Consider the following 56,794-nt stretch of genomic DNA (forward strand, 5'->3'; position numbering starts at 1 on the left):
TATGTCTGTCTTTGCTGGTAGTCATAAACACGACCGTTTGCCTATCCCTTATGGTAAGGGGGAAACAATGTCCGGTGTTTCAGGGGGCTCGTTCACGCACCCTACAGATGGCGCTGGAGCCATGTAGGGTGGGCTTCAGCCCACCAGAGGGGGTGAGCGTACCGGTGGGCTAAAGCCCACCCTACGGTGCTTGCGGTCGAGCCCGCTCCCACAAAAGCCCAGCCCGCCGCCATCAGCTACCCGTGGGAGCGGTCTTGACCGCGAATGCCGGCTGTAAGCCAGCTCATGATCGGAAGGCGTCGGTCTCGGACGCTTCGGATGGCGCTGGAGCCATGTAGGGTGGGCTTCAGCCCACCAGAGGGGGTGAGCGTACCGGTGGGCTAAAGCCCACCCTACGGTGCTCGCGGTTGAGACCGCTCCCACAAGAGCCCGGCCCGCCACCATAGCCCACCCGTGGGAGCGGTCTTGACCGCGAATGCCGGTTGTAGCCAGCTCATGATCGGAAGGCGTCGGCCTCGGACGCTTCAGATGGCGCTGGAGCCATGTAGGGTGGGCTTCAGCCCACCAGAGGGGGTGAGCGTACCGGTGGGCTAAAGCCCACCCTACGGTGCTCGCGGTCGAGCCCGCTCCCACAAAAGCCCAGCCCGCCGCCATCAGCTACCCGTGGAAGCGGGCTTGACCGCGAATGCCGGCTGTAAGCCAGCTCATGATCGGAAGGCGTCGGTCTCGCACCCTACAGATGGCGCTGGAACCATGTAGGGTGGGCTTCAGCCCACCAGAGGGGGTGAGCGTACCGGTGGGCTAAAGCCCACCCTACGGTGCTCGCGGTTGAGACCGCTCCCACATGAGCCCGGCCCGCCACCATAGCCCACCCGTGGGAGCGGTCTTGACCGTGAATGCCGGCTGCAAGCCGGCGCTTGTCGGGCACTCTGGCATGGTCTCTTCTCCGAGCTTGATTCAGCGTTGCGCTGAACTTCCGGCCTGCTACACGAGCCTCAATGGGACAGGACGCGTCATTACCGAACGGAGGCTCCACAGACCATAAGGGGACAACGCATGTCAGATCATCACACTTACAAGAAGATTGAAATCGTCGGTTCTTCGCGCAACAGCGTCGATGAAGCGATTCAGAACGGCATCGCCGAGGCCAGCAGCAAGCTGCAGAACGTCGAGTGGTTCGAAGTCGGTGAGATTCGCGGCCATGTCGAGAACGGCAAGGTCGGCCACTTTCAGGTCACCATGAAGGTCGGCTTCCGTCTCGCCAACAGCTGATCTGCTACCCAGGCGGCCCGGCAGCGGCTGTTCAGTCGGCTGCCCGGGAGGCCTGTTCGCCTCGCCGCGTCAGGCGTGGTCCGTCGGCACGTGGCCGCGGCTGCGTTCGTAACACCGGAGCAACGGCTGAGTGCTCAGGCCGTGCACCACGATGCTCAACGCCACGACCGATACCACCAGTGGAATGAACGCCTCGACCTCTTCCGGTAACAGGCCGTGGGTCACGGCGTAGCTCAGGTAGTACAGGCTGCCGATTCCCCGAATGCCGAACCAGCCGACAGTCAGGCGCTGGGTACGGTCCAGGTAGCGGCGAGGCATTAGCAGCCACACGCTCAGTGGCCGGATCACCACGAACAGCGCCAGCGCCAGGGGCACCGCGCGCCAGTCCCAGTGCACCGAGACCAATACGCCGAGAATGGTCACCAGCAACACTTCGAGGCTGCGCTCCAGCTGGCCGCCAAAAGCCAGGATATCGCCCATCATCACGCCCGCCGCGACTCTGGGTTCAGCCATTTTCTGACCCTCAAGCGGTAGCTCGCGCGGGGTCAAGCCGCCCTCGACCATATGCGGCACGGCATGGGCGATCAGCTCCTCGGAAGGCGTTTCCGACTCGTCCGCCGCGTCCTTCTCCGCATGGCGCAAGCCGATCCCGGCGGCAAACACCGCCAGGAAGCCCCAGGCACCGATCAGCTCGGCGCCGACGTAAGCCAGCGCGATCAACGCCAGCGCCAGCGAGTCGTTCGGCGACATGGACGTATCGGCCTCGCGAGTGCGCAGGAAGATCGCCAGCCTGCCAATCAGCCGCCCGAGCAGGTAACCAAACCCCAGCCCTGCCGGTACTGCCCAAACCAGCCGATGCAGCGCCCATTCGCTGACCCAGCCGGTGGCCAGGGTTTCCTGTTCGATCAGCAGCAGGCCGAACACCACGAACGGAAAGGCCGTGCCATCGTTGAACCCGGCTTCGCCGGATAGGCCATAACGCACGTGATCGCTGTCGCGGGAATTGTTCACCTGCACCAGGCTGGCCAGCACCGGGTCGGTGGGGGCGAGAATGGCGCCGATCAGCACCGAGATGCCCCAGCTGAGACCGAGCAGGTAATGGCAGAGGGCGGCGACACCGGCGATGCAGGCGAGCATCACTGGCCCGGCGAGGACATAGGCGCTTTTCCACGCCGGGTGACGCAGCGGCATGCGCAGTTTCAGGCCGCTAACGAACAGTGACACCAGCACCGCGATCTCAGTAAGGTGCTCCATCCAGCTGGCAATGTGAATGAACTCCATCTGCCACAAGCCGACGCCGAGCTCGCCGATGAGCACGCCAAAACCCAAGTAGATTAATGAGGTGGTGACCGGCAGCCAGCGCAGGTAGGCCGATGCCAGAGCGAGGATCAACAGCAGGATGCCGAGCACGGCCATCCATTCAAGAAAATTCATTCAGTCTTCCGCAAGAAGCGTGACGCACCGAAGTACGTATGGGCTGCTGTTTTGATCGACATGACCTGAGGGGGTTCAGCTGCGTTCGTCGTACAGGAGCGCGCGCCAGCCGGCTAGCGGCGATGTCCGTCGTGCAGGCTCATCCCACAGGCTGCGCTTTGCCGGGCGGGGAAGCGTCTGCGTCACGCTCGCGGGCCAGCGGCTGGGGCATACGGCGATGTGTCGAAGCGAGTGGCTTGCTGATCCTCTTCGCGATTGAGACCGCTCCCCCAGAAATGCGCGCTGGACGTCGTGGGAGCGGTCTTGACCGCGATCGAAGGTTTCGCCGCGCGGTGCGCTTCGCCTTCAGCGCAGTTCAGCGAGAATCTCGAAGGCGCGGTGGCGGTCGGCGGTTTCGTAGAGGTCGCAGGTGAAGATCAGCTCGTCGGCTTGAGTTTGCTCGAGCAAAATATCCAGACGCGCGCGGACCTTTTCCGGTCCGCCGATCAGCGCCATGCCGAGGAAATTGCCCACCGCATCCTGCTCGTGGGGCAGCCACTTGCCATGCATGCTCTGCACCGGCGGTACCAGCACCAGACTCTGGCCACGAATCAGCGCGAGGATGCGCTGGTAGGCCGTAGTGGCCAGGTACTCCGCTTGCTCGTCGGTGTCGGCCGCCATCAGCGGCACGCCGAGCATGACGTACGGCTTGTCCAGCACCTCGGAGGGGCGGAAGTTCTCGCGGTACAGACGAATCGCCTCGTGCATGTAGCGCGGCGCGAAATGCGAAGCGAAGGCGTAGGGAAGGCCTTTGGCAGCAGCCAGCTGAGCGCTGAACAGGCTCGAGCCGAGCAGCCAGATCGGGACATTGCTGCCCATGCCAGGCATGGCGATGACGCGCTGGTTGGGCTGGCGCGGGCCGAGCAACAGCTGCAGTTCTTCCACGTCCGCCGGGAAGTCATCGGCACTGCCCATGCGGTCGCGGCGCAAGGCATGGGCGGTGAACTGGTCGGCGCCCGGCGCGCGCCCCAGACCCAGCTCGATTCGCCCCGGGTAGAGCGCCTCCAGCGTGCCGAACTGCTCGGCGATCACCAGCGGCGCATGATTCGGCAGCATGACGCCGCCAGCGCCCAGGCGAATCCGCGAGGTGCCGGAAGCCAGATAACCGATCAGTACCGAGGTCGCGGCGCTGGCGATGCCGTCCATGTTGTGGTGTTCGGCGACCCAGAAGCGCTCGAAGCCAAGCTTTTCGACGTGCTGCGCCAAGGCCAGTGAGTTACGCAGCGCGAGCCCGGCGTCGCCGTCATCGCGGATCGGCGCCAGGTCGAGGGTGGAGAAACGGGTGTGTTCGATACGGGACATCGTCTACCTCTTTGCTGACGGCTGCTCAGTAGCAGTGCTCGGCTTCGGCGCGCGCCAGGACGGTATAGTCCTCGTCGCGCAGCCAGCCTTGTGGAGTGAAGCCCAGCGAGCGGGCCTGGAACAGGTAACGCCGACCGGGCTGGAAATCGTCGTAGTTGATCACCAGGGTGCAGCGCAGGTATTGGGTGTCGCCAAAATCACCGAAGCCGCCACTGCTGATTTCGAATTCGTAGCGCGCTTCGAGTTCATGCGCACCGGGGCCGACCTGAAAATAGCGCCCATCGGGCGTGCGCTCACCGTCCAGCTGGTCGGACATGAAAATGTCACTGGGTTGAGCGGTCAGCTCGACCCAAGCCATGTCCGGATCGGGCGCGGGCAACGGGCCTGCGCAGCCGGACAGGCCGAGCGCCAGAAGTAATGCGGGAAGCAGACGCATGGTAAATCCTCCAGATAACCGCAGGATCAGCATCTGCTGCCGCGGTCAGCCAATGAGCCTGAGCCAGATAGTGCTCTTTTTCAACGACTGCACCACGACAGAACGGTTCACCGCGGAACGCTAGCGGGTGGCGACCCCGCCGCAACCGCGCTCGGTGGCCTTGGCCAGCATGCGGTCGTGCTGATCGTACAGCTTGGCCCAGGGGCGGAAACCGTAGCCGCCTGCCACCAGTCGATAGCGCGCCCCGGCGTCGAAGCTGTCATAGCTCAGGGTCAGTCGGCAGTCGCGTGCCAGCGCTTCGCTGTCGCGGCCCACATCAGCCGGGCCGACTTCGAAACGATAGCGCATGCCCAGCTGATGGCTGCCCGGCTCGACCTGAAAATAGCGACTGTCATCGAGCGGCTTGTCATCGACCGCGACGGCCACCAGCTCGGTCTCGCCGTGCGGAGCGAGATCAATCCAGGCCTGGTTTGGGTCCGGTTTGGGCATCCACATGGCGCAACCGCCCAGGCTGGAAAGCGCAAGAGCAAGTATCAGGATTCGCATGAGCAAGGTCTCCGACCGGTAGCGGCCTGCTAGGTCGCGTCTGCATGTTCGGTGGTTGGGTGGGCTTCGATGTCGTTGTAGGCTCAACGCGTCGCCCCGTGGGGCATGCAGGCAGGTAAGCGTTTGTTCAGTTCGAAGCCGAAAATCGCCGCAGTCGACAAGCGAATGCAGCGCTGGGTTCCCCTGCTGCTGGCGGCTGGTTTGAGCGGGTGCAGCAGCTACTACGGGCAACTGGCGGTCGGCCAGCTCGAACTGCTGCGCCAGCGCGAGCCCATTGCGGCGATCCTCGACAATTCGCAAAGTGATCCGCAGTTGCGCCAGCGCCTGGCCCTCGCCCTGCAGGCCAGAGCCTTCGCCAGCCATGCATTGGGGTTGCCGGACAACCGGAGTTATCGGGTTTACGCGGACATCCAGCGGCCCTACGTGGTGTGGAATGTATTCGCCACGGAGGAGTTTTCCGTGGCACCGCTGAGCCACTGTTTTCCGATAGCCGGTTGCGTCGCGTATCGCGGTTATTACCGCGAGGGCAGGGCACGTGGCGCGGCAGCGCTGTTGAAAGCCGAGGGCCACGACACGCTGGTTGCCGGCGTGCCGGCCTATTCCACACTGGGCTGGTTCGACGATCCGCTGCTCAGCTCGATGCTGCGCTGGGATGACGAGCGGCTGGCCGGGCTGATCTTTCACGAGCTGGCGCACCAGCAGTTTTATCTGGCCGATGACACGGCATTCAACGAATCCTTTGCGTCCTTCGTCGAGCGGGAAGGGCTGCGGCAGTGGCGCGCCAGCCGTAGCCTGCCGCCGCCGAACGAAACCGCGCGCAAGCCGTACGCCGATCTCAGTAAGCTGGTGCTGGCGACCCGGGATCGGTTGGCGGCGATCTATGCATCCGACTTGAGCGAGTCCGCAATGCGCGCCGCCAAGCGTGACGCGTTCATGCACATGCGTCAGGCCTATCGGCAATTACGCGACGGGCCGTGGAAAGGCGACGACCGCTTTGATCGCTGGATGAGCCAGCCGCTGAACAACGCCAGCCTGGTTCCGTTCGGCCTCTATGACAAATGGGTGCCAGCCTTCGCCGCGTTGTTCGATCGAGCCGGCGGCGATTGGCAGCGTTTCTATGCAGAAACGACTGCCTTGGGCCGCTTGCCTGCCGACGAGCGGAAGCGGCAGTTGGATGCGCTTCGCTGAAGCCTCTCGCCGCTTCGTTTGAAGCGAGATGCAGCAAGGCGCGGCGACCGGTTCCGCTTCGCTGAATCAAAGCCTGTTCGACGGGGTTGGGCGCTGCCGCCTGTCGACTCTTTGCATGTTCGCGCCAGGATTCACGGAATTCTTTTGCGCTTGCCTCCGTCCATTTTTCAAGGCCGTCAGCCCTCGCTGACCGGTGATTCAGCCGTGCGTGCAGCGCGACTAAAAGAATAAAGCCGTTTAAACGGAGGCTCCATGGACAACCTAACCGGCATCCTCGACAACAAGGGCACGCCGCTCGAAAAGCAGACGTTCACCTGGAAGGAGATGGCGGGCAAGCCGATCAGCAAGCTCGACGACGACGCTTTCACCCGCGTGCGGATCATCCTGATGAACGGTATCGAAACCGACGCGCTGCGCCTCAAGCACGGTATCGCGCGGATCACCGGACAGCTGCGTGGTCCGCTCGCTGAGATACGCCGCGTCGAGCAACATCAGGCCACCATGGTCAACTGGCTGATCTCGGCTGACCATTCGCCACTGGAAACCACCGTCGCCTACGAGCAGGTCGCGATCGAAGTGACCGCGGCGGTCGCCCAGACCGAGCCGGACCCCTACCAGGCGCAGACTTACCGCTTCGGCCTGCTGGAAGACTTCGACCACCTGTATCGCTACTCGGCGATGCTCGACCGTCTCGAAGGCAAGGATGCGAACAACATCCTGCAGGGCTACACAGACATCGTTCCCGGCCGGCAGACCTCCGAGCACCACCGTCATCCGGACAACGACCTGCGCGAAAGCTATGCGAAGGAGCAGGCGGATCTCATCACCAAGATTCATGCGGCCATGATCACCGCCGCCGAGTACCAGACCCACGACTACTACATGAACATCGGCCCGCTGTTCGCCGATCCGCTGGCGCGTCAGCTGTACGCCGAAATTGCCTCGGTCGAAGAGCAGCACGTCACTCAGTACGGCTCGCTGGCCGACCCGCAGGAATCCTTCATGGAGAAGTGGCTGGTGCACGAGGCGATGGAGGTCTACGCCTATGCCAGCTGCGCCGAGCAGGAAACCAATCCGCGCATCAAGGCCATGTGGGAGCGCTTCCTCGATTACGAATTGGGCCATCTGAACATCGCCTGCGAGCACTTCAAGAACATCGAACGCCGCGACCCGGCCGAGATTCTCGGCGGCCCGTTGCCGAAGATGATCGAGTTCAAGAGCCAGCGCGAATTTGTCCGGCAGGTCCTCGCCGCCGAGGTCAACCTGCGCACCAGTGGTACCCATTACGTCGACAAGAGCGAGGAGCCGCAGAACTCCCTGGATTATCGCGCCCAGCTCAATTCCGAGGGCATCGCGTCGAACATCGTCTCGGCCGGTTACCAGTGGGCGCCGGGTGGCGAACTGATGCAGATGCGCAAGGTTTCTTGAGGAGAAAAGGACATGGCTGATTCAGCAAAACTGGGCACCAATTTCACCGGCGTGCAGATGTCTCCGAAAGACACCAAGCGCCTGCTCGATGCCGTCAACGAGATCCATCCGGACGTACCGGGCGATTCCAAGGGCATCATGCTCGAACGCACGACCCGCGCTGAGGACGCCGATCGCATCGGTTCGGTGCCGGTTCCCGGCTCTGCCAAGGGCATGCTCAAGTCGACATTTGACATGGCGCTGGGCAAGAGCCCTGAGCTGCTGGTCGATAAGCTCGGTGAGCGCCTGGCCTTCGAGCGCAGCGGCGTGCGCATGTACGACGCCATGATTGCCAAGGCCAAAGCCATCAGCATGGCGGATTCCGACCTGATCGGCGTGCTACAGCACATCCGCGACGAAGAGTTCGAACACATGAACATGGTCGCCGAAGCGATCGAGACGCTGGGTGCTGACCCGACCGCGCAGACGCCTTGTGCCGACATTGCAGGGGTCAAATCGATGGGCGTGATGCAGGTGCTCACCGATCCGCGAACCAATATCGCGCAAGGCATCAATGCACTGTTGACCCTCGAACTTGAGGACAACGCCGCCTGGGAGCTGTTGATCGAGCTGGCCGAAGCCGGTGGCCATCCCCGTATCGCCAAGGGCTTCCACAAGGCCAAAGAGCAGGAGGACGACCATCTGATCAAGATCAAGACGCTTTTGCGCCGAGACCTGGTCCGGCAAGTCCAGTAATACGCGTGTGCTTCATCCTTTACGCGCCTTCGGGCGCGTTTTTTTGTGCGGTAACTGCTCGTCGTGCGGCGGCTGAACCCAAATGCAAAAGCTCGCGGTCAAGACCGCTCCCACGGGTGGCTCCGCTGTTGCTTGTTGTGGGAGCGGTCTCGACCGCGAAGAAGCCCGTGTGGGCGCCGCGGTTGCTTGTTGTGGGAGCGGCCTTGACCGCGAAGAAGCTCGTGTGGGCGCCGCTGGTTGCTTGTTGTGGGAGCGGTCTTGACCGCGAGTTCTTTCAAAGCCAAATGGCATCCCACAAGGGATAGTCGCCCAAGCGGTCGACCAGTCCGGCCCTGAGTGGATTCGCCACTACATAGCGGGCAACCGCTCGTACATCTTCCTCCCGGCGCAATGCTAGGTCGTGATAGCCCGTTTGCCAGAGCGAGCCTGATGTCCTGCGCCGACGGTTGATGGCGCGCGCGCTGTTGGTTTTTACCCGACGCATCAGCTCCTCAAGCGAGCTGTCGCCCAGCTCGATCAGCCAATGAAAGTGGTCCGGCATTACCACCCAGGCCAGCGAATGTACCCAGCGATCCATCTGCGCCGCCTTGAACTCGGCGACGACAGATCTGCCGAGTACCACGTCTCTGAATACGGGGTGGCGGTCGCAGGTGGTCGTGGTAAGCAGATACAAGTTGCCACGCTGCGAGTGACGACCTGTGCGTAAGCGGTTCGAGTGATACATGGCAATCCTTTGCCTGGCGATATGCAGCTAGCTGATCAAACTGCGTCCTTCGCGGTCAAGACCGCTCCCACAGTTGGCCGCGGCGCTGTCGCTTTTGTGGGAGCGGTCAAGTCCGCTCCCGCGGGTGGGTGCGGCGCTGTCGCTTTTGTGGGAGCGGTCAAGTCCGCTCCCGCGGGTGGGCGCGGCGCTGTGGCTTTTTGTGGGAGCGGTCTCGACCGCGAAGGGGCCCGGCAAGCGTTATGAGTAACGTGCGTGTTCTCGACAGGAGTTGGCAGGACGGCATGACCGGATAGCAAGTAGGGTGGGCTTTAGCCCACCACTTGCACGGAAGCAACCCAGCGCTGGAAAACCCGAAGGGCAGATGACGCTTTTTTCATCCACCGTTGGCCACTGCTCGGTGGACCGGTGAAGCGCGATTCCCCTACCAAGGCTGAGGCTCACCACCGAGCAGCCTGACCACAATCCAGGGCGAACCGGCGCCATTCGTTACACTCTGATGCTCCAACGCTGCCCATCGAGTTGTTGCATGCCCAACCCCGCACCATTCGACACCGCTGCCTCCCTCCCCCTCGTGCTTGCAGGACCCATGCTGCGCCGGCTCGAGGCGGGGCGGCTGGCGCTCTGGCTGGTGGCCAGCGAGCCGCTGCAGCTGCGCCTGACGTTGCAGCCCGAAGGCGAGGTATCGATTTCGCGGGCCTTGGAAGGCGATGCCTGTCGCCGGCTGCGCGTTGGCACCTCGGCCTGGTTGCACCTGATCGATCTCCATCTGGCTACGCCGCTGCCAATGGATCGGTTGGTCGAGTACGACCTGTTGATCCAGCGCGACAGCTTTGAGCAAGGCATCGCCGAATGGGCGCCACACTTGATCCATGAGGGATTCGAGCGCCCGGCTTTCGTCATCCGCTCGCGCTACGACGATCTGCTGCACGGCTCCTGTCGCAAGCCGCACCACAGCTCAGCTGACGGACTGGTCACGGTCGATTCGCTGATCGCCGAGTCCCGCCGATCTCCTGAGAACTGGCCCGCCGCGCTGCTGATGACTGGCGACCAGATCTACGCCGATGACGTGGCCGGGCCGACGCTGGTCGCCATCCATGAACTGATTCGCCGGCTCGGGCTGTATGGCGAATGCCTTGAGGGCGCCACCGTTGGCGACAGCGATGAGCTGATGGCGCATCCCGCAACCTATTACCGACGCGGGGAGTTGCTGCCGGCGTTCAAGTCCAACGAAGCCTTGCGCGAGCGCTTCTTCGGCGGCGTGGAAAAGCCGGTGTTTACCACCTCTAGCGCACATAACCATCTGGTCTCGCTGGGCGAGGTGCTGGCGATGTATCTGCTGGTCTGGTCGCCGGTGCCGTGGGGCCTGATCGAGCTTCAGTCGCCGCTGCTCGACGGCGAGCTGGCCGAACGCTGGGCGCGTGAACTGAGCTGCATCGACGCCTTCCGGGCAGGATTGCCGCAGGTGGCGCGGGCATTGGCGCATCTGCCCTCGTTGATGATCTTCGATGACCACGACATCACCGATGACTGGAACCTCAGCGCCCGCTGGGAGCAGACCGCTTACGGCCATCCGTTCTCCCGTCGCATCATCGGCAATGCCTTGCTCGGCTATCTGCTGTGCCAGGCCTGGGGCAATGCACCGGATGCCTGCGTGACGTCATTGCGCGCGGTCGAGGCGCTACTGGGCAGCGGCAAAGACGGACGACTGGATTGCGCGCTGCACGATCAGGTGGTGAGTGAGCTACTGCAGCGAGGCGACTGGGGCTACGTGCTGCCCACCGAGCCGGCGCTGGTGGTGCTCGATACCCGCACCCGGCGTTGGCGCAGCGAGCGCAACCTGAGCCGGCCGTCGGGGCTGATGGATTGGGAAGCACTGACCGATTTTCAGCAGGAATTACTCGATCATCGCTCGGTGATCATCGTCTCGCCGGCGCCGATGTTCGGCGTCAAGCTGATCGAGACCGTGCAACGCGTATTCAGCTGGGCTGGGCTGTCGTTGCTGGTCGACGCGGAAAACTGGATGGCCCATCGCGGCGCGGCGCAGGTCATGCTCAACATCTTCCGCCATACCCGCACGCCGGGTAATTACGTGATTCTGTCGGGCGACGTGCATTACTCGTTCGCCTACGAGGTGCGCATTCGTGGCCGTGCCGAAGGCCCGCGGCTATGGCAGATCACCAGCAGCGGGGTGAAGAACGAGTTTCCGCCGCGCTTGCTCGACCTGTTCGACCGGCTTAACCGCTGGTTGTATTCGCCGCGCTCGCCCCTGAACTGGTTCACCAAGCGCCGCCGGGTGCGGGTTCAGCCGTGGCTGCCGAGCCGCAGCCGGTCCGGCGAACGCCTGTGGAACGGCTCGGGCATCGGTCGCATCCGGCTCGATGCCGAGGGCCGACCGTCACAAGTGCAGCAGATCAACGCCGATGGGTCACCACCGGTGAGCTTTGCGCCTGAGCGCGACCCGGCGCCCTAGCCGAACGCCGCGCGCAACTTCGGTAATGTGGCGTAGTAATACGCCGGTGACTGCGCCATCAGCTCGGCATGGCTGCCGAAGCCATAACCCACGCCGACCGCCTGCAAGCCGTTGCTGTGCGCGCCGATCAGGTCGTGCTTGCGGTCGCCGATCATTAGCGTCTGCTCCGGATCGAGCTCCTCTTGGGCGATCAGATGGGCAATCAGCTCGACCTTGTTGGTGCGGGTGCCGTCCAGCTCGCTGCCATAGATCACCTTGAAGTGCTGATCGAAGGCAAAATGTCGGGCGATTTCGCGGGCGAACACCGAGGGTTTCGAGGTCGCCACATAGAGTGTCCGGCCCTGACCGCGAAGGTGTTCGAGCATTTCCAGCACGCCGTCGAACAGCAGGTTTTCGTACAGGCCGACCGTCTTGAAGCGCTCGCGGTAATGGCCAACGGCTTCCCAGGCGCGCGGCTCGTCGAAGCCGTAGAACTCCATGAACGCCTGCAGCAGCGGCGGCCCGATGAAGGGTTCAAGCTTGGCCAGATCCGGCTCATCGATGCCAAGCTGCGCAAGCGCATGCTGAATCGAGCGGGTGATGCCTTCGCGCGGGTCGGTGAGGGTGCCGTCGAGGTCGAAGAGGATGGTTGAATGGTGCATTGCAGGGCTCGGTTAATTCCTGTGGCGGCGCAGTCCGACAATCGGGTCGCGCACGATTTTTTGCTTCAGGCCTCAGGCGTTTCGGCCAGATGCTGATCCTTCAATTTCACGTAGTTGCCAGCGGTGTAGCTGAAGAAGCTGCGCTCTTTTTCCGTCAGCGGGCGGGCCTGTTTCACCGGGCTGCCGACATACAGGTGGCCGCTTTCCAGCGTTTTGCCCGGCGGCACCAGGCTGCCGGCGCCGATAATGACCTCGTCCTCGACCACTGCGCCATCCATCACGATCGAGCCCATGCCGACGAGAATCCGGCTGCCCAATGTGCAGCCATGCAGGGTGACCTTGTGGCCGACGGTGACTTCGTCGCCGATGGTCAGCGGGAAACCGTCAGGGTTGAACGGGCCGGCATGGGTGATGTGCAGCACGCTGCCGTCCTGGATGCTGGTGCGTTTGCCGATGCGGATGCGGTGCATGTCGCCGCGGATCACGGTCAGTGGCCAGACGGAGCTGTCTTCACCGACCTCGACATCGCCGATAAGCACGGCGCTGGTGTCGACGAAAACGCGCGCGCCGAGTGCCGGTGTGTGTCCCTGGAAGGTTCGGATGCTCATGTGTTGCTCCTGAAGGTGCGTGTGTGAGGGCGGGCGATCACTGATAGACCCGACCTTCGACTGCATTGCTGCCGGGACGGAAGAATTCGCCCGGCGTGGCGCCGAACTGTTCGCGAAAGGCGGCGATAAACGCCGATAAGGATTCATAACCACAGCCCAGCGCCACGTCCGTGACCCGCTCGCCACGCTCCAGCGCCGGCAAGGCACTGAGCAGCCGCATGCGCTGACGCCAGGCGCGAAAGGTCAGCCCGGTTTCGCGGAGGAACAACCGGCTCAGGGTGCGCTCGGAGACGCCCAGCGTGCGGCTCCAGTCGGCCAGTCCTTCCTGCGATTCCGGCTGTGCCTGCAGGCTTTTGCACAGCCGATGCAGACGTGGCTCGGCGGGTAATGGCAGCACCAGCTCGACCTTCGGTGCGCAACCCAGCTGATCGAGCAGCACTTGCACCAGTCGTCCCTCCGCGCCGTCTTCGGCATAGGCTTCGGGCAGGGTGCTGAAGTGCCGGATCAGTTCACGCAGCAGCGGGCTGACCTGCAACACGCGACAATGCTCGAACGCCTCGCCGGCCACGGCCTGATCGATGTAAAGACTACGGATGCAGGTGTCTGGTGCGCAAAAAACCTGGTGCGTGACGCCCGCCGGAATCCATACCGCGCGCAGCGGTGGGGCGATGAAACGGCCACTGTCGGTACGCACTTCGAGCACGCCTTCGACCGCATGGGACAGCTGCACCCAGGGGTGACTGTGACGGTAGCCAAGCTTGAGATTCGGTGGCGAGTCGAGCTGGCCATAGACCGGCCGCGGCAGCGTCTTGAGCTCGCCGAGGCGGGTGATCAGGGCGGCGTGTTGTCCGATTGACGACATTTCATGCCTGCTTGGCGTTAGTCGGAAGGATGCGCACACGTTAAGGTCCATCCCAGTTGATCGCAAGCCCAAGGGAACCCTGCATGTCCAAACTCCGCATCCTCTTCGATAACTTCACCCTGGCCCTGCTGGCGGTCGTTGCCATCGCCACACTGTTTCCTTGCGAGGGCCGCGGCGCGGTGTTCTTCGAGTGGCTGACGGCGGCGGCCATTGCGCTGCTGTTCTTCATGCATGGCGCCAAACTGTCACGTGAAGCGATTCTTGCCGGTGCCGGTCACTGGCGCCTGCACCTACTGGTCTTCGCCTGCACCTTCGTGATGTTTCCACTGCTGGGGCTGGCCCTCAAGCCGGTGTTGACGCCAATGGTCGGCGACGAGTTGTACCTGGGCATGCTCTACCTTTGCGCGCTGCCCGCGACCGTGCAGTCGGCCATCGCCTTCACCTCGTTGGCGCGTGGCAACGTGCCGGCGGCCATTTGCAGTGCCGCGGCCTCCAGCCTGATCGGCATCTTCCTCACGCCGGTGCTGGTGTTGTTGCTCATGGGCGTCGAAGGCGAGAGCGGCTCGACGCTGGATTCCATCGGCAAGATCGTCCTGCAATTGCTGGTGCCCTTCATCGCGGGGCAGATCGCCCGGCGTTGGATTGGTGCCTGGGTGATGCGCAACAAGACCTGGCTGAAGACCGTTGATCAGAGCTCGATCCTATTGGTGGTCTACACCGCCTTCAGCGGTGCGGTGGTCGATGGCCTGTGGCAGATCGTGCCGCTCGGTCATTTAGTGGGGCTGACCGTGGCTTGCTGCCTGTTGCTGGCCATCGTCCTGTGGCTGACCAGCGTGCTGGCCAAGCTGTTCGGCTTCAATCTGGAAGACCGCATCACCATCCTCTTCGCTGGTTCGAAGAAGAGCCTGGCGACCGGCGTGCCGATGGCGCAGGTGCTGTTCGCCACCAGTGCGGTCGGCATGATCATCCTGCCGCTGATGGTGTTTCACCAGATCCAGCTGATGGTCTGCACGGTGCTGGCCCAGCGCTATGCGCGGCGCCCCGAATTGCCTGAACAGCCAGCAGTCCATCAATAGGTCTGCATGGCCCAAGCTCGCCGTGCAGCAGCGTCTAGATAGGCTCAACCCGCCTGTTTCCCAGCTGCGCGGTCGGGCATTTGGCTTTAACATGCTGCGGTGATCATCATTCATAAGGGGCAAATGCCGTGACCGATACCAACCCGCTGCTTCGGGAATTCGACCTGCCGCCCTATTCCGAAATTCGTCCGGAACACGTTGAGCCGGCGGTCGATACCGTACTCGGCGAGAACCGCGTCGCCCTTCAGGAACTGCTCAGCCGCCCAGCCGAAAGCCTCGACTGGAGCACGCTGGTGGTCGGCCTCGACGAAATGAACGAGCGCCTCAGTCGCGCCTGGGGCCCGGTCAGCCACCTCAACGCGGTGCGCAACAACGCCGAATTGCGCAGCGCCTACGAGGCCTGCCTGCCCAAGCTATCCGCCTATGCCACCGAACTGGGGCAGAACGCCGACCTGTTCGCCGCCTATCAGGCGCTGTCGCTGAGCCCCGAAGCGGACGGCTTCGATGTGGCGCAGAAGACCATCCTCGACCATGCCCTGCGTGACTTCCGCCTGTCCGGTATCGACCTGCCGCCGACCAAGCAGCAGCGTTTCGGCGCGATCCAGATGAAGCTCGCCGAGCTGGGCAGCACCTTCTCCAACCAGTTGCTCGACGCCACTCAGGCCTGGACCAAACACATCACCGACGAAAGCCTGCTGGCTGGCATCACCGATTCGTCCAAGGCGCAAATGGCCGAAGCCGCCAAGGCGAAGGAGCTGGATGGCTGGCTGATCAGCCTGGAATTCCCCAGCTACTACGCCGTGATGACCTACGCCGACAATCGCGCGTTGCGCGAAGAGGTCTACGTCGCCTATTCCACCCGCGCCTCCGATCAGGGCCCGAATGCCGGCCAGTTCGACAACGGCCCGGTGATGGAGCAGATTCTCGATCTGCGTCAGGAGCTGGCCAAGTTGCTGGGCTTCGGCAACTACGCCGAACTGTCGCTGGCAACCAAGATGGCCGACAGCACCGAGCAGGTGTTGGGCTTCCTGCGTGATCTGGCCACGCGCAGCAAGCCCTTCGCCGAGCGTGATCTGAAAGAGCTGCGTGCCTTCGCCGCCGAGCAGGGCGTCAGCGACCTGCAGAGCTGGGACGTCAATTACTTTGGCGAAAAGCTGCGCCAGGCCCGCTACAGCCTGAGCCAGGAAGAGCTGCGCGCCTACTTCCCGGTGGACAAGGTGCTGTCCGGCTTGTTCGCGATCGTCAAGCGTTTGTACGGCATCGAGATCCACGAGCTAGAGGGTTTTGATGGTTGGCATCCTGACGTCCGCCTGTTCGAAATCCGCGAGAAGGGCGAGCATGTCGGGCGCTTCTTCTTCGACCTCTATGCACGGGCCAACAAGCGTGGCGGTGCCTGGATGGACGGCGCACGTGACAAACGCCGCACCTGCCTTGGCACGCTGCAGACGCCGGTGGCCAATCTGGTCTGCAACTTCACCCCGCCTGTGGGCGAGCGCCCGGCGTTGCTGACCCATGATGAAGTCACCACGCTGTTCCACGAGTTCGGCCACGGCCTGCATCACCTGCTCACCCAAGTCGAGCATGCCGGCGCGTCGGGCATCAACGGTGTGGCCTGGGATGCGGTCGAGTTGCCGAGCCAGTTCATGGAAAACTGGTGCTGGGAGCCCGAAGGCCTGGCGCTGATTTCCGGTCACTACCAGACCGGCGAAACGCTGCCGCAGGACATGCTCGACAAGATGCTGGCGGCGAAGAACTTCCAGTCCGGCCTGATGATGGTGCGTCAGCTGGAATTCTCGCTGTTCGACTTCGAACTGCACGCCACGCACGGCGACGGTCGTAGCGTGCTGCAAGTGCTGGAAGGCATTCGCAACGAGGTCTCGGTGATGCGTCCGCCAGCCAGCAATCGCTTCCCGAACAGCTTCGCGCACATATTCTCCGGTGGCTATGCAGCCGGTTACTACAGCTACAAGTGGGCCGAAGTGTTGTCCTCCGACGCCTTTTCGCGGTTCGAGGAAGAGGGCGTGTTCAACGCCGATACCGGTCGTGCTTTCCGCGATGCCATTCTGGCGCGCGGCGGTTCGCAGGAACCGATGGTGCTGTTTGTCGATTTCCGTGGTCGCGAGCCGTCTACCGACGCGCTGCTACGCCACCTCGGGCTGACGGAGGAAGTGGCATGAGCGCTGATTCGAAAGTAACCACCAAGCGCTTCATCGCCGGTGCTGTATGCCCGGCGTGCAGCGCCGCCGACAGCATCAAGATGTGGGACGTCGATGGCGTGCCGCATCGCGAGTGCGTCGAATGCGGCTATGCCGACACGCTCAATGCACAAGGCCAGTCGGTGCCGTCCGAGCTGGGCACGCGGGTCAACCAGGCCAAGCCCAAGGCACCCGATCCGCAGGTGCAGGCCGTACAGTTTTTCCCCAACCCGAAGCTGAAGAAAAAACCCGACTGACAGACCGGAGCATCGCCATGTGGCATATCACCTGTGGCGACCTCGCCGCTGACAGCGTCCGGCAGCTGCTGGCCGAGGGCAATGAGCTTCGCGTGCTGCGCGACGATCTTGCGGTTGGCCCGCTGGCTGATATCGAATCGCCGCCCTGCACGATGCGATTGGCGTTCTGGGAGCAGACCTGGCCTGTCGGGCTGGAGCCTCAACCGGATTTCTCGGGCATTGCCGAAGACGCCGAATGGCTGGCGGGGCTGCCTGGCCAGTCGCGGCACGTCACGGTCTGGCATGGCGACAGCGCCTCCGAACAGCTGACGCTGGCGCGTGTGGCGGCGGCGCTGGAAGGCTCATCAATCACGCTGTATGAAGTGGCGTGCGGAACCGGTGAAAGCCGGGTCGGCACGCGCATGGCGGTGTCCATGCATGCACCAGATGCGCTGGCAGCGCTTTATCAGCCGGGCCTCGTCGAGGCCGGTCGCATTGCCGAACTCGCCGGCCAGTGGCGAGCCGTTGTCGCAGAGAACGCCGCGATACGTCGCTGGGTCGACGGGTGTTTTCTCGGTGAAGACAACGAGCGAATCGATAGCGAACTGATAGCGGCCTGTGGCGACGATTGGCTGCCATTGTCCCGCGCCATGGCGGAGGTCATGGTCCACTGCGACGGTTTCTTCCCCACTGACCTGTTTCTTTACTGGCGCGCTCGCGAGCTGGCGAAGCGCGGCGTCATTCGGCTCAGCGACGATGGCGCCGCCGAGTACAGCAAGGTGCAGGTGTGTCGTACCTCAACTTGATGCGCTTGGGCGGGGCTGTTTGACGCGTCACCGGAAAGTCTTTGAGCGAGGGAAACGTCTATTCTCAGGCGCACGCCGTATCCCCGAATCCTGAACGTCAGTTCTGAGGTGCATGCCTATGATGTCCTACAGGCGATCGCTGATGCTTTGCCTGCTCGCCCTCGTACCGCTGCCGTCGATTGCCGAGCCAGGCGTCACCACGCTTGAAGCCACGCGCAGCGAATGGTCCACCTATCGCTTCCCGTTATTTGAAGGTGGATCGGCTGCACCGGAGCGCATCAATATCTACCTGCATGCGTTCGAGCTTGACGGTTTGCCGGGCCGCTTCGAGCAGTCGCCGTTCGAGCGCATTTGGCCAACAGACGATGCAGGACACGGTGTGGTCAGTCTGGACTACGAAATCCATGCCAAGACGCCTGGCTTCCTTTCGCTCGATATCATCGGTGAATATTACGGCGCCTACCTCAGCCTGGGCCGCAACAGCTATGCGTTCTCGCTAGCTGATGGCTCGCCTCTGTCGTTGCCAGCGTTATTCAGCGAGGCGGGTTTACAGCGTGTGCAGCAACGCATCAGCCAAGCGCGGGTTGGGCGTATCGAGACCTTTCTGGCCCAGCTTCCTGTCGATGGCGCCACTGGTGACGAAGCTGAGAAGATTGCCATACAGCGCGCGATGTATGGTGAGTGCCTGCCGCGCCATCAGAACACCACTCTCGACCATGACCGGCTTGTGCTCGAGCCAACGCAACTGACCCTGATCGCCGGAGGCTGTTCGGCGCATGCGGTTCGCGCACTGGATGATCTAGGCGAGTTTCCGAACAGTTTCGCTTATGCCGATCTCGCCACAGAGCTGAGCGCCTATGGACGATGCGTGCTGCTGGAGCAGCGCAGCGATTGCCGGGATCTGTCGAACCCGCAGATAAGCGGCGTCTACCGCGGCGTGGTGGACAGGCAGCAGCGGACGCTGGTTATCGCACCGCCTGACACCAGCGGTTCATCCAGGGCTTTCTATTTTCGGGATAAGGACGCCAGCAAGGTTGAGCTCGTTGCGAAACGACGGGTCGACGTGAGTCATATCCAGCTTCGGGAACAGAATGCTGTGCCCGCCATGTTCGAACTCCAGCTAGACCGCGATGGCCGGCTCAATGGCACATGGCAGCCAGAGGGCGGGGTCGCTATTCCCGTCGAGTTGCGCTAAGTACGTTCAAGGCACGTCGGAGCCACGCGTCGGAGCGCGCGGCGAATTCTGAATACCGCTCTATACTGTATGCATGAACAGTATTTGAGCACAGCTGATGTCACATAAACCGCACCTTTCCACACCGCGCGGTCGCGGTACCGCCATCAACCCGGACAACCGTTTTGCCCCGACTCGCTGCGAAGCGTATGACGACGGCTGGGAACAAGACGTACCGCCGACCCGCGCCACGGAGATTCGCAGCGAGACGGCTAAGAGCGTGCTTACTCGCAACCAGTCGCCGGACGTGGGTTTCGATCGGTCGGTCAATCCTTATCGGGGCTGTGAGCATGGTTGTATTTATTGTTTTGCGAGGCCGAGCCACGCGTACTGGGATATGTCGCCGGGAATCGATTTCGAAACGCGACTGATCGCCAAGACCAACCTCGCCGAACGCCTCGAACAGGAGCTAAGTAAGCCCGGCTACGTGCCGCAGCCCATCGCGCTGGGGGTCAACACCGATGCTTACCAACCCATCGAGCGCGAACAGCAGTTGACGCGCCAGGCACTGGAAATCCTCCTGCGCTTCAAGCATCCGGTGCACATCATCACCAAAGGCTCGCTGGTGCTGCGCGATCTTGATCTGCTGGTGCCCTTGGCCGAGCAGAAATTGGTCAGCGTTTCGGTCAGCCTCACCACCCTGGATGACGAACTCAAGCGCATCATGGAGCCTCGCGCGGCGTCGCCTTCTGCGCGGCTGCGGGTGTTGCGTACGCTGCATGAGGCTGGCGTGCCGGTCAGTGTGATGTGCGCGCCGATGATTCCGATGATCAACGACATGGAGCTTGAGCGCATGCTCGAAGTGGCGCGCGAAGCCGGTGCGCGCTCGGCCGGTTATGTGCTACTGCGGTTGCCGCACGAAGTGGCCACGCTCTTCGACGAATGGCTGCAGGAGCATTTCCCACTACGTGCCGCTCATGTGATGAGCCTGGTGCGCCAGTCGCGCGGCGGTAAGGACTATGACAGCCGGTTCGGCAGCCGCATGCGCGGCGAAGGCCAGTTCGCGCAGTTGCTCGCGCAGCGCTTTCAGCTGGCCTGCAGATGCCTGGGGTACAACCGGCGCGATCAGAATTACGGGCTCGATTGCACTCGCTTCGCGCCGCCCGGACAGCAGATGAGCCTGATCTGAGCCTGTCGTGGGTTTGCCTATTGGTAGCTCAGTATTTTTGGTGGGCTGAAGCCCACCCTACCGAGCTGAGTCTGCCGCGGCAGTTATGGATGGGCCCTGTATGTCCATCGCCGCCAGCCAGATCTCCGCTATGGGCCGCGCTGGCGTTCCGCTTGAGACCGCCAAACGGGGGTCGGATTGATCAACTGGCTAGAACAGAATGCCTTCAGGCCCGTGCCGTAGGATTCCGCTCATCGGTAACTCAACATCTTTGGTGGGCTGAAGCCCACCCTACTGGGGGCGCCGTTTCGAGCTGGCTGGGCAGCCGAGGGCTGGGCTCGCGCAGAACAGCGGTCAGCACCTCTTTGGCGAGCGCGAGCCAGCGCTGCCGCAGGGCGGCTTACCGGAACTATACGTCGCGCAAGATGCACCAATCCGGGTATCGCTGTGGCGTCCGTGGCCGACGCGCATTCGCATCTCGGAGGCAACGTGGATTGGATTGATCTTTTGCAATGGCCAGCCATGGTGGTCACGGTAATGGCCGCCTGGTTGATTGGCTCGCTGAGGCCGGGGCGACGTACGGTCGGCTTCTGGTGCTTTCTGTTGAGCAACCTGCTCTGGGTTATCTGGGGCTGGCACGCCGAAGCCTGGGCGCTGATTACCCTGCAGGTGTGCCTGGCAGTGATGAATATTCGTGGCGTAAAGAAGAATGACCACGACGCTTCAGGGGCAGAAGCGAGCCCAAACACCTGACGAAATTGCCAGTCCGGGATCGCTGTCTATACTCCGATCGTAAGCGTACCGATTGAATCCGACTGCGCGTGCAAAGCGAGAGATGGCAACCAGGCATTGGGGGGAGCCAGATCAGAGCGTAGTCAGGCCATCGTAGCGAGCGTTTGTTCTGCTCCGTGGCCAGACAGGCAGTCGGCGGGATAACAAGAACCATAAGGGGAACCCGCTAATGTCGCGACATCCACGAGTCTGGATGGGGATTGGGCTGTGGTCGCTATTCGGTCAGGCCCAGGCGGCCTGGGACGTGAATATGCGAGCCGGCGTAACCGATGTCAGCCGCTCCGTATTCGACCTGCACATGGCGATCTTCTGGATCTGTGTAGTCATCGGCGCGCTGGTATTCGGTGTGATGATCTATTCGATGATTGCGCATCGCCGCAGCAAGCGCCTGCATTCGGCGAACTTCCATGAAAACACCAAGGTAGAGGTGCTCTGGACGGTCATTCCCCTGCTGATTCTGGTGGGCATGGCGGTTCCGGCCACTCGCACGCTGATCCATATCTACGACCCGACCGAGTCCGACGTGGATATCCAGATCACTGGCTACCAGTGGAAGTGGCATTACAAGTACCTGGGCGAGGATGTGGAGTTCTTCAGCAACCTCACCACGCCGCGCGACCAGATCAACAACCTGGCGCCCAAGGGTGAGCACTACCTGCTGGAAGTCGACGAGCCGCTGGTGATTCCTACCGGCGCCAAAGTGCGCTTCCTGATCACCGCGGCGGATGTCATCCACTCCTGGTGGGTGCCGGAGCTGGCGGTGAAGAAGGACGCCATCCCCGGCTTCATCAACGAATCCTGGACCCGTGTCGAGGAGCCCGGCATCTACCGCGGCCAGTGCACTGAGCTGTGCGGCAAGGACCACGGTTTCATGCCGGTGGTGGTGGATGTGCGGTCGCCGGAAGATTACGCCGCCTGGCTCGGCGAGAAGAAGGCCGAGGCCGCCAAGCTGGCCGAGCTGACCAGCAAGGAATGGACGCTGGACGAGCTGGTTGCACGCGGCGAGAAGGTCTACCAGACCAATTGCGTGGCCTGCCACCAGGCCAGCGGCGAGGGCATGCCGCCGACCTTCCCGGCGCTCAAAGGCTCGCAGATCGTCACCCAGGACGTTGAGGCGCACATCAACATCGTCGTCAATGGCAAGCCGGGTACGTCCATGGCGGCGTTCGGCAAGCAACTGTCCGAGGTCGATCTGGCCGCCGTCATCACCTATGAGCGCAACGCCTGGGGCAACGACACGGGCGAGATGGTCACGCCGAAAGACGTGCTCGACTTCAAACAGGCCGAAGAAGCCACCCAATAAGAGGAAGACGGCGATGAGTGCAGTGATCGACGATCATGGTCATGCCGGACACGACCATCACCACGGCCCCGCCAAGGGCCTCTCGCGCTGGCTGCTGACCACCAACCACAAGGACATCGGCTCGATGTACCTGTGGTTCAGCTTCTGCGCCTTCCTGCTCGGCGGCTCGTTCGCCATGGTCATCCGAGCCGAACTGTTCCAACCCGGACTGCAGATCGTGCAGCCGGAATTCTTCAACCAGATGACCACCATGCACGGCCTGGTAATGGTCTTCGGCGCGGTGATGCCGGCCTTCGTCGGCCTGGCCAACTGGATGATCCCGCTGATGATCGGCGCGCCGGACATGGCCCTGCCGCGGATGAACAACTTCAGCTTCTGGCTGCTGCCGGCGGCCTTCGGTCTGTTGGTCTCGACGCTGTTCATGGAGGGCGGCGGACCCAACTTCGGCTGGACGTTCTACGCACCGCTGTCGACGACTTACGCGCCGGAGTCGGTGACCTTCTTCATCTTCGCTATTCACCTGATGGGCATCAGTTCGATCATGGGCGCGATCAACGTGGTCGCCACCGTGCTCAACCTGCGGGCGCCGGGCATGACGCTGATGAAGATGCCGCTGTTCGTCTGGACCTGGCTGATCACCGCTTTCCTGCTGATCGCGGTGATGCCGGTGCTGGCCGGTGTGGTGACCATGATGTTGATGGATATCCACTTCGGCACCAGCTTCTTCAGCGCGGCCGGTGGCGGCGACCCGGTGCTGTTCCAGCACGTGTTCTGGTTCTTCGGGCACCCCGAGGTGTACATCATGATCCTGCCGGCGTTCGGCGCGGTCAGCTCTATCATCCCGGCGTTCTCGCGCAAGCCGCTGTTCGGCTACACCTCGATGGTTTATGCCACCGGAGCGATTGCCTTCCTCTCTTTCATCGTCTGGGCGCACCACATGTTCACCGTCGGCGTGCCGCTGACCGGTGAACTGTTCTTCATGTACGCGACCATGCTGATCGCCGTGCCGACCGGGGTGAAAGTGTTCAACTGGGTGTCGACCATGTGGCGTGGCTCGCTGACGTTCGAAGCGCCAATGCTGTTCGCCGTGGCCTTCGTCATTCTTTTCTCGATCGGCGGTTTCTCCGGCTTGATGCTGGCCATCGCCCCGGCGGACTTCCAGTACCACGACACCTACTTCGTGGTGGCGCACTTCCACTACGTGCTGGTGCCCGGCGCGATCTTCGGCATCTTCGCCTCGGCTTACTACTGGCTGCCCAAGTGGACCGGGCATATGTACGACGAGACGCTGGCCAAGCTGCATTTCTGGATGAGCTTCGTCGGCATGAACCTGGCGTTTTTCCCGATGCACTTCGTGGGTTTGGCGGGCATGCCGCGGCGGATCCCGGACTACAACATGATGTTCGCCAACTTCAACATGGTTTCAAGCATCGGCGCCTTCATGTTCGGCGCGACGCAGTTGCTGTTCCTGTACATCGTCATCAAATGCATCAAGGGCGGCCCGGCTGCCGCAGCCAAGCCCTGGGACGGTGCAGAGGGTCTGGAGTGGAGCGTGCCGTCACCGGCGCCGTACCACACCTTCAGTGTCCCGCCGGACATGCATCAACTCCACGAACACCGCACGGGGCCGAAGGATGATTAGGGCACAAGCCGCTAAAGGCTGGAGGCCGGAGGCTGGGCTTCGGGTGGACTCGACGGGCTGCGCCGTGGCTATTGGACGCGTGGTAGGTGGTGCCGTTGGTGGGCTGAAGCCCACCCTACATGGCGCCGGGTATTACCAGAAATCCGGAGGGGCCGGTCAGCGCTCCGCTTCAGCACACTATAGCGACCCGGTAGGGTGGGCTTCAGCCCACCGGAGTGGTTATGAACAGTGTGAGGCTGCGCCTGACGAAAAGCTCTGTACGAGGCGGGTGCCATGAGCGATTCCCTGCCCATCCCCCGCCTGGTCCGCCGGTTACTGCTGGTGGTCGTGGCGATGTTCGCCTTCGGCTTTGCCCTGGTGCCAATCTACGACGTCATGTGCCAGGCCTTCGGCATCAACGGCAAGACGGCGGGCGCTTATGAAGGAGCGCAGATTGTGGACGAGGCGCGCGAGGTACGGGTGCAATTCCTCGCGACCAACGCATCGGGGATGGTCTGGGAATTCAAACCGGTCGCCGATCAGCTCAGCGTTCATCCCGGTTCCAGCCACGAGATGCGCTTCATCGCCTACAACCCCACCGACAAACCGATGACTGCACAGGCGGTGCCCAGCGTGTCGCCATCGAAGGCCGCGGCTTATTTCCACAAGACCGAGTGTTTCTGCTTTACCCAGCAAGTGCTGCAGCCCGGTGAGCGCATCGAAATGCCGGTGCGCTTCATCGTCGATCGTGATTTGCCCGCAGACGTGCGCCACCTGACGCTCGCCTACACCCTGTTCGATATCACGTCTCGCCAACCTCCCGTCGCCGTTGTTGATCAGGCGTCTCTGGTGGCGGCCAAGGAGAGTCTGCAATGAGCCAACAGACCACCACGCACGAGAATTACTACGTTCCCGCCCAGAGCAAATGGCCGATCGTGGCGACGATAGCGCTGCTGACTACCGTGTTCGGGCTGGGCAGCTGGTTCAACGATCTCAAGGCCGGTCGCGATGAGATCAGTGGCCCGATTATTTTCTTCATCGGCGCGCTGCTGATCGCCTACATGATGTTTGGCTGGTTCGGTGCGGTGGTCCGCGAAGGGCGAGCAGGTCTCTACAGCGCGCAGATGGACCGCTCGTTCCGCTGGGGGATGAGCTGGTTCATCTTTTCCGAGGTGATGTTCTTTCTCGCCTTCTTCGGCGTGCTGTTCTACGTCCGCTATTGGGTTGGTCCCTGGCTCGGCGGTGAGGGTGACAAAGGTGTCAGTGCCATGCTCTGGCCAAACTTCGAATATACCTGGCCGCTGCTGAACAACCCGGACCCCAGCGTCTATCCCGCGCCAGAAGGCACCATCAGTCCCTGGGGGCTGCCGCTGATCAACACTATTCTGCTGGTCAGCTCCAGCTTCACCCTGACCTGGGGGCACCACGCCCTGCGCAAGGGCAATCGCAAGCAGCTCAAGCTCGGGCTTGGTTTGACCGTGTTGCTGGGCGTCATCTTCCTGATCTTGCAGATCGAGGAATACATTCATGCCTACACCGAGCTTGGCCTGACGCTGGGCTCGGGCATCTACGGCGCGACGTTTTTCATGCTTACGGGCTTTCACGGCGCTCACGTGACCATGGGCGCGATCATCCTGACGGTGATGCTGGTGCGCAGCTTTCGCGGCCACTTCACACCCGAGCAGCATTTCGGGTTCGAGGCGGCGGCCTGGTACTGGCACTTCGTGGACGTGGTGTGGATTGGTCTGTTCGTCTTTGTTTACGTGATCTAGCGCGATCAGGCTCCGAAACCGGGCTGCAGTTGGCCGGAATAGAAGCCCCAGGCGATCAGGGCGACTGTCAAAGCGGTAAGGGAGACGCGAACTAAGAGGGCGGTGAGCACTCGTGAGGTTCGGCCTTCATCCTTGACCAGAAAGAACAGACCACTGAACAGACTGACCAGTGTGGCTACTAATAACAGAACAATCGCCGCCTTGAGCATGCGCGGGCCCGCCGTCAAGGTGAACTGGGGGAAGTGGGGGTGCAGTATAGCCAGTCGGATCGATACGCCGCGGGGCAAGGCATGAACGGCTTCAGGCCGGGCGTCATACCCACGCTGGTGGTGCTATGTCTGCTGCCGTTACTGGTCTGGCTGGGATTCTGGCAGCTAGAGCGCGGTGAGCAGAAGCGCGACATGCTGGCTCGTCAGGAAGCGCGCGAGGCCGCAGTGCCGATCGGGCCGGAGCAGATCGGCACGCTCCAGGAGCCGGCCTATACACGCGTAAACCTGCAGGGCAGTTTCGATGCCGAGCACAGCTTCCTGCTCGACAGCCGCACCCGCGATGGCCGGGTCGGTGTCGAACTGTTGCAGCCGTTTCAGGATCAGCCCAGCGGCCGTTGGGTGCTGGTCAACCGCGGCTGGTTGCCCTGGCCGGACCGGCGCATCCCACCGAAATTCGACACGCCTGATCGCCCACTGAAGCTGGCCACCTGGATCTACGCCCCGTCCGGCGACCCGTTCATTCTCAACCGGCGGATGGCACAAGGCTGGCCGCGGCTGATCAACCATGTCGACGTGCAGGAAATCTGGGCCTTGCTCGGCCGCGACGGCGTCCAATACCAGCTGCGGCTGGAGCCCGGCCCCGCAGCCTATCGTGCCGATTGGCCGGTGACTTTCATGCAGCCGCAGCAGCATGTCGGCTATGCGGTGCAGTGGTTTGCGCTGGCAGCTGCACTGCTGGCGTTGTTCATCTACTTCGGCGTGCATCAGGCACGGGGGAACAAGGAATGACCACGATGAATCCGACCTACAAGGCTGCACCGGCACAACGGCGCCGGGGGCGATTGCAACTGCTGCTGATTCTCGCCGTGGTCATCGGCCCCATGCTGCTGGCGGGCGCCATGTACCGCTTCGGTTTCTGGGTGCCGGAAACCCGCACCTACGACGGCGCCCTGGTTGCGACGGGCCAGGGTCGCGACGCCCTTGGCATCACCGCACCAGTGGCTGCCGAGCCGCGCTGGGAGCTGCTAGTTACGGCGCCAGATGGTTGCGCCGAAGACTGCCAGCAGCTGGTCTATCTAGCGCGTCAGATCAATATCGGTCTGGCTCGCGAAGCAGGCAGGGCCGGCCATGCCATCGCCAGCGCAGCGCCTTTGGCAGCCGAGTACGACCAGCGCTTACAGCGTGAATATCCGCAGCTGCAACGTTACCGATTGGACCCTGCCGTGTATGGCGCCAATCCTGATCTACCAGACGGTGTGCAGCTGTGGATTGTCGATCCGCACGGTAATTTAGTGCTGCGTTATGACGCCAAAGCCAAAGGTAAAGCGATCCTCGATGACCTCAAGTACTTGCTGAAAATCTCCCAGATCGGTTGATCCAAGGCACTCGGCCGCCTCGCTGGAGTCCCAATGAGGTCGCTCAAGGAGAAGCAGATGGCAAAACCCGGCTACCGCCTCGCCCTTGTCGCCACGCTATTGGCTGTCGTGGTGGTGCTGCTCGGCGCCTATACACGGCTGACCCATGCTGGCCTCGGTTGCCCGGACTGGCCCGGTTGCTACGGTTTTCTCAGCGTCCCTATGAGCGAGGACAAGCAGAGTCTGGCCGCAATGCGCTTCCCGGATGCCCCGCTGGAGGTACATAAGGGTTGGAACGAGATGGTCCATCGTTACTTCGCCGGCGCGCTGGGGCTGGTGATCCTCGGGCTTACAGTGCAGGCGCTACGCCGCCGCGCGCAGCCGGGACAGCCGCTCAAGCTTCCCTTGCTGCTGCTCGCGGTAGTCATCGCTCAAGCGGCATTTGGCATGTGGACCGTTACCCTGCAGCTCTGGCCACAGGTGGTTACGGCGCATCTGCTGGGCGGCTTCACCACCTTGAGCCTCTTGTTCCTACTGACGCTGCGCCTGTCCGGCCGGAGGCCGGCGATGCCGAGCGTGCCGGGCAGGCTCAGAACCTTTGCGTTGATCGGCATGATCGCGGTGATCTTCCAGGTTGCGCTTGGCGGCTGGGTCAGCAGTAACTACGCCGCCGTGGCCTGCACCGATTTCCCCACCTGTCACGGCCAATGGTGGCCGCAGATGGATTTCGCCAACGCCTTCAACTTAACCCATCACGACATCGGCCCGAATTATCTCGGCGGCATGCTCTATGGCGAGGCGCGTACCGCCATCCATCTGACGCATCGGCTCGGTGCGCTCAGCGTGACGCTGATTTTGCTGGCGTTGGCCTGGCAACTTTGGCGCCACGGGCTGGCGCGGCTGGCTGGGCTGCTTGTCGCTGCGCTGGCCCTGCAGATCGGGCTCGGCATCAGCAACGTGCTGCTCAATCTCCCGCTGGTGGTTGCGGTTGCTCATAACGGAGGGGGTGCGCTGCTGCTGCTCGTGACGGTATTGATCAATCACCGCTTGCACTTGAGCCGAGGGGTTGCCGTAGCGCGTGATCCGGCGCCTCAGGCACTCCTGAATCCGAATACGACGGGTAGGCTCGACCTGCCCCGCGCTTGACCATAAGGAGAATCCCATGGCGACTGTACTCAGCGAACGCAGTGTCCAAGCCAGCTGGCGCGACTATCTCGAGCTGACCAAACCAAGGGTGGTGCTGTTGATGCTCATCACCTCGCTGGTGGGAATGTTCCTCGCGACACGCGCCGGCGTGCCCTGGACGGTGCTGGTTTTCGGCAACCTCGGCATCGCTCTGTGCGCGGGCGGGGCCGCTGCAATCAACCATGTGGTGGACCGGCGTATCGACTCAGTGATGGCGCGCACCAATAAGCGGCCCCTGGCCGTTGGGCGCGTCTCACCTGCGGCCGCGTTGCTCTTTGCGCTGCTGCTGGCGGTCGCCGGGATGGGACTGCTGCTGACCTTTACCAACGCCCTGGCGGCCTGGCTGACGCTGGCCTCGCTGATCGGCTATGCGGTGATCTACACCGGCTTTCTCAAGCGCGCCACGCCGCAAAATATCGTCATCGGCGGGCTGGCTGGCGCTGCGCCGCCGCTGCTGGGCTGGGTCGCGGTGACCGGCCAGGTAACGGCTGAACCGCTGTTGCTGGTCTTGATCATTTTCGCCTGGACCCCGCCGCACTTCTGGGCGCTGGCGATCCACCGCAAGGACGAATACGCCAAGGTCAACGTGCCGATGCTGCCGGTGACCCATGGCGAGCACTACACGAAAGTGCACATCCTGCTCTACACCGCGATGCTGTTGGCGGTCAGCGTCATGCCCTTCGCCATCCACATGAGCGGCCCGCTGTACCTGGCCGCGGCCGTGCTGCTCGGTGCGCGCTTCCTGTTCTGGGCGGTGGTGCTCTATCGCGACAGCCGCCCGCATGCGGCCATCAAGACATTCAAATTCAGCATCTGGTATCTGTTCGCGCTGTTCATTGCCTTGCTGGTTGATCATTATCTGCCGCTGACCTTCTAGCAGGCCGTTGGAAAACTAGCTGTGTTGCCAATACTGCGTTAAAAATGCCCTCGGAATGCTCATTTACAGCACGTAAACTCGTACGCGAGCCCGGTCCGCTTCCTCGGCCATTTTTGCCTTGTCTTGCCTGCCTCGCTTACGCTTTTCAACGGCCTGCCAGCCGCCCGCCAAGGACCTTCATGACACGCATCCAGAAAACCGTATTCATTCTCGTGGCGCTGGTTGCGCTGGTCGTCGGCCTGACGGTTTACAAGGTGCTCAATACCGAACAGCAGCTAGACACTGCCGACCTGCTCGATGCCGGCATCGTCATGCTGCCGCAGGGCCGCGATGTGCCGAACCTGACATTGACCAACCAGGACGGCGAACAGGTCTCGATGAAAGCGTTGGAAGGGCGCTGGAACCTGCTGTTCTTCGGCTACACCTTCTGCCCGGATATTTGCCCCGCGACGCTCGCAGAGGTGCGCCAGCTGCGCGGCCAGTTGCCAGAAGAGGCAAGGCAGCGGATGCAGCCGATCCTGGTCAGTGTCGATCCCGAGCGCGACACGCCCGAGCAGTTGAAGAAGTATCTGGATTTCTTCGGCGCTGGGTTCATCGGTTTGACCGGCTCGCTGGATGACATACAGACGCTAGCCAATGCTGCGGGCGTGCCCTTCATTCCGGGCGATACCACGAAAGAAGACTACACCGTCGACCACGGTGGCAACCTTGCCCTGATCGGGCCGGATGGTCGGCTACGTGGTTTCATCCGTGCACCGATGCGAACCGAGAAGCTCGCCGAACAATTGCCAGCAGTGCTGGCGTTGGAGTAACGGACGTCGTCGCGTGGGGGCGGTGTACGACGTTAGCCGCGTTCGGGTTTCACCCATCCTGCGAGGCGCCAAACGGAACGGCTGGCTTAAACGCTGGGCTTCGACGCGTCACGAGTGCCGTGCACTCTGGGTTGCGGCGAACGCTCCAGGCCATGAAGAAGGATGTCAAACCGAGAAGAAATAAAAAGGCCCGCACTGGCATATGCCAGACGGGCCTTGTGTTGCGTTCGGCGCAATCAACGCGCCGGTCGCTTAGAACGCCGGGACAACGGCACCCTCGTACTTTTCATTGATGAACTGCTTCACCTCTTCGCTGTGCAGCGCTTCGATCAGCTTTTGCATGGCGGCGCTGTCCTTGTTGTCTGGACGGGCGACCAGGATGTTCACGTACGGCGAGTCGTTGCCTTCGATGAACAGGGCATCTTCGGTGGGGTTCAGCTTGGCTTCAAGGGCGTAGTTGGTGTTGATCAGCGCCAGGTCGACCTGGGTCAGCACCCGTGGCAGGGTGGCGGCTTCCAGCTCACGGATCTTGATGTTCTTCGGGTTCTCGGCGATGTCTTTTGGCGTGGCGGTGATGCCCGCGCCGTCCTTCAGCTTGATCACACCAGCCTTCTGCAGCAGCAGCAGCGCGCGGCCGCCGTTGGTGGCGTCGTTGGGGATCACCACTGTGGCGCCCTTGGGCAGCTCGTCCAGCGACTTCAGCTTGCTGGCATAGGCACCGAAGGGTTCGATGTGCACGCCCGCGACGCTGACCAGCTCGGTGCCCTTGCCCTTGTTGAACTCATCCAGGTACGGCTGGTGCTGGAAGAAGTTGGCGTCCAGACGCTTCTCGGACACCTGGATGTTCGGCTGCACGTAGTCGGTGAAGACCTTCACCTTCAGGTCAACGCCCTGTTCAGCCAACTGGGGTTTGACGAATTCGAGGATTTCCGCGTGGGGAACAGCCGTTGCGGCGACGTTCAACTCGTCGGCGGCTTGGGCGGAGAAGGCCGCGACAGCGGCGAAGGCAGCAAGCAGTTTTTTCATGGGGCGCTCCTGGTAGTTCCTGTATCGGTGCCGGTTAGGCAGTTATTTTCTTGAAAAATGCGTCACAAGCTTGTCACCGACGCTCTGCAGGACCTGGACGAGGACCAGCAGCAGCACCACGGTGACGACCATGACATCGGTCTGGAAACGTTGATAGCCGAAGCGGATGGCCAAGTCGCCGAGCCCGCCCGCGCCCACCACACCGGCCATTGCGGTGTAAGAAACCAGGGTGATGGCGGTAACAGTGACGGCGGCAATGATGCCTGGGCGCGCCTCGGGCAGCAGCGCGTTGAAGATGATCTGTCGGGTCGTGGCGCCCATCGCCTGGGTGGCTTCGATGATGCCGCGGTCAACCTCGCGCAGGGCGGTTTCCACCAGTCGCGCGAAGAACGGCGCGGCGCCCACCACCAGAGGCGGGATCGCCCCGGCCACGCCCAGCGAGGTGCCGGTGACCAGCACCGTGAAGGGAATCATCACGATCAGCAGAATGATGAACGGCAATGAGCGCAGCACGTTCACCACGAAGGACAGAAAGCCGTACAGCGGGCCGTTCTCGAACAGCTGGCGCGGGCCGGTGAGAAACAGCAGCACACCCAGCGGCAGGCCAAGGACGATGGTGAACAGCAGTGAACCACCGAGCATCAGCAGGGTGTCCAGGGTCGCCAGCCAGATCTCGTACCAGTCGACATTCCCCAACAAAGAGCTAAACAAGGCGTCCATCAGCGCAGCACCTCCACATGCACATCAGCTGCATCCAGCTGGGCCAGCGCTTCGGCCATGTCGCCACCCACCAGCGCCAGGGTCAGCTGGCCATAAGGCGTGTCCTTGATGCGGTCGATACGACCCGAGAGGATGCTGAAATCCACACCGGTCTCCCGCGCGACGGTGCCGAGAAGGGGTTTGTAGGTGGCTTCACCCTGAAAGGTCAGACGCAGGATGCGCCCCGGCACATGGGCAAAATCATCGTGCTGCTCGCCTTCATCGATCGCTTCGTCTTCCAGCACGAAACGTTGTGTAGTCGGGTGCTTCGGGTGCAGGAACACCTCGGTCACGGGCCCCTGCTCGACGATGGCGCCTGCATCCATGACCGCGACGCGATCGCAGACGCGGCGGATCACGTCCATTTCGTGAGTGATCAGCACGATGGTCAGGTTCAGTTCGCGGTTGATTTCGGCGAGCAACTGCAGCACCGAGGCAGTGGTCTGCGGATCGAGCGCGCTGGTGGCTTCGTCGCAGAGCAGAATGTCCGGTTCGGTCGCCAGCGCCCGGGCGATCCCAACGCGCTGCTTCTGGCCGCCTGACAATTGCGCCGGGTACTTGCGTGCCTGATCTTTAAGCCCGACGCGTTCGAGCAACGCGGCGACCCGGCTGTCGATCTCGCTGCGCGAATGGTTACCGGCCAGTCGCAGTGGCATGGCGACGTTGTCGGCCACGGTCTTAGACATCAGCAAGTTGAAGTGCTGGAAGATCATCCCGACCCGCTGACGGAAGCGGCGCAGGCCGTTGGCGTCGAGCGCCGTGACGTCTTCACCGTTGACCAGGATGCGTCCGCCGGAGGGCTCTTCCAGGCGGTTGATCAGGCGCAGCAGGGTGCTCTTGCCGGCGCCGGAATGACCGATCAGGCCAAACACTTCGCCGGCACCAACGGTCAGTTCGGTCGGCTTGAGTGCGGGCACTTCACGAGCAGTGCCCCGGCCGGCTACCCGATAGGTTTTGTGGACTTGCTGAAATTCAATCACGGGCGAACCTTGTGGGTGCGGTCGTATGTGCCTGGATGGTGGCGAAAGGCGTGCATTCTACGCGTTTGTGGCGGGCGGGCGTAGCGAACGGCGGTTATTGAGGCAAGCCATTGCGTCCATAGGCTGGGTAAATCGTCGCTGCGCGCAACCTTGAGCGGCATTGTTGGGTCACTTACCGGTACGCCGTGAAATGATCAAGCATCGGCCCCCCAGATGAGGCCCGGTCCCTTCGCGGTTTAGCGCACCCATGCTCAACCGAGGCCCAAGATGACGGACAAAAAAGATCCAAAGCACAGCGAACTCGCCGGTACCAACACGGTCGATCGGCAGAACCATAATGCCAAGCTCGATGACCTTGAAGTTTCCCGCAGCGACGCCACCGGCGAAGCGCTGACCACCAATCAGGGCGTGAAGATCGCTGACAACCAGAACAGCCTGCGCGCTGGCGAGCGCGGTCCCTCGCTGCTCGAAGACTTCATCATGCGCGAGAAGCTGACCCACTTCGACCACGAGCGCATCCCCGAGCGCATCGTGCACGCCCGCGGCTCGGCTGCCCATGGCGTGTTTGTCAGCTATGACGACCACAGCGCGCTGACCAAGGCATCCTTCCTCGCCGGCAAGGGCAAGGAAACGCCGGTGTTCGTACGTTTCTCCACCGTGCAGGGCTCCCGCGGCTCGGCCGATACCGTGCGTGACGTGCGCGGCTTCGCCACCAAGTTCTATACCGACGAAGGCATTTTCGATCTGGTCGGCAACAACATGCCGGTGTTCTTCATCCAGGACGCCATCAAGTTTCCCGACTTCGTCCATGCGGTGAAGCCTGAGCCGCACAACGAGATCCCGCAGGGCCAGTCCGCCCACGACAGCTTCTGGGACTTCGTCTCGCTGACGCCGGAGTCCGCTCACATGGTCATCTGGGCCATGTCCGACCGCGGTATTCCGCGCAGCCTGCGAGCCATGGAAGGCTTCGGCGTACACACCTTCCGCCTGATCAATGCCGAAGGCGTGAGCCGTTTCGTCAAATTTCATTGGAAGCCGGTCGCCGGGGCCTTTTCACTGGTCTGGGATGAGACCCTGAAGCTGGCGGGCAAGGACCCCGACTTCAACCGCCGCGACCTGTGGGAGTCCATCGAAATGGGCGACTACTTCGAGTGGGAGCTGGGCGTGCAGGTGGTCGAAGAAGCCGACGAGCACAAATTCGATTTCGATCTGCTTGATCCGACCAAGATCATCCCGGAAGAGCTGGTGCCGGTGCAGAAGCTCGGCAAGATGATCCTCAACCGCAACCCGGACAACTTCTTCGCCGAAACAGAGCAGGCTGCCTTCCACATCGGCCATATCGTGCCGGGCATCGACTTCACCAATGACCCGCTGCTGCAGGGCCGCCTGTTTTCCTACACCGACACCCAGCTGCTGCGCCTCGGCGGGCCGAATTTCCACGAGATCCCGATCAACCGCTCGATCGCCCCGGTGCACAACAACCAGCGTGATGCCTTTCATCGGCAGACCATCAACAAGGGCCGCGCCAACTACGAGCCCAACTCCATCGACAGCGGCTGGCCGAAGGAAACGCCGCCTGCGGCCAGCGGCGGCGGGTTCGAGAGCTATCCGGAGCGCATGGAAGGCCACAAGGTGCGGGCACGCAGCCCGTCGTTCGGCGATCACTTCTCCCAGGCCACGTTGTTCTGGAACAGCATGAGCGCCCCGGAGAAGGAGCACATCATCGGCGCCTACAGCTTCGAGCTGGGCAAGGTCGAGCGGGTGTTCATCCGCGAGCGTCAGGTCAACGAGATCCTCGCCAATATCGATCTGGAACTCGCGCGCCGGGTTGCTGAAAACATCGGCGTCACGCCACCGACAGCGCCGACCCTCAGCCTAAAGCAGCCGAATCCGGCCAGCTCACCGGCGTTGAGCCTGATGAATCACCTGTCGGGCAATATCAAGTCGCGCAAGGTCGCGATCCTCATCGCCAACGGCGTGGACGGTAAGGCTATCGAGGCGTTCAAGCAGAAGCTGGCAGACGAGGGTGCAATCGCCAAACTGATCGGTCCGTCACCGGCTCCGGTCAAGGCGGCTGATGGCACGATGCTCACGCCTGATGCGGCGATGGATGGCATGCCCTCGATCGCCTTCGATGCGGTATTCGTACCGGGTGGCGCGCAAAGTGTGCAAGCGATGGCCAGGTTGGGCGTGGCGAAGCATTACCTGCTCGAAGCCTATAAGCACCTCAAGCCAATTGCCGTGCTCGGCGACGCCCGGCAACTGCTCACGGCGCTCAACCTGCCGGAAGATGCCGGCCTGGTGACTGGCGAGGATGCGGATGTGGCTAGGGTGTTCACAGCGTTCGCGCAAGCACTGGCGCAACATCGCATCTGGGCGCGCGAGGCGGCGGCGGAGCAGGTTCCGGCCTGATCGTAGCGGCATGACAAGAGGCGGCTCGGTTAATTCCGGGCCGCTTTTTTTGTGTCGGCCGACCGTGGGTTAAGCGAGTTCGCGCCAGTGCAGGTAGCAGCGCAGGTCGAATTCCGTCTGTGCGTAACCCGGCATCATGTGTTCGCAGAGCTTGTAGAAGGCGCGGTTGTGGTCGCTTTCGCGCAGGTGCGCGAGTTCGTGCACCACGATCATCTGCAGAAACTCCGGCGCCGCTTCCTTGAACAGGGCAGCGACGCGGATCTCCTTCTTGGCCTTGAGCTTGCCGCCTTGCACGCGGGATACGGCGGTGTGCAGACCCAGCGCGCGGTGGGTGAGGTCGAGGCGGTTGTCGTAGAGCACCTTGTCGATGTTCGGTGCGCTTTTCAGATGGCTCTGGCGCAGCTGCTGCACGTAGCCGTACAGCGCCTTGTCGCTCTGCACCTGATGGCGTTGCGGATAGCGTCGCTCGAGGTAATCGCCCAGGCGCTTCTCAACGATCAACTGGCGGATCTGCTGCTGCAGCGACTCGGGGTAGCCGCTCAGGTATTTCAGCGTTGTCATCCGGCTAGGCCCTGCGCCGCCAGGCAAAGCTGAGCAGGAACAGTGCCGCGGCTGACACCACGATCGACGGGCCGGCCGGGGTGTCTTCGTACCAGGACAATGACAAACCCATGCACACGGCGAGCAGGCCGATCAGGCTGGCACCCAGGGCCATCTGCTCCGGCGTGCGGGCATGGCGCTGGGCCGCCGCGGCGGGAATGATCAGCAGTGAGGTGATCAACAGGACGCCGACGATCTTCATCGCCACGGCGATTACCATGGCGATCAGCAGCATGAGCGCCAGGCGAATGGCGGCGACCGGCAGGCCTTCGACCTTCGCCAGTTCCTCATGCACGGTCACCGCCAGCAATGGCCGCCACAGCGGGATAAGCGCCAGCAGCACCAGCGCGCTGCCGCCAATGATCCAGGCCAGGTCGGTTGGGGCTACCGCGAGCAGATCGCCAAACAGATAACCCATCAGGTCAATGCGCACATCCTGCATAAAGCTCAGCGATACCAATCCGAGCGACAGCGCGCTGTGCGCGAGGATGCCGAGCAGGGTGTCCGAAGCCAGTGGTTGGCGCTGTTGCAGGCTCACCAGCAACACGGCCAGCAGAATGCAGCAGACGATCACTGCGAGCGTCAGGTTGACCTCTAGCATCAACCCTAGCGCCACGCCGAGGAGCGCGGAATGCGCGAGGGTGTCGCCAAAATAGGCCATGCGTCGCCAGACCACGAAGGAGCCGAGCGGGCCGGCCACCAGCGCCAGCGCGAGGCCTGCGAGCAGCGCGTTAAGTAGAAAATCGGGCATATCGATCAGTGCTTGCAATCCGGGCCGTGAATATGGGGTTTGCCGGTGACCACGCTGCCGTGCAGGTCATGGCTATGGTCGTGCTGGTGGTGATAGACCGCCAGGCTACGCGCATCCTGGCCGAACAGCTCGACAAACGCCGGGTCAGCGCTGACCTGCTCCGGGTGGCCGGAGCAGCAGACGTGGCGATTCAGGCAGACCACCTGATCGGTCGCGCTCATCACCAGATGCAGATCATGGGAGACCATCAGCACGCCGCAGCCATAGCGCTCGCGCAATCGTCCGATCAGCCGGTACAGCTCGGCCTGGCCCGCAACATCGACGCCTTGCACGGGCTCGTCGAGTACCAACAGTTCCGGTTGGCGCAGCAGCGCCCTAGCCAGCAGCACGCGTTGCATCTCGCCGCCGGAGACGGATTGCAGCGGGCTGTCGATGACGTGCTCAGCGCCCACCTCGTTCAGCGCCGCCAGTGCCGCGGCGCGGTCCACGCCAGGCACCAGGCGCAGGAAGCGCAGTACCGAGAGCGGCAGTGTCGGGTCGACGTGAAGCTTCTGCGGCATGTAGCCGACGCGCAGCTTCGGCTTGCGCCAGACGGTGCCGCTGTCGGGTTTCAACAAGCCGAGCACCGCGCGGACCAGGGTGGTCTTGCCGGCGCCGTTGGGGCCGATCAGTGTAACGATCTCGCCGCGGTGAACGCGCAATTCGGCGCCTTCAAGCACCGCCTGCCTGGCGAAACGCACGTGGATATTCTCCAGGCGGATCAACGCCTCGCTCATGCCGCGCTCCGGCAAGGCGCGCAAAGGCCGACCACTTCTACCGTCTGGCCCTCGACCTGGAAATCCACGCCGCGCGCCGCGTGCTCGATGGCCTTGCTGATGCTGGGCTGTTCCAGCTCGATCGCGGTATGGCAGTTGCGGCAGATCAGGAACTGACCCTGATGCGGGTGTTCAGGGTGATTACAGCCAATGAACGCGTTGAGCGACGCGATGCGGTGCACGAGGCCGTTTTCCAGCAGGAAATCCAGTGCCCGATAGACCGTTGGCGGCGCTGCTCGTCGGCCGTCCTGAGCGGTCAGTTCAGCGAGAATGTCATAGGCGCCCAGCGGCTTGTGACTCTGCCAGACCAGCTCCAGTACGCGTTTACGCAGGGCGGTCAGACGCACACCTGAGCGTTCACAGAGCGTATCGGCTTCAGCCAGCGCGCTGCTGACGCAGTGATCATGGTTGTGGGCGGTGTAGGCCAGCGGAGTGTTGGGCATGGGCGGAGACGATCTGATGGAGAGACGTTATTATGTTACCCATTCAGTCCAAGCGAGTGTTGCCTGTGTTTCGTCTTTTTTCGTTGCCGTTGCTTGTGGTCCTAACTCTCCTCGGCAGCACAGCGGCCCGCGCCGAGGTGACGGTGCTGACCAGTATTAAACCGCTACAGCTGATCGCAGCGGCCGTTCAGGATGGCGTCGGCGAGCCGCAAGTGCTGCTCCCCGCCGGTGCCTCGGCTCACCACTACGCGCTGCGGCCATCCGACGTACGGCAGATTCGTAGCGCGGACCTGTTCTATTGGATTGGCCCGGATATGGAGAGTTTTCTCGAGCCGGTGCTGAAGGCTCGCAAGGGGCCTAGCGTGGCGGTGCAGTCGCTGCCGGGACTGACGCTGCGCCATTTCGGCGACACTCATGTCGAGGCCCACCACGGCGACGACGACCATGAAGAGCACGACGCGCACGCGCACGAGTCCCACGACCCGCACGCTCACGACGCCCATGGCGATCAGACGGCTACCGCACGCGACGAGCACGACCATGCTCACCGCCCTGGCAGTCTCGATGCGCACCTCTGGCTGCTGCCGGTTAACGCCCGGGTTATCGCGACACGGATGGCCGGCGAGTTGGCGGCGATTGATCCGGCCAACGCGCGGCGCTACCAGGCCAATCTCGAGGCGTTCGCGCAGCGTCTGGATGTCCTTGATCAGCGCCTGCAAAAGCGCCTGAGCGATACACGCAATAAGCCCTTCTTCGTCTTCCATGAAGCCTATGATTATTTCGAAGCGGCGTATGGCCTCCAGCATGCGGGTGTCTTCAGCGCAGGGGGCGAGGCCCAGCCCGGTGCGCGTCACGTCGCGGAGATGCGCCAGCTGCTGGAGCAGGCCGGCCCCAGCTGCGTGTTTCATGAACCACCGGCTCGTCCAAGGCTGGCCGACAGTCTGGTTCGAGGCCTACCGGTGAACGTGGCCGAACTGGACGCCATGGGCCATGGCATCGAGGTCACCGCTACCGGCTATGAGCAGTTGATCGAAAACCTTGGCGGCTCGCTCGCGGAGTGCCTGGAGTCGCTCTAGCAGGCCGATCCCAAAGGCTATGGCGTTGCGGTGAGGCGGTTCTCCCGTTGGTGGCTTCAGCCGAACCGCCCCCGCCGTCGATCCGCAAAGTGGTCATCCGTCGAGTGGCTTGATGCTAATCAGATGTGCTTTGCCGTTATCTGGCTTAAGCTTCGCGCTTATTTTTTTATCCATCGACACGAGGATGCGCAGCGCATGGCGAAGACGGATGGCCCCATCGTGGCAGCGAGCAATACCACTTCGAGCATCGCCTTGCAGGCGGCCTCCGAGGACATCTGGGCGCAGAAATACCGCCTGACGAACAAGGACGGCGCACCCATCGATGACAGCGTCGATGCGACCTGGCAGCGGGTCGCGCGGGCTCTGGCCGACGTCGAGCCGGTGAAGCAACGCGAGCGCTGGTATGAACGCTTCCTATGGGCGTTGCGCAATGGCGCGATCCCGGCCGGGCGGATCATCTCCAACGCCGGCGCTCAGGACTACAAGCCTGCCACCTCGACCATCAACTGCACCGTCTCGGGCAGCATCAGCGATTCCATGGACGACATCCTCGGCAAGGTGCATGAGGCCGGCCTGACGCTGAAGGCCGGTTGCGGCATTGGCTATGAGTTCAGCACTCTGCGTCCGCGTGGCTCATTCGTCTCGGGCGCCGGTGCGCACACCAGCGGGCCGCTGTCGTTCATGGATATCTTCGACAAGATGTGCTTCACCGTCAGCTCTGCCGGTGGCCGCCGGGGCGCGCAGATGGGCACCTTCGACGTCGGCCATCCGGATGTGCGCGAATTCATCCGTGCCAAGCGCGAAGATGGCCGGTTGCGCCAGTTCAACCTGAGCCTGCTCATCACCGACGAGTTCATGCAGGCGGTGGAGGCTGATGCCGACTGGCCACTGATCTTCCCGCTGCATCTCAAGGAAAAGGCCGAGCTGGATCTGGGGGACCCGGAACAGGTGGTCTGGCGCGAATGGCCGACCCATGACGGCTATATCGTTCGCGAAGACGGTCTGGTCGCCTGCAAGATCTACGGTCGGGTCAAGGCGCGGCATCTGTGGGACATGATCATGGTCTCCACGTACGACTACGCGGAGCCGGGCTTCATCCTCATCGACCGGGTCAACCAGCTAAACAACAACTGGTGGTGCGAGGCGATCCGCGCCACCAACCCCTGCGGCGAGCAACCGTTGCCGCCATATGGCTCCTGCCTGTTGGGCTCGATCAACCTGACCAGCTTTGTGGTCGATCCGTTCGGCGTCGACGCACGCTTCGACTGGGACAAGTACCGTGAAGTGGTGCGCCTGTTCACCCGCATGCTCGACAACGTCGTCGAGATCAACGGCCTGCCGCTCGAACAGCAGCGCCACGAGATCGAAAGCAAGCGTCGTCACGGCATGGGCTTCCTCGGCCTCGGCTCGGCGCTGACACTGCTCAAACTGCGGTACGGCAGCCCTGAAGCCTGCGTGTTCACCGAAGAAGTCGCCCGCGAGATGGCGCTGGTCGGCTGGGAGCAGGCGCTGGAGCTGTCCAAGGAAAAAGGCCCCGCGCCGCTGCTGACCGAGACTTTCGAGGTCACCGCCGAAATGCTGCGCAAACGCCCGGAAATGAAAAAGGATGGCTACCAGATCGGCGATCAGGTTCCGGGCCGCGTGCTGCACGCGAAATATTCGCGCTACATGCAGAAGATCGCGGAATACGCCCCCGAACTGATCGAGCAGTTGGCCGAGCAGGGCGCACGCTTCACCCACCACAGCTCCATCGCGCCCACCGGCACCATCAGCCTGAGCCTGGCCAACAATGCCTCAAACGGTATCGAGCCGAGCTTCGCTCACCATTACTCGCGTAACCTGATCCGCGCCGGGCGCAAGGCCAAGGAAAAGATCGAGGTGTTCAGCTACGAGTTGCTGGCCTACCGCACCCTGATCAATGCCAAGGCGCAGCCCGGCTCCACCGACCCGTCACAGCAGCTGCCTGAGTATTTCATCACTGCCGACGACATCACCCCGACGCAGCACGTGGACATCCAGGCCGCGGCACAGAAATGGGTCGATTCGTCGATCTCCAAGACGGCCAACGTGCCCACCGATTACCCGTTCGAGGCGTTCAAGGATATCTACCGTTACGCCTGGCGCCAGGGTCTCAAGGGCTGCACCACCTTCCGCTTCAACCCGGCGGCGTTCCAGGGCGTGCTGGTCAAGGAAGCCGATCTGGAAAAGACCCTGTACCGCTTCGTTCTCGAAGACGGCAGCGCGGTCGAGCTCAAGGGCAACGAGGAAGTCGAATACGATGGCGAGGTCAATTCCGCCGCCAACCTGTTCGATGCCCTCAAAGAAGGCTACTACGGCAAGTACTGAGCCAGACCGCCACCGAATTAAGCGTCGGGCCGCGTCTGCCGCCCGGCAGGAGAGATTGCACAATGACTGTAAAGATCACCCAGCGCATCAAGGGCTTCAAAGTCGTCGATGAGACCATCGAGCGTCCCGTCGCCGCGGCGAACAGCAGCGACAGCAAGGCAGCAAAGCCGGTTCAGGTCGTGGAGATGGACGAGAGTCTGCAGCGCCCGGAAACCCTGATCGGCATGACCTACAAGATCAAGTCGCCGCTGTTCGAACACGCGCTCTATGTCACCGTTAACGATGTGGTGCTCAACGCCGGCACGCAGCACGAGCAGCGTCGGCCGTTCGAAATTTTCATTAATTCGAAGAACATGGACCACTTCCAGTGGATTGTCGCGCTCACGCGGATCATGTCCGCGGTGTTCCGCAAGGGCGGCGACTGCACCTTCCTCGTGGAAGAACTGAAGGCCGTGTTTGATCCCCGCGGCGGCTATCTCAAGAAGGGCGGCATCTACATGCCGTCCATCGTCGCTGAGATCGGCGGCGTGCTGGAGCGTCACCTGATCGCGATTGGCATGCTTGAAGGCCACGCGCTGGACGAAACCCAGCTCAAGTACCTGGCCGAGAAACGTGCCGCCTACGAGGCCAGCCAGGGCGCCGCCACGGTAGAACCGGGCGAGGGCTTCCCCGCCGGCGCGCAGCTATGCAGCAAGTGCAACACCCAGGCGGTGGTACAGATGGATGGCTGCGCGACGTGTCTCAATTGCGGCAATTCCAAGTGCGGCTAAGAGCCTGACCTGCGATTGGCTGCGCTAAGAGCAGGCAAGGTGCTGCCTGCAAAAAAGATGCTTGCGGCTGAAGCGCATTAGCTGCGGCGAGGCTGCAAGCTGCAGTCCTGCTAAAGCCCCACCCTACGTTGGCTGCGCACGTCAGCGTCCTTGCCTGTCTTGTCTACAGAGCGAGCCTAGCCCGCGAGATCGGACTCCGCATCTTGCGAAGCGCGCGATTGGCGGCACCGGGCTGCGCTGCCGCTGTCACGCGCTTGCAATCTTCAAGTCACCACGCGATAGCACGGCTCGTATGGCCGCCCGCCCGGCAACTTCATACGATGCTGAAGCACAAAGGCCTGAAGAAGCTCGTCCAGCGGCTTCATGATGGCTGGGTCACCGTGGATCTCGTAGCGTCCGAACTCTTCAATGCGGCGTATGCCCTTGTCCTTGACGTTACCGGCCACGATTCCTGAAAACGCTCTGCGAAGGTTTGCGGCCAACTGGTGGGGCGGTACATCCCGGGTCAGCTGCAGGCTGGCCATGTTCTCGTGAGTGGGATCGAAGGGGTGTTGGAAGCCATCCTCGATCTTCAGCAGCCAGTTGAAATGGAAGGCATCGTTGCGCTCACGGCGGAACTGCTTGACTGCCTTCAACCCTTCGGACATCTGCCGGGCCACCTCGGTCGGGTTGTCGATGATGATCTGGTAAAGCCCCTGGGCTTTCTCGCCGAGCGTGGCGCCGACGAATTCGCGTATCTGCTCCAGATAGGGCGCCGCGTCTTCCGGGCCGGTGAGGATGACCGGGAATGGCACGTCGCGATTGTCCGGATGCAGCAGGATGCCTAGCAGGTAGAGGAATTCTTCGGCCGTACCGACGCCGCCGGGGAAGATGATGATGCCGTGACCGACACGGACGAACGCCTCCAGACGCTTCTCGATATCCGGCATGATCACCAGCTCGTTGACGATCGGGTTCGGTGCCTCGGCAGCAATAATTCCCGGCTCGGTCAGGCCCAGGTAACGGCCGCCGACGATGCGCTGCTTGGCATGGGCAATCGTCGCGCCCTTCATCGGGCCCTTCATCACGCCAGGGCCGCAGCCGGTGCAGATGTTCAGGTTGCGCAGACCCAGCTCATGGCCGACGCGCTTGCTGTACTTGTATTCCTCAGTGCTGATCGAATGCCCGCCCCAGCACACCACCATGTTCGGCTCGACGCCCGGGCGCAGGGTGCGTGCGTTGCGCAGCAGGTGGAAGACGTAGTCGGTGATGCCCTGGGAGCTGCCCAGGTCGATGCGCGGGCTGCCCAGTTCGCTTTCGGTGTAGACGATGTCGCGCAGCGCACTGAACAGCATTTCGCGGGTGCTGGCGATCATCTCGCCGTCGACGAAGGCATCGGCCGGGGCGTTGAGCAATTCCAGGCGCACGCCGCGATCCTGCTGGTGGATGCGCACCTCGAAGTCGTCGTAGGCCTCGAGGATGGTCTTGGCATTGTCGATGCGCGCGCCGGTGTTGAGGATCGCCAGGGCGCACTGGCGGAACAGCGTGTAGGTGCTGCCACAACCGGCTTTGCTCAGTTGCTGGACTTCCCGTTGAGACAGCGTCTCCAGGCTACCTTTTGGAGTAACCGAGGCATTGATTACATAGCGTGAGGTCATGCGTGTTTTCCCTGAAAACAATGCGGCCTGGCCGAGACGGGCAGGTGCATCAGGATGTTGAGCGCCACGGCGGTGGGCAGAGGCGTATGAATAGGGCCGTCCGAGCGGGCAGTGCGCCAGGGGACAGGGTTGCTGCTGGGCGCAGCGGCTAAACCCATAGCCGCAAGCTGCTTGCTGGTGCCGGCGGTATCTTTCCGCGTGCAACGATGCGCCTGGACGGGCTGTACTTGACGTTTAACCGGCGAAAACGTTCCTGAAAGCCCCTGCCGAGGCCTGGCTCTGCTCATGCGTACATCCCGTACGGTAATAGAACTCACCAGTTTTGACAGCGCGCATGGCGGTTTGATTGCACGCGGAACGAACGGTGTTCCTGAGGGCGCGACGCGAGCGCCCGGTTGAAGCGGGCTTCAAAAGGCAAACGGCAGCGCACTGTGGCAGTCCTGACGGGCGCTGAGCATACGGCGGAATTCGTCGGGATTCTTGATCAACACCGGCTGGCCAGCGAACTTCTGCGCCGCGATCAAGCGCGACAGCCAGAAACGCACGCAGGCGACGCGCAGCATGGGCTTCCATAGCTCGGCTTCAGCCGGAGTGAAACGGCGCAGGGCCGAGTAGGCGGCCAATAGTGCCTGGCTGCGTGCCTCATCGATTTCGCCGTTGGGGTGCGAGCACCAGTCGTTAAGGGCGATGGCAATGTCGTAGAGCATCGGCCCGGAACAGGCGTTGTAGAAATCGATCACGCCGGTCAGGTGGCTGCCCTCGAAGAGCAGATTGTCGCGAAACAGGTCGGCGTGCAGGTTGGCGCGCGGCAGCGCCAGAAGCTTCGGCTTCAGCTCGGCAATCTCGACAAGGCTGTCGCGCAGCAGCGGCATTTGAGTGTCGTCTAGCGATAGCGCCAGTGCCGGGCCTTCCTCCTGCATCCAGTCCAGGCCGCGATCGCTGCGCCGTTCGATGATGTGTTCGCGGGTCGCCAGATGCAGGCGCGCCAGCAGCCGACCGACCTCAGCGCACTGGTGAACGTTTGGCGATGCGACATGCTTGCCTGCCAGTCGCGGCTGCAGCAAGGCCGGCTTTTCTGCCAAGGAGCGCAGGGCTTCGCCGCGGTCGGTCCGCAGGGCGTAGGGCACTGGCAGGCCGGCGCGGTGCAGCACGTCGAGCAGCTCGATGAAGAAGGGTAAATCCTGGCTCGGGCCGCGCTCGATCAGGGTCAGCACATATTCGCCCTGCTCAAGGCTGACGAAGAAATTGCTGTTCTCGCTGCCGGCGGCGATGCCCTCGAAGTCGCGCAGGCGGCCAAGCCCATAGGGCGCCAGGAATACTTCGAGTTCTTCGCGTTGCAGGGGCGTAAAAACCGACATGGGCTGCCTTCCGTTAGGTGTGCCGCCAGGTTACCAGCTGAAGATTTCCCAGGCCGGGATCAGCAAGTCCGGGCGGTCGGCGCGGATGAAATTGCTGTCGCCATCGGCACGGACCAGGAAATACGGCTTGCCGGTCTTAGGCGTGATCTTTACCGCGTAGAGGAAGCCATTGACGCGGTATTCCTCAACCGTGCGATCACCTTCCTGGCGAATCGTGACGTCAGGCTCGCCATCGACCGACTCCTGGGCGAAACCGCTCAGCGGCACGAGTGCCAACAGCCCGGCCAGCAGCAAAGGTTTGAATGTGCGCATGATAACCTTGTCCCTTTGTCGTCAAGTGGTCCCTCGCATTCTAGCCTCGGACCCGTCGAAAAGGTTGATCCTGCTCATGAGCCAAGCGCCTCTCGTTCTGGTGGACGGTTCGTCCTACCTCTACCGCGCCTTCCACGCCCTGCCGCCGTTGACTACTTCTACCGGCAAGCCCACCGGCGCGGTGAAGGGCGTGCTGAACATGCTGCTGTCGTTGCGCCGGCAGTATCCGGACAGCCCCTTCGCCGTGGTTTTCGATGCGAAGGGGCCGACCTTCCGCGACACCCTGTTCGCTGAATACAAATCCCACCGCCCGCCGATGCCCGATGACCTGCGTGGCCAGGTCGAACCACTGCATGCCAGCGTGCGCGCGCTCGGCATGCCGCTGCTGTGCGTCGACGGGGTCGAAGCAGACGACGTAATCGGCACCCTGGCGCGGCAATGCGCGGCGCTCAAGCGCGACGTGATCATTTCCACTGGAGACAAGGACATGGCCCAGCTGGTCTGCCCGCACGTCACCCTGGTCAACACCATGACCGGCAGCGTCTATGACATCGAAGGCGTGAAGAACAAGTTCGGCGTCGGCCCGGAGCTGATCATCGACTTCCTCGCGCTGATGGGCGACAAGGTCGACAACATCCCCGGTGTACCCGGGGTCGGCGAGAAGACCGCGTGCGGCCTGCTCAACGGCATCGAAGGCGGCATCAAGGGGCTCTACGAGAACCTCGACAAGGTTTGCGACCTGCCGATTCGCGGCGCCAAGTCGCTGGCCGCCAAGCTCGAGGAACATCGTGACGCTGCGTTCATGTCCTACGAGTTGGCGACCATCAAGATCGACGTGCCGCTGGACGTGCAGGTCGGCGACCTGATGCCCGGCGAGCCGCACCGCGAGGCGCTGATCGCCTTGTACCGCGAGCTGGAATTCAAGAACTGGCTCGACGATCTGCTGCGCGAAGCCAAGGCCGCCGGCGAGAACTGTGAAGTGCAGCCCGAAGGGTGCTCGATCCAGGCTGAGGCCCAATACACGACGATCTTCGAGCAGGCGGAATTCGATACTTGGCTCGACCGCCTGAAGGCTGCCGATTGCTTTGCCTTCGACACCGAGACCACCAGCATCGACGCGCAGAAGGCGCAGCTGGTCGGTGTGTCCTTTGCCATCGAGGCAGGCCAGGCCGCCTATGTGCCGCTCGGCCACAGCTACATGGGCGTTCCGCAGCAGCTGGACATGGATGCCGTACTGGCCGCGCTCAAACCTCTGCTGGAAGACCCGAACACGCGCAAGATCTGCCAGCACGGCAAATACGACATGAACGTGCTGATGCACTATGGCATCGAGATGCGTGGTATGAGCTTCGACACCATGCTCGAATCCTACGTGCTCGACGCCACCGCCACGCGCCACGACATGGACAGCCTGGCGCTGAAATACCTCGGCCGCGGCACCATTCGTTTCGAGGACATCGCCGGCAAAGGCGCCAAGCAGTTGACCTTCGACCAGATCGCGGTCGAGCAGGCGGGGCCTTATGCAGCGGAAGACGCCGACGTGACGTTGCGCCTGCACCAAACGCTGATGGACAAGCTCGAAGCTACGCCTTCGCTGCTCAAGGTGCTCAACGAAATCGAGATGCCACTGGTGCCGGTGTTGGCGCGTATCGAGCGCAACGGCGCATTGGTCGACGCTAACCTGCTCGGGCTGCAGAGCGTCGAGCTGGGCAACAAGCTGGTCGAGCTGGAACGCGAGGCCTATGGCATCGCCGGTGAAGAGTTCAATCTGGGCTCGCCCAAGCAGCTCTGCGCCATCCTTTATGACAAGCTCGGCTGCCCGGTGCTGTCAAAGACTGCCGGCGGACAGCCGTCCACCGCAGAAAGCGTGCTGGCCGAGTTGGCCGAGCGTGACTACCCGCTGCCCCAGGTCATCATGCAGCACCGCTCGTTGAGCAAGCTCAAGGGCACCTACACCGACAAGCTGCCGCTGCAGATAAACCCGCGCACCGGCCGCATCCACACCAGCTATCATCAGGCCGTGACCGCAACCGGGCGACTGTCTTCGAGCGATCCGAACCTGCAGAACATCCCGATCCGCACGGCCGAGGGTCGGCGCATTCGTCAGGCTTTCGTCGCCGCGCCGGGCTACAAACTGCTGGCGGCGGACTACTCGCAGATCGAGCTGCGCATCATGGCGCACCTGGCCCAGGATGCCGGGCTGTTGTACGCCTTCCAGAACGACCTGGACGTCCACCGTGCCACGGCGGCCGAAGTGTTCGGCGTCGAGCTGGACCAGGTCAGCAACGATCAGCGGCGCAGCGCCAAGGCGATCAACTTCGGTCTGATCTATGGCATGAGTGCCTTTGGCCTGGCCAAGCAGATCGACGTCTCGCGTGGCGAAGCACAGGCCTACATCGACCGCTACTTTGCCCGCTACCCCGGCGTGCTCGCCTACATGGAGCGCACCCGCACCCAGGCGGCAGAGCAGGGCTACGTGGAAACGCTGTTCGGCCGGCGGCTGTACCTGCCGGAAATCAATTCCAAGAATGGCGCCATGCGCAAAGGCGCTGAGCGCACGGCGATCAACGCACCGATGCAGGGCACCGCGGCGGACATCATCAAGCGCGCCATGATCGCGGTGGACAACTGGCTGCAGGAGAGCGGGCTGGATGCGCGCGTGATCCTGCAGGTACACGATGAACTGGTGGTCGAAGTTCGGGAAGATCTGGTCGAGCAGGTGCGCGCGCAGATTCTGCCGTTGATGAGCGCAGCCGCTCAGCTGGACGTGCCGCTACTGGTCGAAGCCGGGGTCGGTAATAACTGGGACGAAGCGCACTAAAAGCATGCGCGAGCGGGTGCCGCAGGAGACTGTTATCCGGGGGCGCGGCTGCATCAGCTGCTGTATCGATGCAGAAGATGACTGGCAATATTCCGACTTGGAGCGCCGCGTTCTAGAGCGGCTACGCTCCGTTTCGGAAATATTTTTCGTTTCGCATTGAACTCATAGATCGAAAGGCCAGTCATAGGCTACGAAGGGTGTAAAAGCCTTTCGATGCTCCTTGTTGTGTTAAGTGTTGGCAGATCTCTGGTTGCGTCATTGGCGCACCGGACTTAAACCTCGGACTTCCCCCTCCCCCAACGAAGTCCGAGGTTTTTTTTCGTCTTGACGAAAAAACCAAGGGCCCAGCCGAGCGTTCGCCGCTCCTCCCGCGCTGAGCGTTGCCAACCCGGCGAACCACACCCTCAACCCCCTCCGTTCTGTTGTTGACGCGCGCGTTGGCCGAAGGTCTCCTGCGGCTGATTGAGGTCCTGCTTGAACGTCAGCCCCTCGGCGCAACGCCAGCGATAGCCGTTCAAAACAAGCCAAATAATTTTTATGAGAAAACTCATTTGCTAGCACGCAAATCGTGGACTAACGTCCAAAAGTGAATTATGAATTCATTTCGATCAGCCGCGTGGTCCGGCAAGTGCGTGAGTCCCGTTACTCGTTCGTTCGATAGATGCCAGAACAGCGATGATGTGGCTGTAGGGCAAGTCCCGGCTTTTGCGGCGTTGGGCACCAACAACAATAACAATTAGCGGAGATCCACATGAAAGTCTCAAAGAAAGCGCTTCTTGCATCGGTACTGGCGCTCGGCGTTGGAATGGGCGTTTCAGCAGCACACGCGGCGGACAAACAAATAAAATTTGGTCATGTGGGCGGGCCAGGCTCCCTATTTGAGATAACGGCTAACGAATTTGCTCGAATCGCCAATGAAACACTGGAGGGGTACGAGGTTGTGCCCTACGGCTCCAGTCAGCTCGGTAGCGATTCGCAAATGCTCAACAAGCTCAAGCTGGGCACACTTGATCTGGCGTTGCCATCCACGGTCATGAGCAGCGTCAGTCCCGAGTTCTCGCTTTTTGAAATGCCGTACCTGATTAAGGATCGGGAGCACATGAAAAAAGTGCGCGACGAAGTGGTGCGCAGCGTCATGTACCCAGCGGCGGAAAAGCGGAACCTCAATATCATTGCCGTGTGGGAGAACGGCAGCCGCCAGATCACCAACAACAGCCGACCTATTGTGGTACCAAAAGATCTCGAAGGGCTAAAGCTGAGAACGCCGAACGGGATCTGGCGCGTTGAAATGTTCCAGGGCTACGGCGCAAACCCTGCGCCCATGGCGCTTTCCGAAGCCTTCGTTGCACTGCAAACCGGCGCGATGGACGGCCAGGAAAACCCGCTCGTGCAAATTTACTCCCAGCGTTTCCATGAGGTTCAGCGCTATCTCTCCATGTCCAACCATGTCTACACCCCGGCGTTTGTGGTGGCGGGTGCCAGCTGGAAGCGTCTGCCGGATGAGGTGAGAACAGTGCTGTCGGATGCAGCGATGGAATTGGAAGATTTTGCTCTGAAGCAAGGTGAGGAGCTCGATAACAGCCTTGTCGCAAAAATGAAAGAGGCTGGCATGGAAGTCAATGAGGTCGATCAGCAGGCATTCATCGACGGCTCGGATGCAATTTATGCGAAGTTCTCCGAGGAAGTCGATGGTGGCAAGGAAATGCTGGAAAAAGTAAGGCAGCTCCGAGACTGATAGGTGATATCTCCGTTGTGCATGACTTACGTATCCGCAAGTCATGCACGAAACAATCGAGTTTCGATGTATCAGGAGGAGCTGATGAGCTCATTCACCACATTCAAACAAGGTTACTTCAAGTTTCTTGAAGTCATTGTTGTAATCAATATCATCGCGCTGGCGGTGGTAGTCACAATTGGCTTTATTTCACGCCTGGTCGGTTCGCCCTTTAGCTGGTACGACGAAGTTGCATCCGTAGGATTGGCCTGGCTGACCTATTACGGAGCCGCACTGGCGGCGGCAAAGGGCGCCCACATAGGCTGCCCAAGTATTATTAATTATTTCTCTCCCAAGGTGCGGTTGCCGATTGCACTTATTGCAGAGGCGATCACGATCGGGTTCTTCGTACTGCTGGCATACACCGGCATGCAGGTAGTGCTCATTCTCGAAGGCTCAACGCTGGTCAGCCTGACCAATGTTCCGCTTCAGCTTACGCAATCGGTTATCCCGATTGGTGCAGCGATGTTCATTGTTGCCGAATTCTTGCGGATACCCGATGTTATTGCGAGCGCTAAAGGCGCAGGGTTCGTCGACCATGAACTAGAAGAGCTAGAGGTTGAGCTAGCAAAAAGCTAAGTTCCGAGCGATACCATTGAGACGCAAAGCTGCGCGCTCAGGAGAATAAAATGACCATTCTTTACATGTTCCTTGGCCTTGTCCTGCTCATTCTGATCAATGTGCCTGTCGCCATAGCACTCGGACTTATTGGCGCGGCTGCGACCTTCGCCACTTATGGTGTCTCGGCACTTCCAAATATTGGCATGGTGATGTTCGACGGGGCGACCAGCTTTCCGCTAATTGCGATTCCGTTGTTTATCCTGGCCGGTGCCATCATGAATGCATCAAGCATTTCAAGGCGCCTCATCGATCTTGCATCGGCGATGCTTGGGTTCATAAAAGGTGGGTTGTCGATGGTGACCATTGGCGCCTCTATCTTTTTCGCGGAAATTTCTGGTTCTGCGGTGGCTGGCGTTTCTGCCATTGGCAGCATCATGATTCCAGCGATGAAGAAAAAGGGTTACTCCAAGGAGTATTCAGCCGCTCTTTCATCCTCTGCCGCCAGCCTGGCGATCATCTTGCCACCTTCGATCCCCATGATTCTTTATGCGGTGATGTCCGGAGAATCAGTGGTCAAGATGTTTGTTGCCGGCATTTTTCCAGGAATCCTCGGGGCCCTGGGTTTAGCCGCCATGTGCTACTACTTGGCCAAGAAAAACAACTTCCCATCGGAAGGCACGTTCCAGGCATCAAGACTGTGGGAAGCATTCAAAGGCTCAATCTGGGCCTTGTCTATCCCGGTAATCATTCTTGGGGGCATTTTCGGTGGCATTGTTACCGCAACAGAGGGTGCCGCACTAGCGGTCGTTGTTGCCATTTTCATCAGTGCTTTCATATACCGGGAGTTCACCTTCAAAACCTTCTACAAGGCATGCCTTGATGCGGGTATACAAACTGCAGTGGTCATGCTGCTTGTTGCAAGTTCGGCCGTGGTTGGCCTTTATCTGACCGAGACGCAGCTACCACAGCAACTGGCTAGCTCAATCAGCGAATGGACCAGCAACAAGTATATAATCCTGGCATTGTTGAACGTAATCTTCTTGATCCTAGGTATATTCCTGCACTCTGCCGCAGCGATCATTCTGGTTGTGCCGATTGTGTTGCCGCTGATTCTTGCGGTTGGCATAGATCCCATTCACTTCGGTTTGATCGTCACGCTTAATTTGGCTATTGGCCAACAGACACCGCCGGTAGCCAGCGTGCTGATCGCCTCCTGTTCAATAGCCAAGTCGGATATATGGGCGACTAGCCGTACCAATCTCTGGTTCCTCGGCGTGCTCTTCGCAATCCTGATCATGAACACTTATGTCCCAGCCGTTGCGATGTCACTGGTCAACTTTGTGTATGGCAGTTGATAGACATCGATGTTTCGAGGCTTCTGCTGCCAATGCCTGGCGGCAACGAACCGAAGGATTGAGTGAGATGAGTGATCAGAACCAAGGCACCGTTGAATGCCATATCAAACAGGGCGTGGCTTGGGTCGGATTCAATCGGCCCGAAAGCCGCAATGCCATGACCTGGCATATGTACGACTCGCTGGCAGCAATATGCCAACAAGTAGATGCCGAACCGGCGGTGAATGCAGTGGTATTTCATGGCTGCGGGGGCGAAGCCTTTGTGGCAGGTACGGATATCAAGCAATTCAGTGGATTCGATGGCGAACAGGGCGTTGCGTATGAGCGCCGTATCGACAGTGCCATTGCCGGCCTGGAAACCATGCGCAAACCCACCATTGCCATGCTCGAAGGGTTCTGTGTCGGTGGCGGTGCGGCGATCGCCTTGGCGTGTGATTTTCGCTACTGCACGCCGTCGCTGAAGTTCGGGGTTCCTATTGCCAGGACGCTTGGCAACTGCCTGTCCGTGACCAACGTTTCACGTCTGATGGACTTATTAGGCGTCGCTCGCACCAAGGAAGTGCTCATGGCCGCGAAGTTCATCGAGGCACCCGAAGCAGCCTCGATCGGCTTGGTCAGCGATATTTTCGACGTAGACGCTATCAGGCAGGAAGTCGAAAACCGAGCGCAGGCGTTCGCCCGTCGGGCGCCGCTGACGGTGCAAGCATCGAAAGACATTATCAATCGCGTGCTCGCGAACCGACGTGCGGCCGCAGATGCCAGTGACGACTGGGTACGGGCCTGTTATGGCAGCGAGGATTTCAAGGCAGCGGTCGGCAAGTTCGTTCACAAGACATCTTTTGAATGGACCGGGCGATAGTTTTCCGATCAATTTCCGGCAGCGGAGGAATTCCATGCTCCCGTTGAACAATATAAAAATACTCGATGTATCCCAGATCATGGCCGGGCCTTACTGCACCATGGTTTTGGGAGACATGGGCGCAGAAGTCATCAAGGTCGAAAAGGCCAACGGCGGCGATGACAGCCGCCAAATGGGCCCGTACGTTAATGACGAATCCACCTGTTTCTCCCAGATCAACCGGAACAAGAAGAGCATTTCGCTGAACTTGAAGGATCAGCGCGCCAAGGACGTGTTCTACCGACTGGCCAGTGAGGCCGATGTAATCGTGGAGAACTACCGCCCCGGCGTAACTCAGTCTCTGCAAATCGATTACGAAACTATCAAGGAGCTGAACCCAGGCATCATTTACTGCTCCATTTCCGGCTACGGGCAGACTGGCCCGTACACCAACAAGGGTGGTTTCGATCTGGTTGCGCAGGGCATGAGCGGCCTCATGTCGATGACTGGCGAGCCGGGTCGACGCCCTGTGAAAACAGGCATTGCGGTATATGACATAGGCGCGGGGATTACTGCGGTCTATTCCATTCTCGCGGCGTACATCCACAAGATGAACACCGGGGAAGGACAGCATATCGATATCGCCATCACCGAATGCGGCTTGCCGTGGTTCAGCTGGGAAGCCGCCGCCTATTTCTCGGAGGGGAGAGTGCCCGAGCCAACAGGGTGGCGGCATCGAGTCTCCGCGCCATATCAGGCGTTCAAGACCAAAGATGGTTTTTTGATGCTCGGTTGTGCCAATCAGCGAACCTGGGAGCGCTTTTGCCTCGATGTCATATCACGGCCCGAGCTGATCGATGACCCGCGTTTTGCAACGAACAGTGACCGCGGGCGCAATGTTGAAGTGCTCGAAGCCGTTATCGAAGACATCCTGACTCAACAGGACATGAATCACTGGCTTGAGCTTTGCGACGTGGCTGGCGTTCCGGCAGGCCCAATCAACAACTTCGCCCAAGCCATGGAAGACGAACATTTTCTTGCCCGGGGCATGGTTCAGGAGGTCGAGCATCCGGTGATCGGCAGAATGAAAACGATTGGTTTCCCGGCCAAGTTCTCTCGCACGCCTCTGCAGATCCGTCGGCCGGCACCGCTTTTTGCTCAGCATACAGACGAGATCCTCAGCGGCATTGGGATCAGCGAAGAGGAAGTAGGACGACTGAGGGCGGATGGCTGCATCAAGTAACGTGGATTTTTATTATTTACTGATGAATTCAAAACGCAAAATACAAATATAACCAATAGCGAAAGGCTACGGAGATATCTCATGTTGACGCTCGATTTTCATCCATCTGGCCGCCATTTCCTTCAAATTCCGGGACCATCTCCTGTGCCCGATCGCATTCTGCGGGCAATGAGCCTGCCGACCATCGATCACCGTGGGCCCGAGTTTGGCGCACTGGGGTTGGAGGTACTGGGCAAAATCCAGAAGATTTTCAAGACCGAACAGCCCGTCGTCATTTATCCGGCTTCCGGCACTGGCGCTTGGGAAGCAGCACTGGTGAATACTCTGTCCATGGGTGACAAGGTGCTGATGTTCGAAACCGGTCACTTCGCCACGCTGTGGGACAAAATGGCACGTCGCCTGGGCGTCGAACCCGAGTTTCTCGGCCTGCCGGGCTATGACGGTTGGCGCGCGGGTGTGCAGGCGGACATGATCGAACGACGCTTGAGGGAAGACATCGAACACAGCATCAAAGCGGTATGTGTCGTTCACAACGAGACGTCCACTGGGGTAACCAGCGATATCGCTGCGGTACGGGGGGCCATGGATGCAGCGGGGCACCCGGCGCTCTTGATGGTGGACACCATTTCAGGGCTGGCCTGTGCCGACTATCAACACGACGCCTGGGGTGTCGACGTCACGATTTCCGGGTCGCAGAAAGGCCTGATGCTACCGCCAGGCATCAGCTTTAACGCTTTGTCAGCTAAGGCGCTTCAAGCCAGCCGTACTTCCCAATTGCCAAAAAGCTTCTGGGCCTGGGACGAAATCGTCGCGGCCAACAAAACTGGCTACTGGCCGTACACGCCCAACACCAATCTGCTTTATGGCTTGAACGAAGCGCTGGACATGATTCTCGGGGAAGGCCTGGATAACGTTTTTCTCCGCCATCAGCGCTGGGGGGCGGGTGTGCGCGCCGCTGTCGACGCCTGGGGATTGGAAGTGCAATGCCAGGACCCAGCCGTCCACTCACCGGTCCTGACCGGCGTCGTAATGCCTGAAGGTGTAGATGCCGATGCGGTTCGCCTGCTGATTTACAAGCGCTTCGATCTCTCCTTAGGCATGGGGCTCGGCAAGGCCAAGGGAAAGATGTTCCGTATCGGTCATTTGGGTGATTGCAATGACCTGACACTGATCGCAGCCCTCGGTGGCTGCGAGGCGGGAATGAAGTTATCCGGCGTTGAGTTGAAGGGAAGTGGAGTCTTGGCGGCGCTGGATTACTTTGCCACTCATCCTCTGCGGACCGCCAACTGACACAGCATAAGCATTGCGGCTTAAGCCGCTCCTACTGCGGGAGCGGCTCTAGCTGCGAACGGCGCTTTTGGGCTTAAAGGCTCGCCACTGCCGCCCTGATGGAAGCCGGGAGTTTGTGATGACTTCGTTTACCGAACAAAAATTAAAAGCGCGCAGCGCGCAAGTAGGCCTTGTCTCTGATCTTGCAGCACGCTTGCAGCGAGAGATTGCCGGCGATGTATTTTTCGATAATGCCTCCCGGGGTCGCTATTCGACGGACGCATCGATCTATCAGGTCATGCCGGTTGGCGTAGTCATCCCGCGCCATCAACAGGATCTGCAGATTGCACTGGATATCGCGCGTGACGCAAAGATTCCGGTACTTGCGCGGGGAGGCGGAACCAGCCAGTGCGGGCAGACGGTCGGGGAAGCGATCGTGCTGGACACCAGCCGATGGCTGAACCAGATCGCCGACTTCGACAAGGAGCAAATGACCGTCGTGGTCGAGCCCGGCCTTGTTCTGGATGACCTTAATCGCTGGCTGAAGCCACATGGACTCTGGTTTCCGGTTGATGTGTCGACAGCGGCGCAGTGCACCATTGGAGGAATGGCCGGCAACAACTCCTGTGGGTCGCGATCAATCCGCTACGGCAACATGGTCCATAACGTCCTCAGCATCGACGCGTTACTGGCAGACGGCTCACAAGGCCATTTCGACTATATCCAGAACCTTTCGGACGGCGGCAGAGCGCAGAGTATCGCTCAGCAAGTCCAAAAGATTGCCAGCCGTGAAGACGCAAACATTCTCGAAAACTTTCCCAAGGTATTACGCCGTGTCGGCGGTTATAACCTGGATATCTTCAACTGCCAGAACCCTCTGCCCTACGACCGTGACGGCCGTATCAATCTGGCACATCTGTTAATAGGGTCAGAAGGGACCTTGGCACTAACTCAACGCATCAAGCTGAAACTGGCGACTTTGCCGAAGCAGAAAGTACTGGGTGTGGTTAATTTTCCCACGTTTTATCAGGCGATGGACATGACCCAGCATATCGTCAAGCTGGAGCCTACAGCTGTAGAACTTGTTGATCGCACCATGATCGACCTGTCGCTTGAGAACCCCGCATTCCGCCCGGTTATTGAAAAGTCGTTAATCGGTGCGCCCAAGGCAATACTACTTGTCGAATTCGCTGGCGATAACATGGAGGAATTGCATCAGCAACTTTCCGGGTTGAATGAACTTATGGGCGATCTCGGCCTACCGGGAAGTGTCGTGGACATGGTCAACGGTGCTGAGCAGACGGCACTTTGGAATGTCCGCAAGGCCGGGCTGAACATCATGATGAGTATGAAGGGTGATGGAAAACCGGTGTCTTTCATCG

The 56,794-nt window shown here is 61.4% G+C and carries 52 protein-coding genes (1 of these 52 cut by a window edge); 33 read left to right on the top strand and 19 right to left on the bottom strand.

Features of this window, described 5'->3' with window-relative positions; translation table 11 throughout:
• Positions 1-1,056 precede the first annotated feature (1,056 nt).
• Positions 1,057-1,272, top strand: coding sequence for a dodecin (locus BUE09_RS18060; RefSeq protein ID WP_019341430.1), 216 nt, complete (start codon positions 1,057-1,059; stop codon positions 1,270-1,272).
• A 69-nt stretch (positions 1,273-1,341) separates the two neighbouring features.
• Here the strand turns inward: BUE09_RS18060 and BUE09_RS18065 are convergent, their stop codons facing one another.
• From BUE09_RS18065 to BUE09_RS18080, 4 genes are all read right to left on the bottom strand, one after another.
• Complete coding sequence (locus BUE09_RS18065) at positions 1,342-2,706, bottom strand: cation:proton antiporter (protein ID WP_073303169.1); 1,365 nt, start codon at positions 2,704-2,706, stop codon at positions 1,342-1,344.
• A 345-nt stretch (positions 2,707-3,051) separates the two neighbouring features.
• The gene (locus BUE09_RS18070) at positions 3,052-4,047 is read right to left on the bottom strand and encodes an LLM class flavin-dependent oxidoreductase (RefSeq protein ID WP_073303171.1); all 996 of its coding nucleotides are present in this window, start codon (positions 4,045-4,047) and stop codon (positions 3,052-3,054) included.
• 25 nt (positions 4,048-4,072) lie between these two features.
• Positions 4,073-4,483 carry a PA0061/PA0062 family lipoprotein gene (locus tag BUE09_RS18075; protein ID WP_073303173.1) on the bottom strand — a complete coding sequence of 137 codons (411 nt, stop codon included), beginning with the start codon at positions 4,481-4,483 and terminating at the stop codon, positions 4,073-4,075.
• A 120-nt stretch (positions 4,484-4,603) separates the two neighbouring features.
• Positions 4,604-5,029, bottom strand: a complete 426-nt coding sequence (locus BUE09_RS18080) for a PA0061/PA0062 family lipoprotein (protein ID WP_073303175.1) — start codon at positions 5,027-5,029, stop codon at positions 4,604-4,606.
• A 105-nt stretch (positions 5,030-5,134) separates the two neighbouring features.
• Here BUE09_RS18080 and BUE09_RS18085 point away from each other — a divergent pair, with 105 nt between their 5' ends.
• From BUE09_RS18085 to BUE09_RS18095, 3 genes are all read left to right on the top strand, one after another.
• Positions 5,135-6,217: an aminopeptidase gene (locus tag BUE09_RS18085; RefSeq protein ID WP_073303177.1), complete on the top strand. Its 1,083-nt coding sequence runs from the start codon at positions 5,135-5,137 to the stop codon at positions 6,215-6,217.
• Positions 6,218-6,469: 252 nt separating this feature from the next.
• The gene (locus BUE09_RS18090; RefSeq protein ID WP_073303179.1) at positions 6,470-7,645 is read left to right on the top strand and encodes a hypothetical protein; all 1,176 of its coding nucleotides are present in this window, start codon (positions 6,470-6,472) and stop codon (positions 7,643-7,645) included.
• 12 nt (positions 7,646-7,657) lie between these two features.
• Positions 7,658-8,380, top strand: coding sequence for a ferritin-like domain-containing protein (locus tag BUE09_RS18095; RefSeq protein ID WP_073303181.1), 723 nt, complete (start codon positions 7,658-7,660; stop codon positions 8,378-8,380).
• A gap of 274 nt (positions 8,381-8,654) precedes the next feature.
• On the opposite strand, the gene BUE09_RS18100 is transcribed toward BUE09_RS18095, so the two are convergent.
• Positions 8,655-9,104 (bottom strand): REP-associated tyrosine transposase, encoded by a 450-nt coding sequence (locus BUE09_RS18100; RefSeq protein WP_073303183.1) that lies wholly within the window; start codon positions 9,102-9,104, stop codon positions 8,655-8,657.
• A 526-nt stretch (positions 9,105-9,630) separates the two neighbouring features.
• Here BUE09_RS18100 and BUE09_RS18105 point away from each other — a divergent pair.
• Entirely contained in the window at positions 9,631-11,574 is a 1,944-nt protein-coding gene (locus BUE09_RS18105) for a metallophosphoesterase family protein (RefSeq protein ID WP_172830709.1), read from the top strand.
• Here the strand turns inward: BUE09_RS18105 and BUE09_RS18110 are convergent.
• The 3 genes from BUE09_RS18110 to BUE09_RS18120 all read right to left on the bottom strand — a co-directional run bounded on the left by BUE09_RS18110 (position 11,571) and on the right by BUE09_RS18120 (position 13,685).
• Entirely contained in the window at positions 11,571-12,215 is a 645-nt protein-coding gene (locus BUE09_RS18110; RefSeq protein WP_073303185.1) for an HAD family hydrolase, read from the bottom strand. The two genes, BUE09_RS18105 and BUE09_RS18110, sit on opposite strands and share 4 nt — an antisense overlap.
• Positions 12,216-12,280: 65 nt before the next feature.
• Positions 12,281-12,823 (bottom strand): gamma carbonic anhydrase family protein, encoded by a 543-nt coding sequence (locus tag BUE09_RS18115; RefSeq protein WP_073303187.1) that lies wholly within the window; start codon positions 12,821-12,823, stop codon positions 12,281-12,283.
• Between the two features lie 37 nt (positions 12,824-12,860).
• Positions 12,861-13,685: an AraC family transcriptional regulator gene (locus BUE09_RS18120; protein ID WP_073303189.1), complete on the bottom strand. Its 825-nt coding sequence runs from the start codon at positions 13,683-13,685 to the stop codon at positions 12,861-12,863.
• An 83-nt stretch (positions 13,686-13,768) separates the two neighbouring features.
• On the opposite strand from BUE09_RS18120, the gene BUE09_RS18125 reads away from it, so the two are divergent.
• The 11 genes from BUE09_RS18125 to BUE09_RS18175 all read left to right on the top strand — a co-directional run bounded on the left by BUE09_RS18125 (position 13,769) and on the right by BUE09_RS18175 (position 25,828).
• Positions 13,769-14,761, top strand: a complete 993-nt coding sequence (locus tag BUE09_RS18125) for a bile acid:sodium symporter family protein (protein ID WP_073303191.1) — start codon at positions 13,769-13,771, stop codon at positions 14,759-14,761.
• Between the two features lie 128 nt (positions 14,762-14,889).
• Entirely contained in the window at positions 14,890-16,938 is a 2,049-nt protein-coding gene (gene prlC / locus BUE09_RS18130; protein ID WP_073303193.1) for an oligopeptidase A, read from the top strand.
• On the top strand, positions 16,935-17,213 hold the full coding sequence (locus tag BUE09_RS18135; protein ID WP_073303195.1) for a YheV family putative zinc ribbon protein: 279 nt from the start codon (positions 16,935-16,937) through the stop codon (positions 17,211-17,213). Before prlC ends, BUE09_RS18135 begins: the two co-directional genes overlap by 4 nt.
• Before the next feature lie 17 nt (positions 17,214-17,230).
• Positions 17,231-17,998 carry a DUF1835 domain-containing protein gene (locus BUE09_RS18140; RefSeq protein ID WP_073303197.1) on the top strand — a complete coding sequence of 256 codons (768 nt, stop codon included), beginning with the start codon at positions 17,231-17,233 and terminating at the stop codon, positions 17,996-17,998.
• Positions 17,999-18,140: 142 nt separating this feature from the next.
• Complete coding sequence (locus BUE09_RS18145) at positions 18,141-19,193, top strand: hypothetical protein (RefSeq protein ID WP_083380612.1); 1,053 nt, start codon at positions 18,141-18,143, stop codon at positions 19,191-19,193.
• Positions 19,194-19,290: 97 nt separating this feature from the next.
• Positions 19,291-20,361 (top strand): PA0069 family radical SAM protein, encoded by a 1,071-nt coding sequence (locus BUE09_RS18150; protein WP_073303202.1) that lies wholly within the window; start codon positions 19,291-19,293, stop codon positions 20,359-20,361.
• Between the two features lie 468 nt (positions 20,362-20,829).
• Positions 20,830-21,093 (top strand): hypothetical protein, encoded by a 264-nt coding sequence (locus tag BUE09_RS18155; RefSeq protein WP_073303483.1) that lies wholly within the window; start codon positions 20,830-20,832, stop codon positions 21,091-21,093.
• Between the two features lie 208 nt (positions 21,094-21,301).
• Positions 21,302-22,435, top strand: coding sequence for a cytochrome c oxidase subunit II (coxB, locus tag BUE09_RS18160; RefSeq protein WP_073303204.1), 1,134 nt, complete (start codon positions 21,302-21,304; stop codon positions 22,433-22,435).
• Positions 22,436-22,448: 13 nt separating this feature from the next.
• On the top strand, positions 22,449-24,077 hold the full coding sequence (ctaD, locus tag BUE09_RS18165) for a cytochrome c oxidase subunit I (protein WP_073303206.1): 1,629 nt from the start codon (positions 22,449-22,451) through the stop codon (positions 24,075-24,077).
• Positions 24,078-24,350: 273 nt separating this feature from the next.
• Positions 24,351-24,932, top strand: a complete 582-nt coding sequence (locus BUE09_RS18170; protein ID WP_073303208.1) for a cytochrome c oxidase assembly protein — start codon at positions 24,351-24,353, stop codon at positions 24,930-24,932.
• Positions 24,929-25,828, top strand: coding sequence for a cytochrome c oxidase subunit 3 (locus BUE09_RS18175; protein WP_073303210.1), 900 nt, complete (start codon positions 24,929-24,931; stop codon positions 25,826-25,828). Before BUE09_RS18170 ends, BUE09_RS18175 begins: the two co-directional genes overlap by 4 nt.
• A gap of 5 nt (positions 25,829-25,833) precedes the next feature.
• Here BUE09_RS18175 and BUE09_RS18180 read toward each other — a convergent pair whose 3' ends face one another.
• Positions 25,834-26,037 carry a twin transmembrane helix small protein gene (locus tag BUE09_RS18180; protein WP_073303212.1) on the bottom strand — a complete coding sequence of 68 codons (204 nt, stop codon included), beginning with the start codon at positions 26,035-26,037 and terminating at the stop codon, positions 25,834-25,836.
• Between the two features lie 81 nt (positions 26,038-26,118).
• On the opposite strand from BUE09_RS18180, the gene BUE09_RS18185 reads away from it, so the two are divergent.
• From BUE09_RS18185 to BUE09_RS18205, 5 genes are all read left to right on the top strand, one after another.
• Positions 26,119-26,826 (top strand): SURF1 family protein, encoded by a 708-nt coding sequence (locus tag BUE09_RS18185; protein ID WP_073303214.1) that lies wholly within the window; start codon positions 26,119-26,121, stop codon positions 26,824-26,826.
• 5 nt (positions 26,827-26,831) lie between these two features.
• Positions 26,832-27,413: a hypothetical protein gene (locus BUE09_RS18190; protein WP_073303216.1), complete on the top strand. Its 582-nt coding sequence runs from the start codon at positions 26,832-26,834 to the stop codon at positions 27,411-27,413.
• A gap of 57 nt (positions 27,414-27,470) precedes the next feature.
• Complete coding sequence (locus tag BUE09_RS18195; RefSeq protein WP_073303218.1) at positions 27,471-28,538, top strand: COX15/CtaA family protein; 1,068 nt, start codon at positions 27,471-27,473, stop codon at positions 28,536-28,538.
• Positions 28,539-28,554: 16 nt separating this feature from the next.
• Positions 28,555-29,454 carry a heme o synthase gene (cyoE, locus tag BUE09_RS18200; protein WP_073303220.1) on the top strand — a complete coding sequence of 300 codons (900 nt, stop codon included), beginning with the start codon at positions 28,555-28,557 and terminating at the stop codon, positions 29,452-29,454.
• A 179-nt stretch (positions 29,455-29,633) separates the two neighbouring features.
• Positions 29,634-30,266, top strand: coding sequence for an SCO family protein (locus BUE09_RS18205; protein WP_073303222.1), 633 nt, complete (start codon positions 29,634-29,636; stop codon positions 30,264-30,266).
• Positions 30,267-30,518: 252 nt separating this feature from the next.
• Here the strand turns inward: BUE09_RS18205 and BUE09_RS18210 are convergent, their stop codons facing one another.
• From BUE09_RS18210 to BUE09_RS18220, 3 genes are read right to left on the bottom strand one after another with little or no spacing between them, the layout of a single operon-like run.
• The gene (locus tag BUE09_RS18210) at positions 30,519-31,292 is read right to left on the bottom strand and encodes a MetQ/NlpA family ABC transporter substrate-binding protein (RefSeq protein WP_073303224.1); all 774 of its coding nucleotides are present in this window, start codon (positions 31,290-31,292) and stop codon (positions 30,519-30,521) included.
• Positions 31,293-31,334: 42 nt separating this feature from the next.
• Complete coding sequence (locus BUE09_RS18215) at positions 31,335-32,012, bottom strand: methionine ABC transporter permease (RefSeq protein ID WP_073303226.1); 678 nt, start codon at positions 32,010-32,012, stop codon at positions 31,335-31,337.
• Positions 32,012-33,031: a methionine ABC transporter ATP-binding protein gene (locus tag BUE09_RS18220; protein ID WP_073303228.1), complete on the bottom strand. Its 1,020-nt coding sequence runs from the start codon at positions 33,029-33,031 to the stop codon at positions 32,012-32,014. Before BUE09_RS18220 ends, BUE09_RS18215 begins: the two co-directional genes overlap by 1 nt.
• 267 nt (positions 33,032-33,298) lie before the next feature.
• Between BUE09_RS18220 and katE the strand changes: the two genes are divergently transcribed.
• Positions 33,299-35,443, top strand: coding sequence for a catalase HPII (gene katE / locus BUE09_RS18225; protein ID WP_073303231.1), 2,145 nt, complete (start codon positions 33,299-33,301; stop codon positions 35,441-35,443).
• 69 nt (positions 35,444-35,512) lie between these two features.
• On the opposite strand, the gene BUE09_RS18230 is transcribed toward katE, so the two are convergent.
• Genes BUE09_RS18230 through BUE09_RS18245 form a run of 4 tightly spaced genes read right to left on the bottom strand, consistent with a single transcriptional unit; the run spans position 35,513 to position 38,052 of the window.
• Positions 35,513-36,004, bottom strand: coding sequence for a M48 family metallopeptidase (locus BUE09_RS18230; protein ID WP_073303234.1), 492 nt, complete (start codon positions 36,002-36,004; stop codon positions 35,513-35,515).
• Positions 36,005-36,008: 4 nt separating this feature from the next.
• Positions 36,009-36,794 carry a zinc ABC transporter permease subunit ZnuB gene (znuB, locus tag BUE09_RS18235; protein WP_073303236.1) on the bottom strand — a complete coding sequence of 262 codons (786 nt, stop codon included), beginning with the start codon at positions 36,792-36,794 and terminating at the stop codon, positions 36,009-36,011.
• A 5-nt stretch (positions 36,795-36,799) separates the two neighbouring features.
• Positions 36,800-37,570 carry a zinc ABC transporter ATP-binding protein ZnuC gene (znuC, locus tag BUE09_RS18240; protein ID WP_073303238.1) on the bottom strand — a complete coding sequence of 257 codons (771 nt, stop codon included), beginning with the start codon at positions 37,568-37,570 and terminating at the stop codon, positions 36,800-36,802.
• Positions 37,567-38,052: a Fur family transcriptional regulator gene (locus BUE09_RS18245; RefSeq protein ID WP_073303240.1), complete on the bottom strand. Its 486-nt coding sequence runs from the start codon at positions 38,050-38,052 to the stop codon at positions 37,567-37,569. The genes znuC and BUE09_RS18245 overlap by 4 nt, the downstream gene beginning before the upstream one ends.
• 65 nt (positions 38,053-38,117) lie before the next feature.
• Between BUE09_RS18245 and znuA the strand changes: the two genes are divergently transcribed.
• From znuA to BUE09_RS18260, 3 genes are all read left to right on the top strand, one after another.
• The gene (znuA, locus tag BUE09_RS18250; protein WP_073303485.1) at positions 38,118-39,128 is read left to right on the top strand and encodes a zinc ABC transporter substrate-binding protein ZnuA; all 1,011 of its coding nucleotides are present in this window, start codon (positions 38,118-38,120) and stop codon (positions 39,126-39,128) included.
• Positions 39,129-39,323: 195 nt separating this feature from the next.
• On the top strand, positions 39,324-41,474 hold the full coding sequence (locus BUE09_RS18255) for an adenosylcobalamin-dependent ribonucleoside-diphosphate reductase (RefSeq protein ID WP_073303487.1): 2,151 nt from the start codon (positions 39,324-39,326) through the stop codon (positions 41,472-41,474).
• 62 nt (positions 41,475-41,536) lie between these two features.
• Positions 41,537-42,244, top strand: coding sequence for a TSCPD domain-containing protein (locus BUE09_RS18260; RefSeq protein ID WP_073303243.1), 708 nt, complete (start codon positions 41,537-41,539; stop codon positions 42,242-42,244).
• A 263-nt stretch (positions 42,245-42,507) separates the two neighbouring features.
• Here the strand turns inward: BUE09_RS18260 and ppnN are convergent, their stop codons facing one another.
• The 3 genes from ppnN to BUE09_RS18275 form a co-directional block, all read right to left on the bottom strand.
• A complete protein-coding gene (gene ppnN, locus BUE09_RS18265) occupies positions 42,508-43,881 on the bottom strand; it encodes a nucleotide 5'-monophosphate nucleosidase PpnN (RefSeq protein ID WP_073303245.1) in 1,374 nt (457 codons plus the stop codon).
• Positions 43,882-44,288: 407 nt separating this feature from the next.
• Positions 44,289-45,239 carry a homoserine kinase gene (locus BUE09_RS18270; RefSeq protein WP_073303247.1) on the bottom strand — a complete coding sequence of 317 codons (951 nt, stop codon included), beginning with the start codon at positions 45,237-45,239 and terminating at the stop codon, positions 44,289-44,291.
• Between the two features lie 30 nt (positions 45,240-45,269).
• A complete protein-coding gene (locus BUE09_RS18275) occupies positions 45,270-45,551 on the bottom strand; it encodes a DUF2782 domain-containing protein (protein WP_073303249.1) in 282 nt (93 codons plus the stop codon).
• Positions 45,552-45,627: 76 nt separating this feature from the next.
• Between BUE09_RS18275 and polA the strand changes: the two genes are divergently transcribed.
• The 8 genes from polA to BUE09_RS18315 form a co-directional block, all read left to right on the top strand.
• The gene (gene polA / locus BUE09_RS18280) at positions 45,628-48,372 is read left to right on the top strand and encodes a DNA polymerase I (RefSeq protein WP_073303251.1); all 2,745 of its coding nucleotides are present in this window, start codon (positions 45,628-45,630) and stop codon (positions 48,370-48,372) included.
• Between the two features lie 751 nt (positions 48,373-49,123).
• Positions 49,124-50,107, top strand: a complete 984-nt coding sequence (locus BUE09_RS18285) for a TRAP transporter substrate-binding protein (RefSeq protein ID WP_073303253.1) — start codon at positions 49,124-49,126, stop codon at positions 50,105-50,107.
• A gap of 84 nt (positions 50,108-50,191) precedes the next feature.
• Positions 50,192-50,725, top strand: a complete 534-nt coding sequence (locus tag BUE09_RS18290) for a TRAP transporter small permease (RefSeq protein WP_073303489.1) — start codon at positions 50,192-50,194, stop codon at positions 50,723-50,725.
• Positions 50,726-50,775: 50 nt separating this feature from the next.
• Positions 50,776-52,062 carry a TRAP transporter large permease gene (locus tag BUE09_RS18295; protein WP_073303256.1) on the top strand — a complete coding sequence of 429 codons (1,287 nt, stop codon included), beginning with the start codon at positions 50,776-50,778 and terminating at the stop codon, positions 52,060-52,062.
• 67 nt (positions 52,063-52,129) lie between these two features.
• Positions 52,130-52,921 carry an enoyl-CoA hydratase gene (locus BUE09_RS18300; protein ID WP_073303258.1) on the top strand — a complete coding sequence of 264 codons (792 nt, stop codon included), beginning with the start codon at positions 52,130-52,132 and terminating at the stop codon, positions 52,919-52,921.
• The gene (locus tag BUE09_RS18305) at positions 52,848-54,143 is read left to right on the top strand and encodes a CaiB/BaiF CoA transferase family protein (protein ID WP_231975553.1); all 1,296 of its coding nucleotides are present in this window, start codon (positions 52,848-52,850) and stop codon (positions 54,141-54,143) included. Before BUE09_RS18300 ends, BUE09_RS18305 begins: the two co-directional genes overlap by 74 nt.
• Before the next feature lie 144 nt (positions 54,144-54,287).
• The gene (locus tag BUE09_RS18310; RefSeq protein WP_231975554.1) at positions 54,288-55,433 is read left to right on the top strand and encodes a pyridoxal-phosphate-dependent aminotransferase family protein; all 1,146 of its coding nucleotides are present in this window, start codon (positions 54,288-54,290) and stop codon (positions 55,431-55,433) included.
• 118 nt (positions 55,434-55,551) lie between these two features.
• Positions 55,552-56,794: the beginning of an FAD-binding and (Fe-S)-binding domain-containing protein gene (locus BUE09_RS18315; protein WP_073303264.1), read on the top strand. Its footprint extends 1,763 nt past the window's final position; the window shows 1,243 of its 3,006 coding nt (coding positions 1-1,243); the start codon lies at positions 55,552-55,554; the stop codon falls past the right edge of the window.

It is taken from the genome of Stutzerimonas xanthomarina DSM 18231 (assembly GCF_900129835.1).
GTDB lineage: Bacteria > Pseudomonadota > Gammaproteobacteria > Pseudomonadales > Pseudomonadaceae > Stutzerimonas > Stutzerimonas xanthomarina.

What these genes read in the sequence shown, in the direction of transcription:
- BUE09_RS18060 (WP_019341430.1), top strand. Translation starts at nt 1,057, where the DNA reads ATGTCAGATCATCACACTTACAAGAAGATTGAAATCGTCGGTTCTTCG.
- BUE09_RS18065 (WP_073303169.1), bottom strand. Translation starts at nt 2,706, where the DNA reads ATGAATTTTCTTGAATGGATGGCCGTGCTCGGCATCCTGCTGTTGATC.
- BUE09_RS18070 (WP_073303171.1), bottom strand. Translation starts at nt 4,047, where the DNA reads ATGTCCCGTATCGAACACACCCGTTTCTCCACCCTCGACCTGGCGCCG.
- BUE09_RS18075 (WP_073303173.1), bottom strand. Translation starts at nt 4,483, where the DNA reads ATGCGTCTGCTTCCCGCATTACTTCTGGCGCTCGGCCTGTCCGGCTGC.
- BUE09_RS18080 (WP_073303175.1), bottom strand. Translation starts at nt 5,029, where the DNA reads ATGCGAATCCTGATACTTGCTCTTGCGCTTTCCAGCCTGGGCGGTTGC.
- BUE09_RS18085 (WP_073303177.1), top strand. Translation starts at nt 5,135, where the DNA reads ATGCAGGCAGGTAAGCGTTTGTTCAGTTCGAAGCCGAAAATCGCCGCA.
- BUE09_RS18090 (WP_073303179.1), top strand. Translation starts at nt 6,470, where the DNA reads ATGGACAACCTAACCGGCATCCTCGACAACAAGGGCACGCCGCTCGAA.
- BUE09_RS18095 (WP_073303181.1), top strand. Translation starts at nt 7,658, where the DNA reads ATGGCTGATTCAGCAAAACTGGGCACCAATTTCACCGGCGTGCAGATG.
- BUE09_RS18100 (WP_073303183.1), bottom strand. Translation starts at nt 9,104, where the DNA reads ATGTATCACTCGAACCGCTTACGCACAGGTCGTCACTCGCAGCGTGGC.
- BUE09_RS18105 (WP_172830709.1), top strand. Translation starts at nt 9,631, where the DNA reads ATGCCCAACCCCGCACCATTCGACACCGCTGCCTCCCTCCCCCTCGTG.
- BUE09_RS18110 (WP_073303185.1), bottom strand. Translation starts at nt 12,215, where the DNA reads ATGCACCATTCAACCATCCTCTTCGACCTCGACGGCACCCTCACCGAC.
- BUE09_RS18115 (WP_073303187.1), bottom strand. Translation starts at nt 12,823, where the DNA reads ATGAGCATCCGAACCTTCCAGGGACACACACCGGCACTCGGCGCGCGC.
- BUE09_RS18120 (WP_073303189.1), bottom strand. Translation starts at nt 13,685, where the DNA reads ATGTCGTCAATCGGACAACACGCCGCCCTGATCACCCGCCTCGGCGAG.
- BUE09_RS18125 (WP_073303191.1), top strand. Translation starts at nt 13,769, where the DNA reads ATGTCCAAACTCCGCATCCTCTTCGATAACTTCACCCTGGCCCTGCTG.
- BUE09_RS18135 (WP_073303195.1), top strand. Translation starts at nt 16,935, where the DNA reads ATGAGCGCTGATTCGAAAGTAACCACCAAGCGCTTCATCGCCGGTGCT.
- BUE09_RS18140 (WP_073303197.1), top strand. Translation starts at nt 17,231, where the DNA reads ATGTGGCATATCACCTGTGGCGACCTCGCCGCTGACAGCGTCCGGCAG.
- BUE09_RS18145 (WP_083380612.1), top strand. Translation starts at nt 18,141, where the DNA reads ATGCTTTGCCTGCTCGCCCTCGTACCGCTGCCGTCGATTGCCGAGCCA.
- BUE09_RS18150 (WP_073303202.1), top strand. Translation starts at nt 19,291, where the DNA reads ATGTCACATAAACCGCACCTTTCCACACCGCGCGGTCGCGGTACCGCC.
- coxB (WP_073303204.1), top strand. Translation starts at nt 21,302, where the DNA reads ATGTCGCGACATCCACGAGTCTGGATGGGGATTGGGCTGTGGTCGCTA.
- ctaD (WP_073303206.1), top strand. Translation starts at nt 22,449, where the DNA reads ATGAGTGCAGTGATCGACGATCATGGTCATGCCGGACACGACCATCAC.
- BUE09_RS18170 (WP_073303208.1), top strand. Translation starts at nt 24,351, where the DNA reads ATGAGCGATTCCCTGCCCATCCCCCGCCTGGTCCGCCGGTTACTGCTG.
- BUE09_RS18175 (WP_073303210.1), top strand. Translation starts at nt 24,929, where the DNA reads ATGAGCCAACAGACCACCACGCACGAGAATTACTACGTTCCCGCCCAG.
- BUE09_RS18180 (WP_073303212.1), bottom strand. Translation starts at nt 26,037, where the DNA reads ATGCTCAAGGCGGCGATTGTTCTGTTATTAGTAGCCACACTGGTCAGT.
- BUE09_RS18185 (WP_073303214.1), top strand. Translation starts at nt 26,119, where the DNA reads ATGAACGGCTTCAGGCCGGGCGTCATACCCACGCTGGTGGTGCTATGT.
- BUE09_RS18190 (WP_073303216.1), top strand. Translation starts at nt 26,832, where the DNA reads ATGAATCCGACCTACAAGGCTGCACCGGCACAACGGCGCCGGGGGCGA.
- BUE09_RS18195 (WP_073303218.1), top strand. Translation starts at nt 27,471, where the DNA reads ATGGCAAAACCCGGCTACCGCCTCGCCCTTGTCGCCACGCTATTGGCT.
- cyoE (WP_073303220.1), top strand. Translation starts at nt 28,555, where the DNA reads ATGGCGACTGTACTCAGCGAACGCAGTGTCCAAGCCAGCTGGCGCGAC.
- BUE09_RS18205 (WP_073303222.1), top strand. Translation starts at nt 29,634, where the DNA reads ATGACACGCATCCAGAAAACCGTATTCATTCTCGTGGCGCTGGTTGCG.
- BUE09_RS18210 (WP_073303224.1), bottom strand. Translation starts at nt 31,292, where the DNA reads ATGAAAAAACTGCTTGCTGCCTTCGCCGCTGTCGCGGCCTTCTCCGCC.
- BUE09_RS18215 (WP_073303226.1), bottom strand. Translation starts at nt 32,012, where the DNA reads ATGGACGCCTTGTTTAGCTCTTTGTTGGGGAATGTCGACTGGTACGAG.
- katE (WP_073303231.1), top strand. Translation starts at nt 33,299, where the DNA reads ATGACGGACAAAAAAGATCCAAAGCACAGCGAACTCGCCGGTACCAAC.
- BUE09_RS18230 (WP_073303234.1), bottom strand. Translation starts at nt 36,004, where the DNA reads ATGACAACGCTGAAATACCTGAGCGGCTACCCCGAGTCGCTGCAGCAG.
- znuB (WP_073303236.1), bottom strand. Translation starts at nt 36,794, where the DNA reads ATGCCCGATTTTCTACTTAACGCGCTGCTCGCAGGCCTCGCGCTGGCG.
- znuC (WP_073303238.1), bottom strand. Translation starts at nt 37,570, where the DNA reads ATGAGCGAGGCGTTGATCCGCCTGGAGAATATCCACGTGCGTTTCGCC.
- BUE09_RS18245 (WP_073303240.1), bottom strand. Translation starts at nt 38,052, where the DNA reads ATGCCCAACACTCCGCTGGCCTACACCGCCCACAACCATGATCACTGC.
- BUE09_RS18255 (WP_073303487.1), top strand. Translation starts at nt 39,324, where the DNA reads ATGGCGAAGACGGATGGCCCCATCGTGGCAGCGAGCAATACCACTTCG.
- BUE09_RS18260 (WP_073303243.1), top strand. Translation starts at nt 41,537, where the DNA reads ATGACTGTAAAGATCACCCAGCGCATCAAGGGCTTCAAAGTCGTCGAT.
- ppnN (WP_073303245.1), bottom strand. Translation starts at nt 43,881, where the DNA reads ATGACCTCACGCTATGTAATCAATGCCTCGGTTACTCCAAAAGGTAGC.
- BUE09_RS18270 (WP_073303247.1), bottom strand. Translation starts at nt 45,239, where the DNA reads ATGTCGGTTTTTACGCCCCTGCAACGCGAAGAACTCGAAGTATTCCTG.
- BUE09_RS18275 (WP_073303249.1), bottom strand. Translation starts at nt 45,551, where the DNA reads ATGCGCACATTCAAACCTTTGCTGCTGGCCGGGCTGTTGGCACTCGTG.
- polA (WP_073303251.1), top strand. Translation starts at nt 45,628, where the DNA reads ATGAGCCAAGCGCCTCTCGTTCTGGTGGACGGTTCGTCCTACCTCTAC.
- BUE09_RS18285 (WP_073303253.1), top strand. Translation starts at nt 49,124, where the DNA reads ATGAAAGTCTCAAAGAAAGCGCTTCTTGCATCGGTACTGGCGCTCGGC.
- BUE09_RS18290 (WP_073303489.1), top strand. Translation starts at nt 50,192, where the DNA reads ATGAGCTCATTCACCACATTCAAACAAGGTTACTTCAAGTTTCTTGAA.
- BUE09_RS18295 (WP_073303256.1), top strand. Translation starts at nt 50,776, where the DNA reads ATGACCATTCTTTACATGTTCCTTGGCCTTGTCCTGCTCATTCTGATC.
- BUE09_RS18300 (WP_073303258.1), top strand. Translation starts at nt 52,130, where the DNA reads ATGAGTGATCAGAACCAAGGCACCGTTGAATGCCATATCAAACAGGGC.
- BUE09_RS18305 (WP_231975553.1), top strand. Translation starts at nt 52,848, where the DNA reads ATGGCAGCGAGGATTTCAAGGCAGCGGTCGGCAAGTTCGTTCACAAGA.